This window comes from Methylophaga sp. (genome assembly GCF_965655755.1).
In the GTDB taxonomy this organism is placed as follows: Bacteria; Pseudomonadota; Gammaproteobacteria; order Nitrosococcales; family Methylophagaceae; genus Methylophaga.
Genome location: NZ_CBFHHW010000014.1, coordinates 948 through 54885, shown reverse-complemented (window position 1 = coordinate 54885; position 53938 = coordinate 948). Strand labels below are relative to the sequence as shown.

Here is a 53938-nt window from a genome sequence, read left to right as displayed (position 1 = left end):
TAGCCATCGCAAAGAAAACAGCAAATGAGGCAAACACCGGCATAGTATTAACGACACCTCCATAGGCCGTAATTTCACGGGTATGCATCCGGTCATACAAAACACCCACGGCAAGGAACATCGCAGCAGAAATAAAGCCATGTGAAATCATCTGCACCATCGCGCCTTCTATCGCCAGCACTGCACCACTTCCGGTCGAGGCATTAGCGAAAATACGAAATATGATAAACAGCCCTAAGGTGACAAAGCCCATGTGCGCGATACTTGAATAGGCGATTAACTTCTTTAAGTCCGACTGTGCCAAGGCGACAAAACCAATATAAACAATCGCTATTAAAGAAAGACTGATAATAAACCAATCCAGAGCAAGACTCGCATCCGGCGCGATGGGTAAGGCAAATCGCAGAAAACCATAACCACCGATTTTGAGCGTTATTGCTGCCAGAATCACCGAGCCTCCCGTAGGTGCCTCAACATGCGCATCCGGTAACCAGGTATGAACCGGCCACATCGGCACCTTCACCGCAAAAGCAATCAGGAAAGCCAGTAACAACCACGTTTGCTCCTTGAGACTGAGCCCAACTTGATGAAAATCCAGAATCGCAAAGCTGTCGCTGACATGACGTAAATAGAGTAAAGCAATTAATAAAAAAACCGAGCCAAAGAAGGTATAGAGGAAGAACTTAATGGTGGCATACACCCGGTTCGGACCACCCCAGATACCGATAACCAGAAACAGGGGAATCAGCATCGCTTCGAAAAACACATAAAAAAGAATGGCATCTAACGCCGAGAAAACGGCGAGCATCAGTCCTTCCATAATCAGAAATGCAGCAAGATACTGACTAAGCCGATGTTGAATCACTTCCCAGGCAGCAACCACAACCAGCAGAGTTGAAATAGTCGTCAGGATGATGAGTGGCATGGAAAAGCCATCCACACCGAGATGATAGTTAATGGAAAAAGTCTCTATCCATGGATGCAGCTCAACAAACTGCATCTGGTATGTCGCGCTGTCAAAGCCAAGATATAAGCCAAATGAAAGCAACATGGTCAGAACGGCAATGCTCAACGCAAACGGTTTCAAAATCGGCCGCTCATCGCCAATAAGCAAGGCAGCAATACCACCCACAACGGGTAGCCAGATAACTAAACTGAGTAAGGGTATATCTGCAAGCATGTCCGTCTCGGTTCGCTCCTGTTAAGCCACATACAGGGTTAGCAGTAGCCAGACCCCCAAAATCATTACAAAAGCATAGTGATACAAATAACCCGACTGAATGTGCCTGACCATTTTTGCTACCCAGCCAACTGTTTTTGCCGTGCCATTCACCATCACACCATCAATCAGAAATCGATCACCGATACGCCACAGCATGCCACCTAATCCACGCGAACCAGCAGCAAAAACCTTGTCATTAAAGTCATCAAAGCCATATTTATTCACTAGCAGACTGTGTAAGCCGTGTAATTTTTCCTGCAACATGCCCGGCACATCCGGTCGGTGAATGTACAAGTACCACGCCATAGCTACACCGGCGATGGCGAGCCAGAATGGCCATGCCTGCAGACCGTGCAGTATAAATGCCCAGACGCCATGATAATGAGCGCCCAGCTCCCCAAGCACATGATGCGGGCCGGCGACAAAAATAGCATCGTCAAAGAACTGACCAAACACGACATCCCCAATGAAATAACCAGCCACAACAGAAGGAATTGCCAGCAGGATCAATGGCACCGTGACCACCTTGGGTGATTCGTGAGGTTTATGATTGCCATGGGTATCAAAACGTTCTTTGCCATGAAAAACCAGAAAGAAAAGCCTAAAACTATACAAAGCGGTGATGAAAACCCCCACCAACACGGCAAAGTAGGCAAAGTTACTCCCTGCTATATCTGAAGCATGAGCCGCTTCAATAATCGCATCTTTAGAGAAAAAGCCTGAAAAGCCCGGAAAACCGATCAAAGCTAAAGAACCCACCAGACTGGTCCAATAGGTGATCGGCATGTATTTCTTTAACCCCCCCATACGCCGCATATCTTGCTCATGGTGTAAGGCCATGATGACTGATCCAGCCGCGAGAAATAGCAAGGCTTTGAAAAAGGCATGGGTCAACAAATGAAACACGCCCGCTGCATAAGCTGATACGCCCAGCGCCACAGTCATATAACCCAGTTGAGACAAGGTAGAATAGGCAATCACACGCTTGATGTCATTTTGTACCAAGCCTAATAAGCCCATAAACAGTGCCGTTATCGAACCGATGATCAGTACAAACGACAATGCGGTTTCAGATAACTCAAATAATGGTGACATTCTCGCCACCATGAAAATACCTGCCGTTACCATGGTAGCCGCATGAATCAAAGCTGAAATCGGGGTCGGACCCTCCATTGAGTCCGGTAGCCAGACATGTAACGGCACCTGAGCTGATTTACCCATAGCGCCGATAAACAATAAAATGCAGGTCACTGTAATGACAGACCATTGTGCATCACCGAATAAAATGATGTCTTTTTCAGCCATGGTGGGGGCCTGAGTAAAGACCTGGATATAGTCCAGACTGCCTGCGTACATCAGCACTGCTGCGATACCCAGTAAAAATCCAAAATCGCCGACGCGGTTGACCAGAAACGCTTTCAGATTGGCATATATGGCAGAGGGCTTCTTAAACCAGAAACCTATTAGTAAGTAAGAGACAACACCCACTGCTTCCCAACCAAAGAACAATTGCAGAAAGTTGTTGGCCATCACCAGCATTAACATTGAAAAGGTGAATAGCGAGATATAGCTAAAGAAACGACAATAGCCATCATCTTCCTGCATGTAGCCGATGGTATAGATGTGAACCATCAAAGAGACGAAGGTTACTACCGTCATCATCACGGCTGTTAAGGCATCAACCATAAAGCCGATTTCAAGAGTTAATGACCCTGCTCGCAGCCACTCATAAATACTTTCGTTAAAGTAGGCACCATCGAAAACGACTAATTTGAATACCCACAGAGACAGTAAAAAAGAAATTGCAACCCCAGCAATCGTGACCCGGTGTGACCACGTGCGGCCTATTTGTTTACCAAACAATCCGGCAAGAATACTGCCAATCAGGGGGGCAAGAACGATAGCAATCAGTAGGCTTTTACTCATCGCTCACCCCTTCAACCTATCCAGATCGGATACATTGATTGTGCTGAGGTTACGGAACAGAACCACCAGAATCGCTAGGCCAATTGCTGCTTCTGCGGCTGCAACGGTCAGAATAAAGAAGACAAATACCTGACCTGCGGCATCACCCGAAAAGTGTGAGAAAGCAATAAAGTTGAGGTTAACAGCCAATAGCATTAACTCAATACACATCAGCAGAATAATAATGTTCTTACGATTAAGGAATATACCTGCCACCGAAAGACTGAATAACAGGGCGGCTAGGATAAGGTAATCAGATAACACGATCATCAGCTACCCTCCTCATCATTCGGTTTGGGCTGTCTCAAATCCACCAGCCGGACACGATCCTGCTTTCTGACGGCAACCTGCTTGCCCGGATCCTGTAATTTTCGGCTGTGCTCACGCAGGGTCAACGTAATTGCTGCCACAATAGCGACAGTTAGAATGACTGAGGCAATTTCAAACGGATACACGTAGACAGTGTATAGCAGCCGCCCCAACATTCGCGTATTACTCTCATCGACGGCTTCGGAAGCAGCTATATCAAATTGTGGCGCATTTAGGACCATGATCATTTCGACCACAATCAGCGCTGCCACCACAATGCCAACAGGTAAATATTTGGTAAAGCCTTCCTGTAACGGTGCCAAATCAATATCCAGCATCATCACTACAAACAGGAACAACACCAATACTGCACCGACGTATACTAAAACCAGACTGATTGCCAAAAACTCCGCCTGCAACATCAGCCAAATTCCGGCGCTGGTAAAAAAGGCCAGAACCAGAAATAACGCAGCGCGTACAGGGTTTCGCACTGTAATTACCATGGTGGCGGCGAACAGTAAAATGGCAGCAAACGCATAAAAAATAACTTTTTCCATCAACGTTTCATCCTATCTGTATGGCGCATCAGCTGCTCTATCTGCAGCAATCTGATCTTCATACTTATCCCCAATCGCCAATAACTTATCTTTGGTAATAATGTGCTCTCCGCGTTCCTCGAAGTGGAATTCAAATTGACGTGTTTCCACAATCGAGTCGACCGGACATGACTCTTCACAAAAGCCACAATAAATACACTTGAACAAATCAATATCATAGCGTGTGGTCCGACGTGTTCCGTCATCCCGAGGCTCGGTATCAATGGTGATAGCCAGAGCCGGACACACGGCTTCACATAACTTGCAGCCAATACAGCGTTCTTCACCATTGGGATAACGACGCAACGCATGCAAACCACGAAAACGCGGGGATTGGGGTGTTTTTTCTTCTGGATATTGCACAGTGACTTTACGGGCAAACAGGTATTTCCCCGTTAACCGCATGCCCTGAAATAACTCCCACAACAGGAAGCTTTTAAAGAAATGGCGTATACGTTTCATCACGCCCCTCCTGCAGCAATCGCTGCTTGTTCAGTAAACCACGGACCAATGTCCAGCACCTGAGCAGTAGCAATGATTACTAGCCAGACCAAGGTGACAGGGATAAAAATTTTCCAGCCTAAACGCATGATTTGATCATAACGGTAACGTGGAAATGTGGCCCGTATCCACAAGTAGATAAATAAGAAAAAAGCGGTTTTGGCCAATAGCCAGATTAATCCCGGTACCCAGGCAAACAGGTCAGCTAATACCGGAATACCCTCAAAAGGTGATAACCACCCACCCATGAACAGCGTGGCAGCTAGCATTGAAATCAGAATCATATCGGCATATTCAGCAAGGAAAAATACCGCAAACGCCATGCCTGAGTATTCAACATGGAAACCAGCAACGATTTCGGACTCGCCCTCGGCGATATCAAACGGGGCACGATTCGTCTCTGCAACCCCTGAGACAAAATACACCACAAATAATGGCAACAGTGGTAACCAGTACCAATGCCAAAATCCGCCTTGCTGTGCTAAAACGATTTCCCCTAAATTCAGGCTGCCAGCCGCTATTAATACGCCCACTAGAGCAAAGCCCATTGCAATTTCATACGAAACAACCTGCGCGGCACTTCGCAGGGCACCCAGAAAAGCATAGCGCGAGTTTGACGCCCAACCCGCTATAACCACGCCATAAACACTCATTGAGGTAATAGCGAGAATGTAGAGTAGACCGGCATCAATGTCGGCCAAGACCATACCATCATCAAACGGCATCACTGCCCAAGCTGCTAACGCCGGTCCGATTGCCAGTACCGGCGCTACCAGAAACAGATAGAGATTTGAACGTGAAGGAAAGATAACCTCTTTCATCAATAGCTTGAGACCGTCGGCAATCGGCTGTAATAGACCCCATGGCCCCACACGATTCGGACCAATACGTGTCTGGATATAGCCAATGATTTTGCGTTCAAAATAGGTAAGATAGGCTACACCGAGCATCAACGGCACCACGATCAAAAAAATCTTGGCAACATTAGGCAGGATATGTTCGAGTAGCATATCTAACATCAGGATGTCCCTGTCTGCATCACGTCAACCTGACCGAACAGGTTACCTAAACTGACCGTGGAGGCTGTCGCGGCAGCAACAAAAATACAGCCATCGGCTATGGTGTTATCAATTTCAAGCGGCAGACTAATCGTATTTTCACCTTGCTTGACCGTCACCGGGAGTTGTTGTGTCAAGCCATGTTTGTCCGCTTCCTGCTGATTGATACGCACAATATTATTGGCTTTATTTTCTGGCGTTTTTTGTAAGGCATCACTCTGACGAAGCAAAGCATCCGTGCGATACATGGGTACTTCTGAAATAAGCATCAGTTCGGATTGAATAGTGAGAGATTCCGGAATAAAGTCGACGGGTGTTTTTTTCTGTTCCCGGTTTAATCCACTTTCCAACTCATCAACCACATCCTGTGAAGAAATGTAATCAAATCCATTCAGTTTGCTTACATTTCCGAGCACGCGCAGGATTTTCCAACCGGGTCGGCTATCGCCTCGCGGCTGAACACCGCCAGAAAAACGCTGCCATTGTTGGTCAATACCGACAAAGGTGCCTGAGGTTTCAGTAAAACAGGCTGCAGGCAGTATGACATCAGCATGTTCATTCACGAAGTCACTGTGGAAACTATCAATCGCCACAACAAAACTGGCACGCTTCAGCGCCCTATGTGCCTCGTTTGGTGTCGCCGTATCCATCGCGGGGTCAAAGCCCATTAATACATAAGCGCGAAGATCTCTCTGCCACATTTGTAAGGCATTTAAGCCTTTTCCGGCAGGCACTGTACCGGCTTTTTTGTGGCCGTTGGCATTCGCTGATGGCAGAATCACCAGTTTACTGTTGCTTAGTTTGGCAATCAGCTTTGTCAGTGATCTGAATAAACTGGCTTGTGGGTGATGTTTTATCAGGTCACCAATAAACAACGTTGCATTCATAGCGTTGGATAACTGCATCGCCACATTTTGCTCAAACGGTGAAGGCTGGCTCTCACCAAGAATATCTAGCCAGTCTGAAGCGTCTTCTTTTTTAATTCCGCTGAGCGTTTTGGCAATGCCCATCAAGGTATAGACCATGTTTCTGGCATCAACAGCCAACTGATGTTGAACAGGCATCAGTAAATCACTTTCAAAGAAGTTGATATTGCTCACCGTGGCACCTGACAGAGCGGCCTGACGAATCCGATGAGCAATGATGGGCTGTTCGCCACGAATATTGGTGCCGAGTAAAACAAAGGCATCCGATTCATCAATGTCACTCAGGGACCAATCATTCAAACTATAGTCAGCCTGCTCGTCAGCAAAGTCCTGCTCACGCAAGCGATGGTCAATGTTATCCGTACCCAGACCCCGCAACAACTTCTGGAATAAATAACCTTCTTCAACCGTTGTACTCGGTGAAATCAGTCCACCTAACTCTTCTGGCCCATGCTTGGTAACAATGGTTTTAAGCCCTTCTGCCGCTGTTTCCAATGCAGTCTGCCAATCTGTGGCTTGCCATACACCGTTACTTTTAATCATTGGCTCTGCCACACGTTCAGAGCTGGTCAGTCCCAGATAACTGAAACGATCCCGATCAGAAAGCCAAGCTTCATTGATCGCTTCGTTATCTCTGGGCACAACCCGCATCACGTCATTTTGTCGAACATGAAGCTCAATATTCGAGCCCACTGCATCATGAGGTGCAATGCTCGGATGTGCTGTTAATTCCCAGGCACGGGCTTTGTAACGAAAAGGTTTTGATGTTAATGCACCGACCGGACATAAATCGATAATGTTGCCCGACAACTCAGACACCAGACTATGTTCAACATAAGTACCGATTTCCATGTGCTCACCACGTCCGGTAGCACCGAGCTCCATAATACCGGCAATTTCCTGACCAAAGCGGACACAACGCGTGCAATGAATACAGCGGGTCATGTCGGTCTGTATTAATGGACCGATATCCTTATCTTTAACGACCCGTTTTCGTTCAGAAAAGCGACTGATCCCTTCGCCGTATCCCATCGATAGATCCTGTAACTCGCATTCACCACCCTGATCACAGATTGGACAGTCCAAGGGATGATTAATGAGCAGAAATTCCATCACGCTTCGTTGAGCATTTATGGCCACTTTGGAATCGGTGAAGATCTTCATGCCTTCTGAGACCGGCGTCGAGCAGGCCGGTAAGGCTTTGCGTGCTTTATCCACTTCCACCAGACACATACGACAGTTGGCCGCTATCGACAGCTTTTTGTGATAACAAAAACGTGGAATATCAATGCCTGCCTCATCAGCAGCCTGAATAACCATTTTTGTTGAATCCACTTTAAGTGGAATACCATCGATTTCGATATTTACCATAGCTATCAGTCTTTAGCCCGTATTATCCATGCAATGACCGTGATCAATGTGGTACTGAAATTCATCACGAAAATGTTTGATAAAACTCATCACTGGTGCCGCGGCAGCATCCCCCAGGGCACAAATTGTATTGCCATTAATGTTTTCAGCAACATCCACCAGCCGATCCAGATCTTCTTGTCTGCCTTGACCTTCCTCAATTCGTTTTATAACACGATACAACCAGCCGGTACCTTCACGGCATGGCGTGCACTGACCACAGGATTCTTCATAATAAAAGTAAGCAATGCGCTGCAGGGCTTTTACCATGCAGGTTTTTTCATCCATTACGATAACCGAGCCGGCACCAAGCATTGAGCCGCCCTTACCGATGCCGTCATAACTCATATCAAGCTGCAGCATTTTTTCACCCGTGACGACTGGTGTTGAAGTACCGCCGGGAATAACCGCTTTGAGCGTATTACCGTCTCTGACGCCCCCCGCTAATTCAAGCAAGTCAGCAAAAGGGGTCCCTAACGGGACTTCATAATTGCCGGGCTTGTTAACATGACCGGTCATGCAGAATATTTTACTGCCGCCATTGTTGGGCGTACCAATCTCATGAAACCAGTCTCCTCCGTATTGTAGAATCACCGGGATAGAAGCGAGTGTCTCTGTATTGTTAATTGTTGTAGGTCTGCCATAGAGGCCGTAACCCGCAGGAAAAGGTGGTTTATAACGGGGTTGGCCTTTTTTGCCTTCCAGCGATTCCAGTAATGCCGTTTCTTCTCCGCAAATGTATGCACCCGCGCCAATCTGTGTATGCAATTCGAAATTGAAACCACTGCCCAATATATCCTTCCCTAACAAACCCGCTTCACGGGCCTCTTCCAATGCGGCTTCGAAACGTTCAATAGGCTCGAAAAACTCGCCACGTATGTAGTTATAGCCGGTGCGGGCACCAATGGTGTAGCCAGCGATAATCATACCTTCGATTAATTGATGCGGGTTAAAGCGAAGGATGTCGCGATCTTTACAGGTACCGGGTTCACCCTCATCAGAGTTACACACAATATATTTTTCACCGGGCATACGTCTGGGCATAAAGCTCCACTTCAGTCCGGTCGGGAACCCAGCACCACCACGTCCTCGTAGGGCAGAATTTTTAACCTGCTCCAGAATGTCTTCTGGCCGCATTTTATTCTTGAGCACACTTTCGAGTACTTGGTAGCCGCCTACCTCACGATAGGCATCCAGCGTCCACGATGGACTCAGGTGCGAAGTGCGAAAACAGATCTGATCCAGTTTCATGACCGCAGCCCGTCCAAAATTTGATCCACTTTATCTTCGTTCAGATACTCATGATAATCACGATCAAGCAACATCATCGGTGCACCGACACAAGCTCCCAAACATTCCACTTCTTTCAGTGTAAACAGACCATCATCTGAGGTTTGTCCCGGCTTGATATTCAATTTCTGTTGAATGTGGTCCATGATTTTTTCCGAACCACACAGCATGCAGGAGATATTGGTACAGACACTAATTTTGTGTTTACCGACCGGTTCCAACTCAAACATGGTGTAAAAAGTCGCCACCTCATAAACACTGATGGCAGGAATTGATAAATACTCGGCCAGTGCATCCATGATAGCTGTCGTTAACCAGCCACCATTAGCATCCTGCAAAATATGGAGACATGGAATCACTGCAGACCGTGCCTGACCAGCAGGATATTTGGCAATCCAGATATCCATCTGTTCACGCAGCGTTTCTGTAAATAACGCCTCTTTGGGTCCAGTCAGTAACATCTCTGTCATCGATCAATCTCACCAAAAACAATATCCATGGTGCCTATAATAGCGACCACATCAGCCAGCATATGACCTTTACTCATCTCATTCATCGCTGCCAGATGGGGAAAACCGGGAGCCCGTATCTTGACCCTGTAGGGTTTGTTCGCTCCATCCGAGACCATGTAAATACCAAACTCACCTTTCGGGTGTTCAATCGCACTGTAAACCTCACCTTCCGGTACACAGTACCCCTCTGTAAACAACTTAAAGTGGTGAATCAAAGCTTCCATATCATCTTTCATCACCGCTCGTTTGGGTGGTGCTACTTTACTGTTATCCAGAATCACTGGTCCCGGATTTGCACGCAGCCAGTCTATACACTGTTTAACAATACGATTGGACTGGCGCATCTCTTCAACCCGAACCAGATAACGATCATAACAGTCGCCTTCCTTGCCAATCGGAATATCGAAGTCGAGCTTGTCATATACCTCATAAGGTTGCTTGCGACGGAGATCCCATTCGATACCACTGCCACGTAGCATAGGTCCGGTAAATCCCAGTTGCATGGCTCGTTCCGGGCTGACAACACCTATCCCCACAGTCCGTTGTTTCCAGATCCGGTTATCTGTCAATAAGGTTTCATATTCATCAACACATTTTGGAAAACGCTCTGTGAAATCTTCGATAAAATCGAGCAAACTGCCTTCACGATTGCTGTTTTTCCTTTTGACTTCCTTTTCGTTATGCCATTTTGAGGACTGATATTGCGGCATACGATCAGGTAAATCACGATATACACCGCCCGGTCGGTAATAAGTCGCATGCATACGCGCACCAGAGACTGCTTCGTAGCAATCCATCAGATCTTCACGCTCGCGGAAGCAGTACAAAAAGACGGTCATTGCGCCAATATCAAGCCCATGTGCACCTAACCACATCAGGTGATTAAGGATGCGTGTTATCTCGTCAAACATTACCCGGATATACTGGGCACGGATGGGGACTTCCAGACCAATCAATTTCTCAATAGCCATGACATACGCATGCTCATTGCACATCATCGACACATAATCGAGTCGGTCCATATAACCGATGCTCTGATTAAAGGGCTTCGATTCAGCTAGTTTTTCAGTACCACGATGTAATAAACCGATATGCGGATCTGCACGCTCTATCACTTCGCCATCCATTTCCAAAATCAGGCGTAATACACCATGAGCGGCTGGATGCTGAGGGCCAAAGTTAAGTGTGTAGTTCTTAATTTCAGCCATGCTTAACTTTTATCCTTATGGTAGCGGTTATCATCCCGGATAACTCTGGGCACCAGAGTACGGGGCTCAATACTGACCGGTTCGTACACAACCCGCTTTTTATCTGGGTCATAACGCATTTCAACATTGCCTATCAGCGGAAAATCTTTACGGAATGGATGTCCCACGAAACCATAATCCGTCAATATCCGGCGAAGATCAGTGTGACCATTGAATAGAATCCCAAACAAGTCAAAGGCTTCTCTTTCAAACCATTCCGCACTATTCCAGACAGAAGTGACACTATCAATAATGGGACTCTCGGCTTCCAGTCTGACTTTTAATCTGAGGCGCTGGTTATGCTGGATAGACAACAAGTGATAGGCAACAACAAAACGGAGACCGTCCTTAACCGGTTCGGCATGACCAGAGCCATCTACAGCACGACTGAAACCAAACTCACTGGACTGCTTGGTTTCCCAGGCACTCCCCCCATACTCGGAGTAATCCACTCCACATAAATCCACCAACTGCTCAAAACCAAACTGATCACGAAGACGCTGGCATACCGTAATAATTTGTTCAGCGGAGACATGCATGGTTATTTCATCACGATCTAAATCACAATCCAGTAATTCATCCGCAAATTCTTTTTCTAGCTGAGCTTTCAACACCTGCATCATGACTCCGGTTTAACCTACAGCAGGTCGGGCTATGGTATTAGTACGTTGAATTTTCTTCTGCAATTGCACGATGCCATAAAGCAGTGCTTCAGCAGTAGGCGGACACCCCGGGACGTAAATATCGACCGGAACAATTCGATCACAGCCGCGGACAACAGAATAGGAATAATGGTAATAACCACCACCATTGGCACAGGATCCCATTGAAATGACCCAGCGTGGTTCTGACATCTGGTCATAGACCTTACGGAGAGCAGGTGCCATTTTATTTACCAAAGTGCCAGCTACGATCATCACATCCGACTGACGTGGACTGGGGCGAAACACAACACCAAAGCGATCTAAGTCATAACGCGCAGCACCGGCATGCATCATTTCAACAGCACAACAGGCAAGTCCAAAAGTCATAGGCCACAATGAACCGGTTCTTGCCCAGTTGATTAATTTGTCCGCTGATGTGGTTACAACGCCTTTCTCAAGGACACCTTCTATTCCCATTCCAATGCACCTTTTTTCCACTCGTAAACAAACCCAACCACCAAAATGGCAAGAAACAAGAACATGGACAATAGCCCAAACACACCAATTTCATCGAGCACAATGGCCCAAGGGAAAAGAAACGCTATTTCGAGGTCAAAGATGATGAACAAAATTGCTACCAGGTAGTAGCGCACATCAAACTTCATGTGGGAGTCTTCAAATGGCTCAAAACCACACTCATAGGCTGACCGCTTTTCGTCATCAGGATGACGCGGTCCCAGAATAAAACCAGCCAATAACGGCATGACACCGAAGCCAATGCCGATCATGATAAATAACAATATCGGGAGATAGTTCTCCAGCATACTGCTCATCCTCAATGATTTATGAATCAAATCAGCATGATGGGCTATTAACCGTATCATGCCCCTGACTGAGCGTGGCTGGCCTTGCGGCAGCCGTCAACACACGATACTACACACTCTGGACCGTCATGAGAAGCGACAATAATCGATAATTCGCTTGAGTTTATTCATTTGTTTTTTTATAAGCCGAGTTAAGATTATTTATTGTCAAAAAAGAACAGACTTACTTGATTATAGAAAAACGTTAAGCAAGTTGAATGCGAAAAAAGAAACAGACACTTACTGATGAGATCCGTAAGTGAATTCATCAGCTTGTCGTTGGCATGATGGTCACGATGCGTTTAGGACAGTTTTAAAACAATGGATAAGACAGACACAAAAAAAGCAACCCAAAGACCGTAAAGGATTGATTTTTCATCAATTGACATATTCGATAAAAACCTAATTTTGTAATCGATGTGATGCTAATATATACCACGTTTTTTACATATGCTTTTGATTTGTTGAACAATTAAGGAATAGCCAAACTTAAGTAAATTAAGACCCAATCAACTTAGCAAGTTTTAGTACGAGTATTGCAAATACCAGCAGTTGGTAACTTCTCTTCATACTCATTAACCGCTTCTTTTATTACGTTTCATGGTTAACAGATAGTGCCAGAAACCGATGATCAAGAGTGTCATGGCAACCCAACCTAGGATAAAAACCATTACGCCTGGTTCTAAAGCCCAGCCATCAGTCTGTTGAGACGCAGTGAAATCGTATACTCGATTAAATGCCATAGGCACTGATGCAAGCCAAACAAGCATGGTTGTGGCTGTGGCTATATGAGCCAATTTCCAATTGTATTTTCCAGAACTCTGAATACGTTTTCCATGCAAATAGGTACCAGTCAGAATGATAAAAGATAGAAGCAGACCAAAAATAAACCATATGGCTTTACTGTAAAGACCAGCAAAATCGCCGAAATGGAGAGGATCCGCCATATCTGACCATAACCAGTATGCCGATAAATTTTCTGCGTCTTGTAAGTAAACGACTTCAGCCGTATCCGGCTTTAACCAAATTTCATTGGCACCCTCTCTCACCAGAATTTGGTTGGCCTGGCCATCAGCATAAAAATAGCCGCCAGCATCAGGTCTGAATGACTGAACTTCAAGCTCCGGGAAGGCATGGCTGATGGTATTAATAAGTTTCTCACCAGATACGGATCTCTGTGGCTCCAATTTCTCGAGTTGAACGGGCGAGGGCTTAGAATCGCTGACATAACTAATGACACCATCAACAAACTGAAAACGCACCGATTCATAGATATACCAGACACTCGTCAGTGAAATAATCAGGATGAACCAGATGCTCCATAAACCCGCAAGTTTATGACTGGCGCTGAAAAATGCTCGCCTGTTGTGGGCTTTGAATTGGAAAAAACGCCGCCACCAACGCTTATAGAAATACAGTGCAGCTATCAGCGAAGTCAGCATTGTCAGAGCAAAAAAGCAGACCAGATATAAACCCCAGGGATTGGGATAAAAAATGCGTCGATGTAGATCACGGAAAAACCGTTGAATATCAAAAGCGGATATATCGGCAAAGGGTTCGCCCGTGACAGGATGATAGAGGCGTTGAAAGTAGCCACCACTTTCAGCAAACAAAGCGGCGCTTACCGGCCCCCCATAGGGAGTCGCAGTGACGTAAAGTGCTTCTGAAGGGTCTTTTTGAACATGGTCTATGATGGCCGGCCAGTTCATGCTGTCCGCGGTGTCATTGAGTCTTAACTCGGGTGTCACCAGCCAGTCCAGTTCGTAAGAAATGACGGCAAAGGTGCCTGTCCAACAGATTAAAAAAAGCATCAGCCCGGTGACGATACCGGTAAAACTGTGTACCCGGAACCAGAAATGGGTATCCATATGTTTGGCTTTTAGAATGAGCCGACTCACTGCCAATGATAGCAGTGAGTCGGTGATGAGGTTTTAAAACTCAAGTCCCACAGTGGCGTAGACAGAGAAGGGAAGTCCAGCGTGGACGATGGACTGATCACTCGCACGGGCGTAGTAATCTTCATCAAAAACATTTCTGAAATTGAGCTGTGCTGTCAGCACATTACCACCACTGACCGGTTTGCGGTACCAAAGTGCAGCATCATAAACGGTGTAGTCATCCAGCGTAATATCAGTATCAAATTGCGCCAGACGTTCGCTTTCATATCTCACGCCGCCACCCAGGCCAAAGTGTTCAAAACGGCTGCCAGGTTGGAAGTCATAGGATAGCCATAAACGAGCGGTGTGCAGCGGTACGTTACCCAGTCGCTCACCGACACTGTCTGGATCACCATCGTTTTTCAATACTTCTGTATCGGTATAAGCATAGTTAGCGATGAGGTTCAGGCCCGGTGAGATTTCGCCGCTTATGTCGAATTCAACACCACGGCTACGTTGCTCAACCCCCGGAAAGTAGGTGATTTCACCGGTATCATTAAAGAAGTCACTATCAAAAACCGCGACATCTTCTTTTTCAATCTCATACACAGCAATGGTTGAGAGCCATTTCTTGTCCAGGCTTTGCAGCTTCAAGCCTGCTTCGTACTGCAAGCCTGTTTCCGGTGCCAGCACAGCGCCACTCCGATCAACAGTACTGCCTGATTGTGGGTTGAACGATTCACTGACACTGACATAAGGTGACAGATTCGGGGTCAGTTCATAAAGCAAACCGGCACGACCGGTAAACTCCTGATCCCGGAAAGAACTCGATTCCAGGTTGTCCGTTTGTTTGACTGAGTCATAACGTCCTCCCACGAGCAGTTTCAGACGGCCGTCTTCAAGCATCGAAATCTGGTCATGAAAATAGACAGCGGCCCATTCCATCTCTGAGTCTAAATCCTTACTCAGCTGCAGATCAGACGGTGGGGTGAAGCTGACATCCGGGTTAGCGTTGATATCGATACTAGCCAGGTTTTGCCGGAAGCGTCTGAACTCACTTTCCTGCTTGATGAGATCCAAACCAATCAGCGCTTGATGATTCAGACTGCCGGTATCGAAATCGGCAGTCAGATCAGTAACAAACTGCAGTTCATCCTCAACCCGTTCTTCGTTCTGATAGCGCAGTCTTAACTGTTCATTGCCCGGCGTACCGATAACACCGCGATTACGAATGGATTCGTTTTTGGGCAGACTGCGGTGGAACTGTAAACGATTGGTGAGTGTAAATACCGAATTGAACTGGTGTTCCAATGTGTAGCCGGCAAAAATGTCCTCAAGTGTGCGTCCTTCCAGGCTGGGATCACCAAAGAAAGTATCATCCGGAACCAGCTTGTCACCATTCTCATCGACAGGAACACCACTATCGTAGGGCACTCGCTCCCTTGTATAGCTGAAATCCAATGTCAGTTCTGTCTGGTCCGTGGCTAGCCAGGTAATGACCGGCGAGACAGCGATCCGGTCCAGATCTATTTCGTCACGGAAAGATTGTGAGTCGGTATAAGCCAGGTTAAAACGGTAAAGCAGGTCTTTATTCTCATTCACCGGCCCAGTAGCGTCCACGGTTGTACGATAATAATCATCACTGCCGAATTGCTGTTTGAGGCTGACACTGGGGATAGCTCTTGGCTTTTTGGTCGTGTAGTTCAATACACCACCAGGTTCAAGTGCACCAAAGAGAATTGAAGCCGGACCTTTGAGAACCTCTACGGACTCGATATTGAATAAATCGACTGCGCCAACCTGGGTCGCTCTGATGCCATTGCGTAAAACGGTGGGTGACTCAAAGCCTCTGATAAAAGGCAGCACTTCTGATTGAGCATTAAGCGTATTACCAGACTCAACAACACCACTGACATTCCGATAAACGTCTTCCAAGCCCAATGCATTCTGTTCAGTGAAAACGGTTTCCGGTATGACCTGAACTGAAAAGGGCGACTCTGACAACGGTACACGGGTCTTAGTTAGCGACTTTGATTGGTCAACGGCATAACCAGACTCCTCATTGCCCTGAACACTGATTGTGTCCAACTCATAGGCGTTCTCTGCAGCATAAGCTGCCGTGCTGAACAATGTGGTGGCCATGAAAGTGATTAATGAGTTGCGAAGCGATCGATGTAAAAATAATGTTGTAGTTTGGTGTTTTTTTCTCATATTTAACCTTAACGATAATCGTTCGCAACATTATTTACCAAATCATTTCAATTGTAAAGAAATGTAAACTAAAAAATTGGTGATTAATTATTTCATCGAAGGAATTCCGATATTACGGAGCGTAATAGGAAATTGTTTAATAAACGGCTACTAAAGAGCTAGATTCTATTCGGATAGAATAGATATTTTTATACTCAATAATTTGAATAAGGATGATTTGCTAACGTGTATGTACCATTTGTGTACCATCACGATTTCCAGAAACAAAAAACCGCACAAGATATTGAATCCTATATTGTTTTAAAATCCTGGTGCCAATGGGATAAGTCTGGATACCTCATGTCACGCATAGAGTCATGTGCAACGTCAGCCCATTTATCCATAGGCAAATGCTCACCTGATGGCAATCTCATAGAGTTATGCCAGGTAGGTTTGACAATATCGGCACAGGTTCCACTCAACGCCACAAATTCATCTGTCATCTGTTTTGCACTGCCGGGAGTAACTGTGCCTGTAACAAGTATAGGCTCATCATGATCGAGCAAATATGACAGTACGCCGTGGAAGCCTCTCCCGCGCCGGATTCACTGCATACCCTTCATTTCACTAGACCCGATCAAGCGTTGTCTGAACTCCCGCAAGACATCGAGAGCCTAACGAATTTCAATATGGTGGGACATGTTCAGTTTATGTGCGATCTAATTGAGGTTTGCCTCTGAGCGGACCAGAGAGGCGTAAGCCTGCCGATTCACCTCAGGAACCTGCACCGACCGTGAACCGTTAAATAGCAGGCGTATATATGTGCCACGAGGGGTTCTCCCTCGCATTTGGTTCAGGCGTTGCAATTCATCAGAGTTGATACAATCACTGATGGCACTGTGCTCTAATAGAGCATTATGAACACCGTATCAACAATATAGAGGGCAGTTTGGATTAGAACCTGACCTAGGTCCCAATCAGGAAACTTGATGGAGAGCAAGGGCTAAATGACGCTTATGACACTGAACTTTCCTCTTATCTGGAATTAATTATTTTTTATCGTGGGGGTGAAATTCAAGACAAGCTGAGATAGTATCGATTTCGCGGGTTTGCAAGGAGCAACTGATGAAAAAAGAACTAAAAGAAAACATTCAGGATGAGCTGCGTCAATTCATAGTCAAGTGTCTAAAGGTCCATGGACCATGGGCTGTAACTGAGGAACTATCTATCTTCCCTCATGCCACTTGTATTACCAAGCAGGGAGTTGTCTTAGGCGCCAACGATAGTTTTGTCAGTTTATGTGGCTATAGCAAAAATGAGCTCGAAGGCATGCATGCACTTGAGCTAACTAACAGCGATGATCACCATCTGCTTATGCAGGTCTTTGCCAATAATCGTAAAGATAAATATCCACTGAGATTAAAAACAAAATCAGGAGAAAGTAAGCACGCCCTGGTATTTCCCTACGTACTTGCTCTTGATGGTGAAGTCTATCGTTTTGCAGAATTCATCGATCTTACCGAGACAGTAGAAGCACAAAAGCATCTTGTAAGAGTGTTAACTGAAACAACGACTGCTCTATCTTATACGATTGAAAAAAAAGACCCCTATACTGTCGGCCATATGAATAGAACAGGTGCGATTGCGAAAAAAATAGCTACTGCTATGGGATTATATGATGAGAATATATCGAACTTAATACTCGGTGCAAAAATTCATGACATCGGGAAAATAGCAATCCCACACGAGATACTAATTAAACCAAGTAAGCTCGATGATTTAGACTGGCAATACATCAAACGGCATCCTATGATTGGTTACGAAATTATTTCAGACCTTGAAATAGACCCACTGATTAAAGATATTGTGAAATACCACCATGAGTACTACGACGGCTCTGGTTATCCTGATGGAAAAAATGGTAAAGCTATTTCGACTGAGGTTAATATAATCACCATAGCTGATTCATTAGATGCCATAGCAGGTATTAGGCCTTACAAGACTAGCAAAACATTCAATGAAGCCATTGAGATCATGGAAAGCTGTAATAACCGCTACAACCCTGATATTTTTGAACTTGCAAAGTCATTGGTTCATGACAGAGTCATTGCAGACACAGAATACTTTGGATGAGACTGAACAAAAAAGTAGCTGGATTACTTTATATCAATAAAGCTGGTAACTAATTTTACGGTGTATCTCAAGCTTGTCATTGAATATGCCACGATATACATTGCTGGGATGATAAGTCCCCAAGCAGAGCTTCTTGTTTAACCACTTGGTGTGACACCGATCAGACAACACATAAAAAGGCCAAGTACTTGATATTTCAAGAACTTGGCCTGTATCTTGGTGCCGATGGGCGGAGTCGAACCGCCACGGGCTATGCCCACCACCCCCTCAAGATGGCGTGTCTACCAATTTCACCACATCGGCAAGGATTGCGTATTTTACGGCAATTCCGGTAAATCTGCAGGAGTTTCTTCGGCTTTTTGTTGAGCCGGCACGGACTGTGTCACACTCTCCGCTTTTTCAGGTCTGTCGACAGAGAAATAAGCCAGCGTTAAGCTCGTAGTAAAGAAAATGGCTGCAAGAATAGCACTGGTGCGACTCAGGAAAGAAGCTGACCCCTGACTGCCGAACAGACTGCCAGAAGCACCGCCTCCGCCGCCGCTACCGCCGCCACCAAAAGCTGCGCCGGCATCAGCGCCTTTACCATGCTGAATCAGTATGAAACCGACCAGCATAAGACAAACAACAATATGTACTGTTAAAACTATAGCGTGCATGTAGTTAACCTAATTTTAAAACTGCGGCCTGACATATCTTGACGAACTCTTGAGCGTTCAATGAACTACCGCCTACCAGTCCACCATCTACATCAGGTTGTGAAAACAATGGCGCAGCATTATTACTGTTTACACTGCCGCCGTAAAGTATGCTTAATGATTCCGCTATCGACGGATCATGCTTTGCCACACGCTGACGCATGAAGCTGTGTACATCTTGTGCCCATTCCGGTGTTGCCGATCGACCGGTACCGATAGCCCATACAGGCTCATAAGCTAGCACCGTGTGCGCGAGGCCTTCAACCCCCTGATAAGCAATGACTGTATCCAGCAAACGGGCAATAACTTCTTCTGTTCGCCCTACTGCATGCTCTTCTGGGCTTTCACCTATACAGATGATAGGTGTGATGCCTGCTTTGACTGACATTTCATATTTTTCAGCGACAATTCTGTCCAGCACACGCTGATCCAAATCAAGCTCAGCATAAAGGCAACGTCTCTCTGAGTGACCGATCAACACATAATCACAGTCAAAGTCTGCGAGCATGGTTGCCGATATTTCACCGGTATAAGCCCCCTGATTAAACTGAGACAGATTTTGCGTACCCCAAAACAAGCCCGTTCCGGCCAGAGCTTGCTGAACCTGATACAAATAAACTGCCGGCGGGAACAATGCTACGTCTACAGATGAAAAGCTCTCAGCTTCGGCAAGAATACCCTCGAGCAAGATCTTATTACTCGCGCTAGAGCCGTTCATTTTCCAGTTACCAGCAACTAGCGGTTTACGCACAAATACAATCTCTCGAAATAAAAAATAGACATCAGAATGACTTCAAAGCTCTGTTGAATGTATTCGCTATTGATACGAATACGCTGCCAGAACAAGTCATTAATTGGATGTATTGTATAACAATTAAGGCCTAGCAAAAAACTGATTGCAAAACGATATTCAGGCTTCCACAATGCCTTTAATAATATCCGCCAGTTCCTGAGCAAGCTTTTTAGTCATTGTCGCGTCGCGACCCTCGACCATAACTCGGATAACCGGTTCTGTGCCTGACGGACGCAGTAATACACGACCTTCATTCCCCAGTCGCTTCTCAATAGAAGCCACGGCAGCAGCAATCTCTTCATTGCTGGAAATATCTACCATTTTGCTAATTTTAATGTTTATCAGTTGCTGAGGATATTTAGTCACCACAGAGCGAAGCGCATGCAAGCTATTCCCTGTCTGGCAAATTTCGGCAAGTACTTGCAATGCAGCGACAATGCCATCACCTGTTGATGTTTTATCAAGGCAGATAATGTGACCTGATGCTTCACCACCAATACGGCCACTGACCTGCTTTAATTTTTCCATCACATAACGGTCACCTACCTGAGCGCGATGCAATGTCATATCAAACTTCGCTAAGGCATGTTCCAAGCCCAGATTCGACATCTGTGTGCCGACGATGTCGGTTTGTTGATCGCCATTACGTTGTCGGGCTCGTGCAATGATAAATAACAGCTCGTCGCCGTCCACAATTTCACCGCGGTGATCAACCATAATGATGCGGTCACCATCACCATCAAGTGCAAGACCAAGGTCAGCTTTATTCTCCAGCACCGCTTGCTGCAACAATCGCGGTTCGGTTGAACCACAATTCTGATTAATGTTGAAGCCATCAGGCTCTGCGCCCATGACTACAACTTCTGCACCTAATTCCCGGAAAACATCTGGTGCCACGTGATAGGTCGCGCCATTGGCACAATCAACAATAATTTTGAGGCCATCCAGAGCAACGCCTGATGGAATGGTACTTTTACAAAACTCAATATAACGGCCCGGCGCATCCCCAATACGATGAGCTTTACCCAACCGTGTGGAATCCACCGTTTCCAGCGGCTGTTCCAGCATCGCTTCAATTTCAAGTTCTATCGAATCCGGCAGCTTGGTACCTTCGGCCGAGAAGAACTTAATACCGTTATCATAATAAGGATTATGTGAGGCGCTGATAACAATACCGGCCTGCGCGTGAAAAGTACGCGTCAGATAGGCCACAGCAGGAGTGGGCATTGGCCCTAATAAATAGATATCGACACCAGCGGCAGACAAGCCGGCCTGAAGTGCAGATTCAAACATATAACCTGAAATACGGGTATCTTTACCTATGATCACCCGACTGTTTTTTTCTTTTGCTAGTACGCGGCCAACAGCCCAACCCAGCTTTAAAACAAAATCTGGCGTGACAACACCATCACCGACCCGGCCACGAATGCCATCCGTACCAAAATAACGTCTTTGTTTAGTCAAAATCTTCTACCTGCCTCACGTGATGGCATAGCTTAACAGCCTGAGCAGTCTCTTTCACGTCGTGTGTGCGTATCAGTTTAGCGCCTTGCCAAACAGCAATGGAAGCTAAAGACAAACTACCCGCGAGTCGCTCATCAACAGACACCTTCAGCATATCGCCAATAATCGATTTGCGTGATACGCCCACCAAAACAGGGTAAGGCAGTGCGGTCAAACGTGATAAGTGTTTCATCAGTCTTAAATTATGGCGTGCTCGTTTACCAAAACCAAAACCGGGATCCAGCATGATTCTTTCAGGCTTGATACCGGCCTGTTGGCAAGCAGCGATACGCTCTAACAAAAATGTTTCAACCTCAGTCACTACATCCTCATAATGCGGCTCTTGCTGCATAGTCTGGGGCGTACCCTGCATATGCATTAAGCAAACGGGCACATTCAGTTCTGCCGCTGTTTGAAGCGCATTTTCACTGCGTAATGCATTGACATCGTTAATAAGTCCGGCACCAGCCTGAACAGCAGCGCGCATAACATCTGCTTTCATGGTATCGATCGAAATCGGTACATCAAGCTCAGCACTGATAGCTTCTATGACCGGCGAAATACGATCAATTTCTTCCTGAACAGGGACAATTTCTGAACCGGGACGGGTTGATTCGCCACCGATATCAAGAATATCAGCGCCCTCTCCAACCAGTTTTAAAGCTTGTTGAAGTGCCGCATCAGGTGAAAAAAACTTACCCCCGTCAGAAAATGAATCGGGGGTAACATTGAGAATGCCCATAATGCGAGGGACGGACAAGTCCAGCGACTTGCCCGCGCAATCAAATAGCACGACGTGTGTTCCTCTTAATGCAATTGGTCAGCCGGTTTGCCTGAAGAGGTTTCCGACTCGTCAGAATCTGTTGTACTGGCTGATGGGGGTGAAGAGCGGTCATTCCAGTCTTTGGGCTCACCTGGCTCGCGTCCTTCCATAATCGCATCAATCTGATCGCTGTCGATGGTTTCATATTTCATTAACAGCTGTGCCATGATATGCAGTTTTTCGGTATTGTCCGTTAACAACTTCTGGGCGCGCTCGTAATTACGGTTAATGACTGCTCTTACATCTTCATCAATTTTCTTAGCCGTTAGATCGGATACAGCTTTATGCTGGGTTACGCTTCGTCCAAGAAAAACTTCTCCCTCATCTTCACCGTAAGACATCGGTCCCATATTATCGGACAGGCCCCATTTGGTGACCATGTTGTGGGCTAACTCTGTAGCGCGCTGAATATCATTCGAAGCACCTGTGGTCACTGCTTCACCACCAAAGATCATTTCCTCTGCCAAACGACCACCATAGAGACTGGAAATCTGACTCTCCAATGTTTGTTTAGTCAGACTGTATTTATCTTCTGTCGGCAAGAACATGGTGACACCAAGCGCACGACCACGAGGTATGATGCTGACCTTGTAGACAGGGTCATGGCCAGGTACGAGACGCCCAACAATAGCGTGACCCGCCTCATGGTAAGCAGTGAGTTCTTTTTCTTTGTCACTCATCACCATGGAACGACGTTCCGCGCCCATCATGATTTTATCTTTAGCGAGTTCAAGATGCTCCATGCTGACCATACGTTTATTTGCACGGGCGGCGAACAACGCAGCCTCATTAACGAGGTTGGCTAAATCGGCACCTGAAAAACCTGGTGTACCACGCGCGATGACGCGCGCATCAACATCTTCAGCAGCAGGCACTTTACGCAGATGAACATTTATTATCTGTTCACGACCCCGAATGTCAGGCAATGGCACGACCACTTGACGGTCGAAACGACCGGGACGCAATAGAGCCGGATCAAGCACGTCTGGACGGTTAGTGGCCGCAATCACGATTACGCCCTCATTGCCTTCGAAACCATCCATTTCAACCAGTAACTGGTTCAAAGTCTGTTCACGTTCATCATTACCACCACCCACACCGGCGCCACGATGGCGACCCACAGCATCAATCTCATCGATAAAGATAATGCATGGCGCATGTTTTTTGGCTTGCTCAAACATGTCACGTACACGGGAGGCACCGACACCAACGAACATTTCAACAAAATCAGAACCTGAGATAGTGAAGAACGGCACTTTCGCTTCGCCAGCAATCGCTTTAGCAAGCAAGGTTTTACCGGTACCCGGTGAGCCTACCATCAGAATACCGCGTGGAATACGGCCACCCAGCTTCTGGAACTTGCCTGGATCACGCAGAAAATCAACCAGTTCAGCGACTTCTTCTTTCGCTTCTTCCACGCCTGCGACATCTTTAAATGTCACTTTGACCTGATCATCACTCAGCATGCGAGCTTTGCTCTTACCAAATGACATCGGGTTTTTGCCGCCACCACCGCCTTGCATTTGTCGCATGAAGAATATCCACACCGCAATCAAAAGCAGCATAGGGAACCATGAGATGAAGATCTGCATCAGAAGACTACTTTTCTCTGCCGGCTCAGCCTGAATACTGACGCCATTATCAAGCAAATCACCAATCAGGCCGGGATCATATTCAGGACTGTATGTTTTAAATTGACTGCCGTCGGTGAGTTCACCTGAAATAGTGCGGCCCTGAATTTCCACATTGGAAACAGCACCGTTTTTCACGTTGCTAATAAAGGTCGAATAGTCCATTTCGCCTGTTTTATTATCTTGAGGACCGAAATTATTAAACACGGACATCAGTACGATCGCGATCACGACCCACAGGACTATATTTTTCATCATGTCATTCAATGTTTGGTACCTCTGATTACCACTTATAATCACATACAGTGATTAAATAAAATTCGAGTAGTTGATAGCAATCTGAAACTACTGTGTTATTTGAGACCTTTACCCAGCAAATAAACTTCCCGACTTCTGGCTCTTGATGCGTCGGGCTTGCGGGTTACCACCTTATTAAAACTATCACGCATTTGCTTTATAAATGCATCAAATCCTTCACCCTGAAACACTTTGACCAGAAAACAACCCTGTTTACTTAAATTGTTCACGGCAAAATCCAAAGCGAGCTCAACCAAGTACATGCTAGCTGGCTGATCGATTGACCCTACACCTGACATATTGGGGGCCATATCCGATAATACAAGGTCTATTTCTCGACCATCCAAAACTTTATTAAGTTCGTCGAGTATGTGATCTTCACGAAAATCACCTTCTATGAAGTGTACGCCGGTCAAAGGCGTCATAGGAAGGATATCAAGCGCAACCACCGTTCCCTCGTCGCCGACCTTGCGAAAAGCATAATCAGACCAACCGCCCGGTGCTGCACCGAGATCGACAACACTCATGCCACTGCGAAGCAATTTATCTTTTTTATCGATCTCATCCAGCTTGAAAGTAGCGCGCGAGCGATGCCCTTCCTTCTGGGCTTTTTTGACGTATTGATCGTCGAAATGTTCTTTTAACCAACCTTGGCTGGATTTACTTTTTGCCATATCAGACCTCGTCTGCTTCTGCACGTTTGTCTGTGGTTAAAACCATCATCAAACCAAACAGGCTGAGTAGCAAATAAAGGTTTTCGCTGAATTTATGTAATCGACCAAAGCGTTCCGCTAGCGCACTATCCGTCTGCCACTCGAGCAGTTTTATCGCCTGCATTTCAGGTTGTAGATAGCCGACAAAGACCAAGCTTAACGCCAGCATGAGCAATAACATCCAACTACGCCAGAATAAATGAAAGCGTTTAAAGCCAAAGATAAATAAGCGGCTTATCAATAAAATCACCGCGGCAGCAATACCCAGCATATTGACAGCAAAAAACAGCTTGCCGGCATAATCGCCGGCAATACTGGAATCAAGATTGGCAAATGCAATGGGCACGGCTAAATAACCAATCGCCCATAGACTTCCCACCCAGAGGGTTAATAAAAGTCTTTCACCGGTATAGCCCGACATCATCTTTCATCAACTCGCGTAGGTAATCTCAATAATTTCATATTCGATATTGCCTCCGGGCGCTTCCACAGTAGCAATATCGTCAATTTCTTTACCAATCAAAGCGCGAGCAATCGGCGATGACACAGAGATACGGTTCAGCTTGATATCAGATTCATAATCACCCACGATCTGATATGACTTTTCTTCATCAGTATCAATGTTTAAGAGTGACACCGTGACACCAAAAACAACACGACCATCTTGAGGCAATGTGGCCGGATCAATCACCTGGGCATTAGACAAAACGCCATCAAGCTCTTGAATGCGACCTTCGATAAAACTTTGCTGCTCTTTTGCAGCATGGTATTCGGCATTTTCTTTTAAATCGCCATGGGCTCGTGCTTCTGAAATTGCTTGCACAACTTCTGGACGTGCAACACTTTTCAAGTGTTTCAATTCCTCTTTCAGTGCTTCAGCACCGCGCAGGGTCATAGGTACAGCCATTAATTCAATTCTCCATGCAACGATTGCAATCTGTTAACGGAAACAATATCTTCGCTGCTCAACGCCTGGATCGTGGCACGTGCGGCCGCTAATGTTGTGGTGTAGTTCACCTGATGTTGTAGTGCAGCACGTCGAATCTCCCGCGAATCCGCAACGGATTGTCGACCTTCAGTGGTATTAACGATGAGATTAATTTCATCGTTTTTGATCATATCAACAATGTGAGGCTGACCCTCAGCTACCTTGTTGACAGGCTCACAGCTTATTCCGGCATCAACCAGCACCTTTTGTGTACCGCGAGTCGCCATCAATGAAAAGCCAAGTGCCGCAAGATCTTTTGCAATTTGAACCGCTGCCACCTTATCAGCTTCACGAACACTGATAAAAGCTTTACCGCCTGTTGGTAGAACTACCGATGCGGCCAGCTGAGACTTGGCAAATGCTTCACCAAAGCTGCGGCCTACCCCCATGACTTCACCGGTCGATTTCATTTCAGGGCCCAGAATAGGATCCACTCCCTGAAACTTAATGAATGGGAATACCGCTTCTTTCACCGAGTAATAACTTGGCACAACTTCTTTATCTATCCCTTGGTCTTTCAGGCTCATTCCGGCCATAGTGCGCGCAGCAACTTTGGCCAGCGGCACACCGATAGACTTGGAAATATAAGGCACAGTCCGTGATGCCCGTGGGTTTACTTCAAGAATGTAAATTTCTTCACCCTTGATTGCAAACTGGGTATTCATCAAACCTTTTACACCCAATTCCAGCGCCATCTGTCGCACTTGCTCACGCAATTGGTCTTGTATCGCATTACTCAGACTGTAGGGTGGAAGTGCACAGGCTGAGTCACCAGAATGCACACCCGCTTGTTCTATATGCTCCATGATGCCGCCGATAAGGACGTCTTTGCCATCACAAATCGCATCCACATCCACCTCAATTGCATCATCCAGGAAACGATCAAGTAATACCGGTGAATCGTTTGAGACTTTTACTGCACTGGTCATATAACGCTGTAGTTCATCCTCGTTATAAACGATTTCCATGGCTCGACCACCCAAAACATATGATGGACGCACTACCAGCGGGTAACCAATCTCAGATGCTAACGCCACTGCGGTATCAGCAGAGTGAGCCAATCTGTTAGGTGGTTGCAACAGGTTCAGTTTATCCACCATTTGCTGAAAGCGCTCACGATCTTCCGCATGGTCAATCGCATCCGGTGATGTACCGATAATCGGTACGCCGGCAGCTTCAAGTGCGCGCGCCAATTTGAGTGGTGTTTGACCACCGAATTGAACAATGACACCTTTTGGTTTTTCGAGATCGACGATTTCCAGCACATCTTCCAGCGTCAGTGATTCAAAATACAGACGATCTGAGGTGTCATAGTCAGTAGAAACTGTTTCAGGGTTACAGTTCACCATAATAGTTTCATAACCGTCATCACGCAGTGCTAACGCCGCATGAACACAACAATAATCAAACTCAATACCCTGACCGATACGATTGGGGCCACCACCTAGAATCATGATTTTGTCGCGATCCGTTGGCTCAGCCTCACATTCCATATCATAGGTGGAATACATGTAAGCAGTACTGGTTGCAAACTCAGCAGCACAGGTATCAACACGTTTATAAACCGGACGGATTTGCATTTCCTGCCGGTATTCGCGCACCTGCTTCTCTGTTTTCTGCAACAGCTTAGCCAGGCGTGAATCAGAGAAACCTTTACGCTTAAGCGCAAACATTTCACTCTGATCCAAATCGTTTAGAGAGCGCTCTTTCAGATTATTTTCAATCTTCACCAGCTCCTCGATTTGCACCAGGAACCATGGGTCGATATGTGAGAGACGCTGTACTTCCTCAAAAGTCATCCCAAATCGAAGCGCATCAGCAACATACCAAAGACGATCTGAACCAGGCAGGCTCAATTCACGACGCAAAGTCTCTTCAATATTTTCTTCGTTGAGATCAATAATCTCAGTCAAGCCATCTTTATCAATTTCCAGACCACGTAATGCTTTCTGCAAAGATTCCTGGAAATTACGTCCAATCGCCATCACCTCACCCACAGACTTCATCTGGGTACTCAGGCGATTATCAGCCTGAGGGAATTTTTCGAAGGTGAATCGTGGCACTTTGGTGACGACGTAATCAATCGACGGTTCAAATGATGCTGGTGTCGCATTACCCGTTATTTCATTTTGCAACTCATCCAGGGTATAGCCAACTGCCAGCTTAGCCGCGACTTTTGCAATCGGAAAACCGGTGGCCTTAGAAGCTAAGGCGGATGAACGTGAGACCCGCGGATTCATTTCAATAATGATTAAACGGCCTGATTCCGGATTAACGGCAAACTGTACATTCGAACCACCGGTATCAACACCAATTTCACGCAATACTGCTAACGAAGCGTTACGCATGATCTGGTATTCCTTGTCTGTCAGCGTTTGTGCTGGCGCGACAGTAATGGAGTCACCGGTATGAACACCCATCGGGTCGAAATTTTCGATCGAACAGATAATGATGGCGTTATCATTATGATCACGCACCACTTCCATTTCATATTCTTTCCAACCGATGATGGACTCTTCGATCAGCAGTTCAGATGTCGGGCTCAGGTACAAGCCGCGTTGGCAAATCTCAATAAAATCCTGCTTGTTATAGGCAATACCGCCGCCACTTCCACCCATGGTAAACGAAGGCCGGATAATCACGGGAAAGCCGAATTTTTCCTGGACTTGAATGGCTTCATCCAGCGTGTGGGCGATATCCGATAGCGGCATATCCAGTCCAATCTTTCGCATCGCAGCACGAAACAAATCACGATCTTCCGCTTTGTTAATTGCTTCGCTGTCTGCGCCGATCATTTCAACGCCGAACTCTTCCAGCACACCGTGTTTTTCTAAATCCAGCGCGCAGTTGAGTGCTGTTTGCCCCCCCATCGTGGGCAAAATGGCATCAGGGCGCTCGGCTTCGATTACCTTACTGACGGCTTCCCAGTTAACTGGCTCGATATAAGTCGCATCAGCCATGTTTGGATCAGTCATGATGGTCGCGGGATTCGAGTTCACCAGAATGACACGGTACCCTTCTTCTTTCAGCGCTTTACATGCCTGTGCACCGGAATAATCGAATTCACAGGCCTGGCCGATAACAATCGGACCCGCGCCCAGAATAAGAATACTTTGAATATCTGTACGTTTAGCCATCGTGTGTTATTTACCTGTCGCTTGTTCGAGTAGATCGATGAAGTGATCAAATAGAGGAGCCGCATCCTGAGGGCCAGGACTTGCTTCTGGATGCCCTTGGAAACTGAATGCAGGTTTGCTTGTGTGATGGATACCCTGCAAGGTGCCATCAAACAAAGAACGGTGTGTCGTTTTTAAGGTATCAGGCAGACTATCTTCATCTATCGCAAAGCCATGATTCTGGCTGGTGATCATCACCAGGCCTGCCAGTAATTCCTGAACCGGGTGGTTGGCACCGTGGTGACCAAATTTCATTTTTACCGACTTAGCGCCACCGGCGAGACCTAATAATTGGTGTCCAAGACAAATACCAAACACCGGCAACTCTTTCTCAAGAAACGTCTGAATAGCCTTGATAGCGTAATCACAAGGTTCAGGATCGCCCGGACCGTTTGATAAGAATACCCCATCAGGGTTCATCGCCAATACGTCTTCAGCTGAGGTTTGTGCTGGCACAACAGTCAGTTTGCAACCTCGCTCGACCAGCATGCGAAGAATATTTTTCTTGGCACCAAAATCATAAGCGACGACGTGGAAACGGGGTGCTTCTGCCCGATTCTCACCATCAAGATGCCAGCAACCTTCACTCCATTCATAGCTCTCTTTGGTGCTGACTTCTTTCGCCAGGTCCATACCTTTGAGACCTTCAAAGCCTTTCGCTGCTTCAATCGCTGCTTTCACATCAATGTTATCGCCCGCCACGATACAGCCTTTCATCGCACCTTTTTCACGCAAACGGCGTGTCAGTGCACGGGTATCAATGCCGGCCAGACCGACCACATTGTGGCGTACCAGATAAGCATCCAGTGACTCTTCACTGCGCCAGCTACTGACCACAGGTGATAGATCCCGAATAATCAGACCACTGACGTAAGGTTTATCTGACTCTTCATCTTCAGAGTTCACACCGACATTACCAATATGCGGATAAGTCAGTGTCACAATCTGACGACAATATGATGGATCGGTCAGGATTTCCTGATAGCCAGTCATTGACGTATTAAACACAACTTCACCGACAGATTGACCAACTGCGCCAATCGATTCGCCGTGATAGACCGTGCCATCTTCAAGAGCAAGTAATGCACTCGTGCGCAAGGGAGACCTCCACCAGATAAAAATAATGGGGCAAACATGACGTTCTCCCCAGACAAAATCTTTGCAATTTTAGCCCATAACTACACTTCTCGTCCACGCCAAAAACGATGACAAGTATCGCCACTGCCGGTAAGATTGAGCGCACAACAAACGGTTTTGAAAGGTATTGGATGTCTGACTTCATTATTCCCCAGTCTGGTTTTCCCACACACAGACCGCGTCGTATGCGCAAAGATGATTTTTCGAGACGGTTGATGCGAGAAAATCAGCTTCATGCGGATGACCTGATTTATCCCTGCTTTGTACTGGAAGGAAACAATCATCGGGAAGCTGTAAGTTCGATGCCGGGCGTCGAACGGCTGAGCATTGATTTATTGCTCAAGGAAGCAGAAACCATTCATGCGCTTGGCATACCAATGATGGCGATATTTCCTGTCATCGACAAAGACAAGAAAACGCTGGATGCGCGTGAGGCGTTTAATCCGGATGGTCTGGTTCAGCGAACAGTAAGAGCATTGCGTCATGAATTTCCTGAACTTGGCATCATGACGGATGTCGCTTTGGATCCTTTCACTACACACGGACAGGATGGTCTGATTGATGACAGTGGTTACATTATCAATGATGAAACTGTCGAAGTCTTGATCAAACAGGCGCTCTCTCATGCTGAGGCTGGGGCTCAGGTTGTTGCACCATCAGACATGATGGATGGCCGAATTGGTGCTATTCGTGATGCACTGGAATTCACTGGCTTTATTCATACCCGCATCATGGCCTACTCAGCCAAATACGCTTCCGCCTTTTATGGCCCTTTTCGGGATGCGGTCGGCAGTGCCGGCAACCTGGCCGGAGGTAATAAATTCAGCTATCAAATGGACCCAGCCAACAGTGATGAAGCCCTGAATGAAGTTGCTCTTGATATTCGAGAAGGGGCCGATATGGTGATGGTTAAACCCGGCATGCCTTATCTCGATGTGCTTTACCGAGTTAAACAAACCTTCCAGAAACCCACCTTTGTTTATCAAGTCAGTGGAGAATATGCGATGCTTCAGGCTGCCGTATTAAACGGATGGCTAGGTAACGACGCCATTATGGAAAGTCTGTTGGCATTCAAGCGCGCGGGTGCTGATGGCATTCTGAGTTATTTTGCGAAAGACATCGCGCAACAACTCAACAATTGAAACCGACCTCTGTGCCAAAATTATTCTAGAGAGATTAACCATAACTTATGACCGACAAATATGCCGTTATTGGCCATCCCATCAGTCACAGTAAATCACCGTTGATACACAGCGAATTTGCTAAACAGACTGAGCAGGATATTGAATACACAGCAATTGAAGTGCCACTCAATGGATTGGCAAACAGCCTTAAACAACTCCACGATATATTGAAATTTAAAGGAATCAATATCACCGTGCCATTCAAGGAAGAAGCTTGGCAGTTAGTGGATGAAAAATCGGAGCGTGCCCAGCGAGCAGGTGCCATTAATACGCTCATATTTAAGAGTGATGGCAGTCTTTACGGTGAAAACACTGATGGACTGGGCCTTTGTCAAGATCTGCTCAACAATCATATCGCCCTCAAAGGTCAGCGTATATTGCTACTCGGTGCCGGTGGCGCAGCACGGGGAGTCATCGAGCCATTACTCAGTTACCAACCAAAAGAACTGTTTATAGCCAACCGCACAGTCAGCAAAGCCGAACAACTAGCCGCTCTCTTCGCAGACTTAGGCCCTGTAAAAGGCGGTGGATTTAACGCTATCCAACCTGAGTTTGATCTGGTGATTAATGCCACCGCGGCAAGTTTACAAGGCGAAGTACCGCCCCTGCCGGATAAGCTGCTTGCCGCTAACGCCAGTTGCTACGACATGATGTACAGCGAGAACGACACAGCTTTTATCACTTGGGCAAAGAATCACGGAGCCGGCAAAGCTATAGACGGACTAGGTATGTTGGTTGAACAAGCCGCGGAAGCGTTTCTGATCTGGCGGAATATCAAACCAGATACCCAAGCAATTATTAAAAGCATTCGTGAGCATCTGTAGCATCGCGCTAGTTCATCGATAACTTATTTTTGACTCTCTTGAAAATAGAAATAAAAACAAATTAGTTGTCCAGACACCCTTAGCTATAAAGGCTTTCTTGAAAATAGCGCTGTATATCTTGTACTTGTTCAATATTATCATTCAGCGCATTGACGCAGTCCTGATCAATACTTTCACCGGCAAGTTCCTGTAATTTGGCTAGTGCCTTATCGTTGGTCCACGCCTTCTTATAAGGACGCTCGCTGGTTAACGCATCAAAGATGTCTGCAACGGCAATAATTTTTGCTTCCAAGGGTATTTCATCACCCGTCATGCCTGAAGGATATCCCATACCATTGATTGTCTCATGGTGAAATTCAGCAATATTACGCACGATATCAACATGCGCAATACCTTTAAGGCCGAAATTACAGAGAATATCATCAATCATTTCTCGGCCTTTAATTGTATGTGTTTTCATTATTTCCATCTCAGTCTCATTCAGCTTACTTGGTTTAAGCAGTATATGGTCAGGAATGGCAATCTTGCCGATATCATGTAACGGCGCATACATAAAAACGTGCTCAATATAGTCATCGGACAGCTTATATTTATCCGCTAGGCTTTTCGCAATCAGCCGACTGTAGCGGGACATACGATCAAGATGAGAGCCTGTTTCTGGATCACGCAGATGGGCAATGTGGGTGGCTGTTTTAAATGCCGCGGTCAGCGTTTTGATAGTGCTCAACTCTGATATAACCATCAGCGCCAACATATGGCCGAACACATCGAGCTGATCAAGCGTTTTCCGATCAAAAACATCCGCTGCACTCGAATTGAAAAACAAAAGGCCGAAAAAAGCGCCATGATTATACATTGGCATCGTATAACTGGCTTCATACTCGCCTTGTTGCAATTGCTTGCTGTGGGACCGTTCCGAATGGGCATATGTCAGTAAATTATTAACAACACGCGGCCTGCCCTTGTCATAAATTTCTTTTAAAGAATGGATATCATCCAACCGGGCTTCATAATTGTTAAGCGAAACGTCCTTATCACTGCTATCAAGAAAAGTTTTCAACACTCGCGTTTCAGGATCAAAAATAGTGACAGAGATACGAACGATAAACGGCAGGCTTTGCTTAATAACCTGATGCACACTTATCAACTTTTCTCTTAGCGAAAGGTGCTTGTTTAAGTCCGCCAGCAAGTCATCGTGCTCAAATTTTTTCCTTGTCATTTGACTTCACCTCTCACCAACAAACAAAGCATGTTTTTGACTGGAATTGTATGTGAACAGTATTTTTAGGAATGCTGCTCCATATCAAAATGCCCCTTTTTCCCGCCAACGGATGATCCTTACTTAATATGACTGTAACACTTGGGCTAGACTCACCTTATCAGCAAATAATCTTCAGCAGTCTAGTGTTCATACTCGTGCTATACACTCATGAATAGACTTAAAATATAGTCGTTTCATCTAACAAAGAAAAACAACCCCACCGCAGAGGAGTTAATTCATTATTATTTTCTAGCAGCGATGAGGATAAAGGGGGGAAATATGCCCCACAGTGTCGGTACGAACGGGGTTCTTGAACCAGAGAGTTCAAGAGGGAAACTTCATGAGGATGGCAAACTTCCCGTCAAAAGCGGGCCTGTTTTTCAACCTCGTCATATCAGTTTCCTTAAGCATTTGCTTATCGGCTCAAGACACGCTTGTCGCTATCGATCACCGCAGGGACATAACCAAATTGTACGCAAATTCAGGTTTGTCTGTTCAAGTTTTTTTATAGCTCAAGCTGGCGATCTTCGTCCAGAAAAGCGCTAACTCGCTCTTTAAGTTGTACTATTTTGTTATTCACTTTTTCCATGTCATGACCTTCATCATGCTGGAACACGATCAATTCGTGCGCTAAATTCAGTGCCGCCATAACCGCAATACGATCGACACCGACTACTTTGCCCGAGCTACGAATCTTTTCCATATTGTCATGGACCATTCGCGCTGAAGCAATCAGAGCCTCTTTTTCTTCTTCCGGACAGGCAATTTGATATTCCTTTCCCAGAATATTGACGGTAACGGGTGAACTCATAATTCGCTATCCAATCCTTTAAGACGACTGACCATTTTTTCAATACGGCCGCGGGCCACATCAGTTTTTTCGATTAGCTGGGAACGTTCGGTCAACCATGCAGCCTGCTGGGATCGCAGTAACATGTTTTCTTCCCGCAAACGACGACTGGTACGAAGCAGTTCATCTACTTGTTGTTCCAATTGTTGAATCGCATTTTTATCCATTAATATGAGTTCTTGACTGTGCGAGAATAAGGCTAACTATAGACGCGGCCTGCCGACCGGGTCAACAACTGTCATAATAGACAGCGATCAGGGTCTGATTAGTTAGAACTAATTATGACTATCTACATTACAACATTCAGGTTTTATTTATGTCACAACTTTACTTTCCTTCTCTGTCAGCTGACCAACAGACCGGAGATGGTCCGGCTACTCTGGCCGAACTTCAGGGTGCATTATGCGGCTTACTGTGTATGGATTCTATGGCTGACCGCACAAACTGGTACAAAAGTTTATTTGATGACTTTGCCCCGGCGGATGAAGAAAAGCTGGATTTAACCCATTTATTCGATGAGACGATTCAAGCGCTAAACAGTCTCGACTTCGATTTTCAGATGGAATTACCTGCGGACAATGCGCCACTGGCGTCACGTCTTTCCGCTCTTGCTGACTGGTGTCAGGGTCTGGCCTATGGCTTGGGCGTCTCGGGCATGAGCAATGAAACGGAATTATCTGATGATTGTCAGGAATATGTCACTGATGTGATAAAAGTCAGTCAGGTAAGCTTTGACGAAGTCGAAGAAACTGAAGAAGAAAGAGCCAACTTTGAAGAACTGGTTGAATATATGCGCATGGGTCTGTTTTTACTTTATGGCGAAATGCAGCCTGTCGATCCAACCCAAGAAAGCACAGAGCACTAATGTTAAAAAAAGAATTTGCTAAACGTCGTCAGCGACTAATGGAAATTATGGGAGAAGACAGTATTGCTGTGTTACCCAATGCACCGGTTGCCAATCGTAACCGCGATGTTGACTTTCCTTACCGCAGTGACAGTAACTTTCAATACCTGACCGGATTCGATGAACCCGAGTCGGTGATGGTGTTAATCCCGGGCCGCGAGCATGGTGAATATATTCTGTTCTGCCGCGAACGTGATCTCGATAAGGAAATATGGGATGGCTATCGCGCCGGGCAAGAAGGCGCAGTAAGCACATATGGTGCTGATGACTCTTACCCTATTACGGATCTGGATGATATTTTGCCCGGTCTGCTGGAAGGCAGAGAAAAGGTGTATTACACCATGGGGAATCAGCCTAGTTTCGACCAGCACATGGTGACATGGCTCAATCACCTGCGTCAGGCGTCACGTGCCGGCAAACACTCCCCCACTGAGATCATTGAACTCGAACATTGTCTCAACGAGTTGCGACTGTTTAAAAGCAGCCAAGAAATCAAAGCAATGCGTCATGCTGCCAAAGCATCGGTTCAAGCGCACATCCGTGCCATGCAGTTTACGGCGGCAGGAAAATGGGAGTTTGAAGTCGAAGCAGAGCTCATTCACGAATTTATGAAAAATGGCTGTCGCTCACCCGCCTACCCTTCCATTGTAGGTGGCGGTGAGAATGGTTGCATTCTGCATTACATTGAAAATAGCAGCAAACTTAAAAACAATGATTTATTGTTGATTGATGCCGGTGCCGAGTTTGAATGTTATGCAGCAGACATCACCCGAACCTTCCCCGTTAACGGTAAGTTTACCCGTGCACAACGACAGCTTTATCAAATCGTATTGGATGCTCAAAAAGCCGCTATCGCTGCAGTCAAGCCCGGTAATCATTGGAATCAGCCACATGAGGCCGCCATAGAAGTATTAACTCAGGGATTACTTGATTTAGGCTTATTAAAAGGTGATTTGGACCAGCTGATCAAAGATGGCGCTTACCGTGAGTTTTATATGCATCGAACTGGTCACTGGTTGGGTATGGACGTTCATGATGTAGGTGATTACAAAGTAGGCGGTGAATGGCGATTACTGGAGCCTGGCATGGTACTGACAGTCGAACCAGGCCTGTATATTCGCGACCCTGCTCATGTCGATAAAAAATGGCACTTCACGGGTATCCGGATTGAAGATGATGTTCTGGTCACAAAAACCGGTTGTGAAGTATTAACCGAGGCGGCGCCCAAGGAGATAGACGCTATCGAAACCTTAATGTCAAAGGCGATATACTAAATTGAACCTGACTGAGTTTGATCTGTTAATTGTTGGCGGCGGCATGGTCGGCGCCAGTCTGGCTATCGCCCTGAAAAATAGTGATCTCAAGATTGGGCTTATCGAAGCCCAGTCTCTAAAAACCGATAGCCAACCCAGTTATGATGACCGTGGTATAGCCCTGAGCTATGGTTCTCAACGCATATTCAACAGCATGGGACTGTGGTCAGATGTTGCGGCATTCACCACCGCGATTAAACATATTCATGTTTCAGAACGCGGCCGATTTGGTGTGACACGCCTTTCTGCCGAAACGGAACAGGTGCCGGCATTAGGCCATGTCTTAACAGCTCGAGAATTAGGTCATCAACTTAACAATCGGCTTCAACAACAGGCTAATTTAACCTTACTTTGCCCGGATCAAGTTAAAGCGCTTAGGCATAATCAATCGCAAGTCGAATTAACGCTCAACTCAGGCAATATATGTAAAGCCAAGTTGGTGGTTGCGGCAGATGGAAAAAATTCCACTATCAGAGAGTTACTAGGCGTTGACGCCTGGGAACAGTTTTACGAACAGACCGCTGTGACAGCAAATATCAGCACCGACAAACCCCATCATGGCTGGGCTTATGAGCGCTTTACTGAGACGGGGCCAATGGCATTACTGCCCATGTCAGATAACCGTTGCAGCCTGGTCTGGACCGTTAAATCAGGTGATGAAAATAATTTACTCAGCATCAGTGATAAGGCCTTTATTGAACGCTTACAAGAGCGATTTGGCTATCGGGCCGGACGCTTTACCCGGGTAGGCCAACGTCACAGCCATCCTCTGACACTGATGCAGGCGGATATGCCGGTTCAGGATCGTATTGTATTCATCGGTAACGCAGCGCACAGCCTGCACCCCATTGCCGGGCAAGGCTTCAATCTGGGTTTACGTGATGTCGCCGTACTGGCCGATCTTATCCATAACCAACAAAAAGACTGTGGCGATTTGCGTCTACTGCAAGCGTATCAGCAATGGCGACAGAAGGATCAGGACCAAGTTGTCAGAACGACTGACAGATTGGTCAAGTTGTTCAGTAACGATATCAGCCTACTCGGCCACCTGCGCGGCGCTGGCTTGGCAATCACAGACTTGATGCCATTTGCAAAACACGGACTGGCCCAAAAAAGTATGGGACTAGGCCAAAAACAACCTCGTTTGGGTAGAGGCATAACTTTATGAATGCACAATTCGATATCGCTATTGTGGGTGGCGGAATGGTGGGTGCCACACTGGCACTGGCACTGTCGAAACATGCTGATTTTCGTATTGCATTGATTGAAGCGCATACGCCAACACAGCTTAATGTTGATGCCTCTTATGAACTTCGTGTCAGCGCCTTAACCCGAAGCAGCGAATCGATTCTACAAAACCTTGGGGTCTGGCAATACCTACCCGAAAAGCGCCTAAGTGCCTTTACTGATATGAAAGTGTGGGAGAGCGCTGACAGTGAAATACATTTCAATAGTGCTGATATGGGTGAACCTTGGCTAGGCCACTTACTGGAAAACCGAGTGTTACAACAGACCTGTCTGGATTTATGCAAAAAAACCGCAAACATCGACGTGATCAGCCCAGCATCACCACTCAGCTATGAACCCTTCCGGCTTGAACTTGATAACGGTCAACACATTAATGCCAAATTAATCATAGCCGCTGATGGCGCTCATTCAGCATTAAGACAATGGGCCAAAATTCCATTCAAAGGCTGGTCCTATCAACAAAAAGGCTTGGTTTGCACGGTGACGACCGAGCATTCCCACCAGCATACAGCGTGGCAACGCTTTTTGACCGAGGGACCGCTCGCTTTTTTGCCTCTAGCTGATGAACATCAAAGCTCTATCGTATGGTCATTAAACACCGATAGCGCTGATCGGTTGATGGATCTACCTGAAACTGAGTTTATTGAGGCTTTAAACGCTGCCTATGAAGAAAAACTGGGTAAAGTCACCGCCATCAGTGAACGTGCCGCTTTTCCGCTTCAACTTCAACATGCGGCCACTTATATTCAGCCGGGATTCGCCTTAGTGGGCGATGCGGCGCACACCATCCATCCGTTAGCCGGCCAGGGAGTAAACATCGGTCTGCTTGATGCAGCAACATTGAGTGAAGTAGTCATCAACGCTGCGGTGCATGGTCGCGACATCGGCAGTTTACACACACTGCAAAAATACCAACGTCAACGTCGTGCTGATAATGTTTTGATGCAACTGAGCATGGACATGTTCAAACGCGTTTTCAGCAATCAGATCGGCCCTCTCCGGTGGTTGAGGAAAACAGGTTTGAAAAGCGTCAATCAAAACGCATGGTTGAAAAACCTATTTATGCATCAGGCCGCCAGTCGAGTTTTTGCTCAACCCAGTTTAAGTAAGCGGCCTATTTCAGACTAAGCATTTTAGGCTGTGACGTAGCTCGCGTGCAGTGTGTCCCTTGATACGGAAGTACGGTTACTATCTATACTAGCCATAAAGCTCACAAGGAGAATTATTATGTTTGGAACACTTGCCCGCTTATTCATAACAGGTTTGATCACTATATTACCTGTCATGCTCACCCTGTATCTGGTTTCGTGGTTTGTCATTACAACGGAACAAGCCTTGGGGCAAGTAATTAAATTTATCCTGCCAGATTATTTTTACTGGCCAGGCATGGGGGTGGTTGCTGGTATTGGTTTAGTCTTTGCTATCGGCATTCTGATGCAGACTTACGTGGTTAAAATTCTCTTCAGTAAGATTGAAGAAATGCTCTATCACATGCCCTTAATTAAATCGGTATACGGGGCGATTCGTGACTTTTTCCAATACTTCTCTCCTGGCCGCAAAAATCAGTTCCAACAAGTAGTGGCAGTTCAGTTCGAAAATGGTATGGAGTTGATTGGTTTTGTAACAATCAGTTCATCAGAAGATTTGCCTGTCATCGACGGTGATGAAGAAGAACGGGTACTGGTGTACCTACCTATGAGTTACAACGTAGGTGGTTATCCGGTGATGATTGCCAAGAGTAAACTGCGTAACGTTGATATGACGATGGAGCAGGCAATGCGTTTTATCATTACAGCGGGCGTTGCTTTCAATAACGGTGACAATCACTAGATAGGTAAAAACACCAAGGAAGCGGCTCGCACCACAAAGGTTTTAATAATCCGGCCTGTTTTCTGCGAGATAACCAAAGCCAGATTGTCCTGAGTCGCAATCATGCGTCCAATAAGGCGCTGATAACTTAAGTTTCGCGTCTCCTCAGACAGGCTGTCACTTAAAATTAATAAATTTCCATCCCTATCCCGTTTTTTTGCCAAAAGCCAGGCTGCAATCTCAATATTACGGGCACTGTTGTAGAGCTTTTGCTGATCGATAGACGTCAGATAGAAAAACTCCTGATGATTGTCATACGATGCCATCAGCATCTTTCTTAATCCGACAATGAAAGCTAATACCCGATCGCCCTGGTAACGCTCATCCATTGCCAATCTTACGATATCGGTAGGCTTTTTAATGCGCTTAAACTCAGGATAATTAAAATCAAAACGACGGGAAAAAGTCAGATCGACGCTTGCTTTAATCGACCTGATTTCACGATCATAACGAAGGTTAGGATTACGTTTATACAGCTTGACCATCAATTTTTTAAGGTCACCTAAAACAGCTTTTTGGTGGATTTCGATGACTTCATCGACATCACTTTTTGCCAGTCTTGATAGGCCGGCATTGCTATTTTGAGTTGAATTACCGGTTGCACAACCGGTGACGAGCCATACACTGCATAGCAGGATGCTAAACCATCTCATCCAAAAACTGTCCTTGTGCCGAAGATTGTTGATTAGGGATTTCGTTTATGAAGAGATACTGCTGAACAGCAGCAGGTAAAACCTGACTTTGCGCCGCCCCATCACTGAATTGGCGCTCTGTGGTAGAAAAATTGCGAACAAATCGTGCCTGTTGACCATCCTGACTGGACGTTGCAGGTAGAACAACAGTTGTAGTATCCGGTCTATTATCTGCGACGACAGGCTTAACGTCAGCATTAGCATCAAAGACAACTGGCAGACGAGCGTTACTACGCCCGTTCGCGGGAGCGAGCGGGTAATAATCAGCCGGTCTGTTACTGTTTATCTGCATTTGAGTTCATTTTCGCCGGCGCTTTTCCCTGCCTGTTATTGTTTCGACGCGGCCGGCGGTTTTTCCCCGAGTCGTTATATTTCCTATCACTTGACGGCTTTTTCTCACGTTTTATCGGCGGCTTGGGGGTGACGAGCGTCTCATCTGTTGTCGAAGCCACGGGCAGTTTATGTTTAATATAATCTTCGATTTCGGGCAAAGAAAACACAAACTCTTCACACGCAAAACTAATCGCCACGCCACTGGCACCAGCTCGAGCTGTTCTGCCGGTGCGATGCACATAATCCTCTACATCCTGCGGCAGATCGTAATTAAACACATGTGACACCGCAGGTATGTGGAGGCCACGTGCCGCTACATCTGTCGCGACCAGGAACGGAAACTCACCCTCTTGAAAATGCTGTAGTAAGCGTTCCCGTTTTTTCTGGGGCACATCACCTGACAACAGTGAGGCTTTATGACTATTGCCTTCCAGATAGCGCCAGACACGATCGGCTACATGCTTGGTATTGACGAATATAATGCCCCGTTCCGGCTGTAATCGCTCTATTAGAGACAATAATAAAGGGACTTTTTCTTCATTTGCCGGGTAATACACCCATTCCTCAATACGATCACCCATCATTTTTTCCGGGGCGATCTGTACTTTTTCGGGATTATTCATATGCTCATAGGCTAATTCACTTACTTTATAGCTGAGCGTAGCGGAAAAAAGCATACCGAGTCGTTTATCAGGCGCAGGAATGCGACGTAAAAAATAGCGCACATCTTTAATGAACCCCAGATCAAACATACGATCCGCTTCATCTAGGACCATGGCCTCAATAAATTTCAGGCTGAATACACGCTGTTTCTGATAATCAAGCAATCTGCCCGGTGTACCGATCAACACGTCCACACCATCGGTGATATTATCGCGTTGACGCTGATAATCCTTACCACCATGTGCTATCGCAATCCGAAGTCCGGATTCGACATTGAGTAGCGCCGCATCTTTCGCAATCTGAATCGCAAGTTCACGTGTTGGCGCAAGAATTAATGCGCGGGGTTGTTTTTTATCCCAATTCTCTGGAGGCGGTGTTTCCAGTAAACGCTGAAAAGTCGCTAACAGGAAAGCAATTGTTTTACCCGTTCCTGTTTGCGCTTGTCCCGCGACATCACGGCCAGCAAGCAAAAAAGGCAGCGACTGCGCCTGGATTGGCGTACAGAATTCGAAGCCTGCTTTGGCCAATCCGGCCCGCAGGGAAGCATGGAGCGGCAGTGTTGAAAAGGCCTGCTCGGTTAAATGTGCACTCATATAAATACTTGCATTAGCTCTGATGATAGGAAAAAATGTTAGGCTCTATCGCATGGGAGTATAGACCCACGATACTTTATATACCACTGGAGATAAAACATGAGCGAAAACGTCACCAACGTGACCGATGGCGACTTTGATAGCCAAGTATTGCAGTCCGACATTCCTGTTCTGGTTGATTACTGGGCAGAATGGTGTGGTCCCTGCAAAATGATTGCACCTGTTTTGGAAGAGATTGGTTCTGAATATGCAGGCAAATTAAAGATCTGCAAACTGAACATTGACGAAAACCAGGACACACCGCCGCGCTATGGCATCCGTGGTATCCCTACTCTGATGCTATTCAAGGGTGGTGAAGTCGAAGCAACGAAAGTAGGCGCTTTAACGAAGTCACAATTGTCCGCCTTTCTGGACAGCAACATTTAAGCTTGTCCTATCCCCCCACATCTTTTTGGATGTGGGGAAGGCCAACCCCATTCGATTCATTTCTGTATCGCAGTGACAGGTCATTGTGATGCTCAGAAAATGATTGTGCTTCTTCCTACCTGCTTGTCTGGCGCCGACAGGTGGCTACTACAGCTATTCTCTGACCTTATGATCAAATAATGGATGTTTCCGAGTTACTGAACGACCTTAATAAGCCACAGCGTGAAGCAGTGGCCGCTCCTTTAGGCCATGCCCGCATTCTTGCCGGAGCGGGAAGCGGAAAAACACGTGTTTTAGTGCATCGCATTGCCTGGCTTATTCAGGCAGAGAATTTTTCACCATCGAATATTCTTGCAGTGACATTCACTAATAAAGCCGCGGCTGAAATGCGAGGACGCATCGAAGATATTCTCGGGTTTCCACCCGGCGGAATGTGGGTCGGCACATTCCATGGACTGGCTCACCGCTTGCTGCGCGCTCACTGGAAAGACGCCGACTTGCCGCAGAGCTTTCAAATCCTTGATAGTGATGATCAACTCCGGATGCTCAAACGCATCGTCCGCGGCATGGAGCTGGATGAAGCGCAGTGGCCGCCAAAGCAGGCGCAATGGTATATCAATGGTCAAAAGGACGAGGGACTTCGAGCCAAGGACATCCAGGCGGGTAACGATCCATACTCACAAAAGATGTTGGCTATTTATCAGGCTTATGAGCAGACGTGTCAGCGTGCCGGCGTCATCGACTTTGGCGAAATTTTATTGCGCAGTCATGAACTCTGGCTTAAGCGGCCTGATATTCTGGCTCAGTATCAGCAACGTTTCCGCCAGATTCTAGTTGATGAATTTCAGGATACCAATACGCTTCAATATGCTTGGTTGCGTTTACTGACAGGCAATAGTGGCAATCTCTTCATCGTCGGTGATGACGATCAATCCATCTATGGTTGGCGTGGCGCCCGTATCGAAAACATCCAGAAATTTGATACCGACTATCCGGACTCCAGCACCATTCGTCTAGAACAGAACTATCGATCCACTGGCAATATATTGAAAGCGGCTAATGCTGTTATTTCTAATAACAGCGAGCGCCTCGGTAAAGAGCTGTGGACAGAAGACGACGATGGCACACCGATCCAGGTATACAACGCCTTTAACGAACGCGATGAAGCCTCATATCTGGTCGAACAAATTCGCAAATGGGTCAGTGAGGGTAATCAACGCAGCGATACTGCTGTTTTGTATCGTTCTAATGCGCAATCGCGGGTCATAGAGGAAGCCTTATTACAGACGGGTACACCCTACCGTGTTTATGGTGGTTTACGTTTCTTCGAACGTGCTGAAATCAAAGATGTTCTCGCCTACCTTAGATTAATAGCGAACCGTCAGGATGATGCCGCCTTTGAGCGCATCATCAATACGCCCACCCGAGGTATAGGTGCGGCTACACTGACGCAAGTAAGACAGTATGCGCGTGAGCGTGGCATCACTATGTGGCAAAGCTCAATTGAGATGCTCGATGCTAAAGCCTTTGCTGCACGGGCTGGCAATGCATTGGCCGGTTTTATGACCTTAATCGATTCGCTGACACCCGAAAGTGCCGATATGCCCTTGCATGAGTTAACGCAATTGGTGGTAGATGAAACCGGTTTACGTGCCCACTTTGGCAAAGATAAATCCGAAAAAGGCCAGGGCCGTATAGAAAACCTGGATGAACTGGTCGCCGCAACGCGACAATTTAAGCGTCCGCAAGACGAAGAATATGAAAACATGACGGATCTAGATGCCTTTTTGTCACATGCCGCGCTGGAAGCAGGTGAAAATCAAGGTGACCGATGGGAAGACTGCGTGCAATTAATGACTTTGCACTCAGCGAAGGGCCTGGAATTCCCGCTGGTCTTTATGGTGGGAATGGAAGAAGGCTTATTCCCGGGGCAAAAATCGAGCGATGATCCGCTTCGTCTCGCCGAAGAACGCCGGCTTTGTTATGTTGGGATGACGCGTGCCAGACAAACGCTGTATCTGCTCTATACCGAACAACGTTTTCTCTACGGTCAGGAAATGATCCAACGACCATCCCGCTTTTTAAGTGAACTGCCGACCGACTGCATTGAAGAAGTGCGCGCTCGCAACAACCATATTTCACCGGGACTTTCAGCTAGAAACCGTTCGAACTCAAATAGTCTGGACACCAATGAAACCGGTTTAAAAACGGGCCAACAGGTACACCACCAAAAATTTGGTAGTGGTATCGTCATCGATACCGAAGGAGCTGGCAAAAATGCCCGGGTACAGGTTAACTTTAAACATGCCGGAAGTAAGTGGCTTGTTCTCGCATATGCTAAGTTAGACGTCTTATAACTCAGGATCGACACAACCATGCTGAAAACTGCTTTTATCCGTTCTTTATTACTTAGCCTGCTGGCTACCGTGTTGTTAACAGCCTGCGGACCAGAAGACAGTAGTGGCACCGGTTCTGCAGTATCCGACGGTAAAATTTATAACTGGAAAATGGTAACCACCTGGCCGCCTGGCTTTCCGGTATTACAAGAAGGCGCTGAACGCTTCGCTGACAATATTAAAACCATGTCCAATGGTCGTCTGAATATCAAAGTCTATGCCGGTGGTGAATTAATTCCGGCTCTGCAGGCGTTTGATGCCGTGTCGCAGGGTACCGTTGAAATGGGACATGGCAGTGCCTATTACTGGGCAGGAAAAGTACCTGAAGCTCAATTCTTCTCTACTGTCCCTTTTGGAATGACTCCTCGCGGCATGAATGCCTGGCTCTATCACGGTGGAGGCCTCGAACTATGGCGTGAAGTTTACGAGCCATTCCACGTTGTTCCGTTCCCACTTGGCAACACGGGTGTGCAAATGGGTGGATGGTTTAATAAAGAAATCAACTCGGTTGAGGACCTGCAGGGGCTGAAAATGCGGATTCCTGGTCTTGGAGGTAAGGTGTTTGCCAAGGCAGGGGGTAATCCAGTGCTTTTAGCAGGCAGTGAAGTTTATACCGCTCTGGAGCGTAATACGATTGATGCCACTGAGTGGATTGGTCCCTACCATGATCAACGTTTAGGATTGTATCGCGCTGCCAGACATTACTATTATCCGGGCTGGCATGAACCCGGTACCGTACTGGAACTCACAGTCAACAAACGCGCCTGGGATGGTTTGCCTGCTGATTTACAAGCCATTATCACCCACGCGGCAGAATCTGAGAATGTCTTAATGTTGTCAGAAATGGAACAAAAAAATATGACCGCATTAAAAGAATTGCAGGCACGCCAGGATGTTGAAATTCATCGTTTCCCGGATGATGTCTTACGCCGTCTGGAACAGATGACAGAGGAAACGTTGGCTGAAGAAGCGGCAGCGGATCCTGAGTTCAAACGTATCTATGACGCTTATGAAACATTCCGTCAGAAAGACGATGCATGGACAGCCATCTCAGAAAAGTCGTACCTTGCCATTGATAATGCGCCATGATCTTTATGATTTTCACCGAAGAAGGGCTGAGAGAAGCGGAAACAGAAATACTGTCGCAAAAAGCGACCCTGTGGCTGAACCCTTCGTTGCACGAAGAGTCTGATTTAACAGTTTTTAACGCTGCTGGTATTGATATTCATGTCTTACCCGAGCAAGTTGATACCATCAATGAAAAGACTGTGATGTCGGTCTTAACGCATGTTGAAAAAGTCAGTCCTAAAACCGAAATTTTTGTTGAATATCTGTGAAAAAAATATTATTCGTCTTATTTATCACCTTGAGCCTGCCACTTGCCGCTGATAGTGAGTGGGATCAGGCAGCGCTTGAATTGGAACAGCAAGCTGAAATTACGGTTTACCGGAGTCCAGACTGCCAGTGCTGTCATAAATGGATTCAACATCTGGAGAAGCATAACTTCAACGTTGCTGATGAGGTAACCCACAATTTATCTGAGATAAAACACCAATCAGGCATACCAAAAGTGATGGGCTCATGCCACACGGCCATGATTGATGGCTACCTGATTGAGGGGCATGTACCAGCAGATGACATCAAACGCTTATTGCTACAACAGCCCGCTATTAAAGGTTTATCTGTTCCCCAAATGCCTGTCGGCACACCGGGCATGGAAATGGGGCCACGTAAAGATAACTTTACCGTAATTAGTTTTGATGAAGCCGGTAACTACCGTATTTTTAACCGCTACACAGTGGGTTCTGATCAACTTTATCAATCTGTTCCACCTGAGGATTAAACTCCGTGGAAATGTTTGTGGTTCTGGGACGCCTGCTGTTCTCAGCGTTTTCTAATGTCTTTCAGAAACAGTTAACCCATCGTGGCTTGCATCCGTTTTTTATTGTGTTTGCTTCTTATGTGGTTCTGGCAATTATATGTCTGCCTCTGCTATGGACCTTTAATCCGTTTCAGCTAACACAGGCCTTCTGGGTAAACATTTTTTTTGCTGCGTTGCTCGATATGGCTGGGACCTTATTCCTCGTCATGTCACTCTCACGAACTGATTTGTCCGTATTCGGACCGCTCAATGCCTATAAGGTCGTGATTTCCATGATCCTGGCGATGATTTTTATTGGTGAGATTCCAAACGCTCAGGGCTTTTTTGGCGTATGTGTCATTGTAGCTGGCAGTTATTTTCTGTTTCCGCCCAAAACCAGCCAGGGAAGAATCTGGCACCTTTTTTCCGAAAAAGGCGTTCAATTCCGTTTTCTGTCGATTTTATTATTTTCTATCGGTACCTTACCGCTTAAAAATGCTGTTATTGCCGGAGGTGCGCTGCAAACGACTGTTTTTTGGTGTCTGATTGGTTTACCACTGGCGGGTTTAGCGCAGTGGCTGTTTGTACGTGATAATTTTCGCGAGGATTTGAGCTTAGCTAAAAATGAAATTTACTCACTGCTGTATCTGGGCTGTTTAATTTTCCTGATGCAATTCATGACCATGTTGGTTTTTTCAAAATTGCTGGTTGCTTACTCACTGGCTTTGTTTCAGTTAAGCATGGTTTTGCAGGTGTTTCTTGGCTATCGCATCTTTCATGAAAAACACATTTTTCGTCGACTGGGGGCCTGCCTGGTCATGGTCGGCGGCAGTCTGTTGGTGTTAAACGCCTGAGCATTTCCCCCCCGTGACTGCTATCATATTTGCATTATTGTAATGGAGGTAACAATGAAATTTCTTCCTGTTCTATTGGCGCTTAGCCTACTTTCAACATCTGCACTGGCCGGTCCAAAGTTAAAACCCGTATGGAAAACAACGCCAGACCTGATGGGACCAGAGTCTGTGATTTATCATCCTGGCAGCGATTCGCTGTTTGTTTCAAACGTGAATGGCGCTCCAGATGCCGTCGATGGTAATGGATTTATCACTCAGTTATCGGTGGATGGAAAAATTCTGAGCCTGCATTGGATGGATGAATTGAATGCGCCCAAGGGGTTGGCACTCAATGGTGACTATCTCTATGTTGCTGACATAAATGAACTGGTCGTTATTGACATCAAAAATGAAAAGATTGTGCAGCGTTACCCCGCTGAAGGCGCTCAATTTTTGAATGATGTCGCGATTGATAAGCATGATAATGTTTATGTCAGCGATATGATGACCAATCGTATTTATCGTCTGGCAGATGACGAATTCAAGCTATGGTTTGCTGATCCAGGCTTGGAAGCACCGAATGGTTTACTGGCCGAAAATGACAATTTAATTATTGGCAGTTGGGGCAATATGGTTGATGGATTTACCACTGATGTCCCCGGTCATCTCAAAAAGATCAATCTCAAAACAATGGAATTGACCAGTTTGGGGGATGGAACACCCGTCGGTAATTTAGATGGTGTCGAAGCAGATGGAATGGGCAATTATCTGGTCACTGATTGGATGAATGGTCGTTTGTTACAGATTTCACCGAATGGAAACAGTGAAACGCTGATTGAGTTTGAGCAAGGCAGCGCGGATCATACTGTGATGCCGGAGAAAAACTTGGTGATCGTTCCCATGATGCTCGAAAATGAAGTTGTCGCTTTTCGGATTATTCGTTAATGCAATTTGAAGATTTAATGCTCGATGAGTCGTTGCTATCAGCAGCTTCAGACCAAGGTTACAAAGAACCTACCCTGATTCAACAGGAGGCGATTCCGCTTCTACTGGCCGGCGAAGATGTGCTGGCTTGTGCCGCCACCGGTACCGGTAAAACGGCCGCATTCGTATTACCTTTGCTACAAAAACTGCTGGATGAACCAAATCACGGCAGGTTAGCCAAAGCGCTGATCCTGGCACCAACTCGTGAACTGGCATTTCAGATTCAGTTCGTTCTACATTCACTGGGCAAAGCAGATCAGCCTGTTATAGCGATGATAACTGGCGGCCAAGCACCAACCGCACAGTTAAGTTATCTGGACAACGGTTGCGATATCATCATCGCCACCCCCGGTCGTTTGCTTAACCTGGTAGAAAATGATCAAGCCGACCTTTCAGAGGTTGAATTTGTAGTGATTGACGAAGCCGACAGAATGCTGGATATGGGTCAGGGCCCCGATGTCGCGAATGTGCTCGCTACGATCACAACCGCATTCCAGACCAGTCTGTTTTCGGCAACGTTGGCAGGTTCAGGCGTTGAGCTGTTTGCCAATGCCCTTCTACCGAATGCTGCCCGGATTGAAGTCGATGCCTCGAATCAATATGCCAAACAAGTCACGCAGCAGGTTTATCTTGCTGATAACCGCGAGCATAAACAAGCGTTATTAGCTGCCGTGATTCAACAACCCGATTGTCAAAGTGCCTTAATCTTCTGTAATAAAAAAGAAAGAGCAGAAGAAGTCAACGCGTTTCTGCAATCACAGAACATATCAGCACAAGTTGTACATGGCGATTATGCTCAGGCAGATCGCCGTGAGCGAACACGTAAATTCCGCCAGGGCAAAATCAAAGCGCTGGTCGCCACCGATGTCGCGGCTCGGGGTCTGGATTTACCGCAAGTCAGTCATGTTATTAATTATGACGTTCCATTTCGGGGGGATATCTATATTCACCGTGTAGGTCGAACGGGTCGTGCCGGACATGCGGGCACCGCTGTCAATTTGGTAGAACCACATGATCACCAAAACCTGCAACGGGTAGAGCATCATATTGGCCAGGCGCTGCCGGTCTTAAAAATGAAAGGCCTGACGCCAAAAGCCAAAAGTAATAAGGTTAAGAGTAAGAACAAAGATAAGCCACGCTATATCGCTAAAAAAGATCGTGCCTGACGTCCAACAGCTTCAATCTCGTTTCACCCTACTTCGCTGGCTGCTTGCTATCAGCAGTCTTTTGCTAGTAGCAGGCTTGTTTCTACCGATGCTGACGATAACCCAATTTATCGTAGTCAGTAACAACTTCTCTGTCATTTCCGGTATTACAGAACTTTGGAAAGCTGAGCAGTATGTGCTGTTTATTGTCATTGGCTGTTTTAGCGTACTAGTGCCGCTGACTAAAATCATTTTGTTATTCAGATTATTACAAAATGATGAGCGCCCCCATCCGAATAAAATGAAGCTGCTCAGATTGGTCCATGATTATGGACGCTGGGCTATGTTGGATGTGATGGTCGTGGCTATGCTGATTGTCACCGTCAAGATGGGTGCCATCGCCAGCATTCAGATTCATCCCGGTTTGTATGTCTTTGGTGCCGCAGTGTTAATGATCATGCTCATCACTCAAATGACAGTTAATACGCTGGAGAAAACATAAGCAGAGTCACTTCACAAAGCCTCATTAAGCAAATCCGGCCATTGCTCTATCCAACAGCAATGATGATTGGCGAATTTGATAATTTTGATTTCCGGCTTGTGGCCAACAGGAAATCTGCGCTGAAAAGATGCGGCTACCGCCGGTGGCATAATCGTGTCTTCGGCACCGACATAATGCCGTTGGGGGGTATCCATTAACAACCGCCAATAATCTGCCGGATTCAGTGAACCCGTTAACGCTGAAACAGTGTGTAATGTTGTCCATTCTTTATGATCTAAATTACCAGCAATCGTCACTAACATCACCACATCATCTCGCCTTGCAGCCACTAGAGCTGCTACTCCACCTCCCCCAGAGTACCCAATTAATTCCACTTCTTGTGCTTGTGTCTCTGCTACTAATAAAGATATAGCTTGATCGATTGATGCAATCACTTCTGGTGCAAAACGATCTGATGTCCAATATTTTTGAGTACAGGCAGGCGATTGTACATACTGACAAGGACGACCGAGGTAGAACACCGCGCCACGAGGATCTTGCAGAGCAAGTTGTAATGCCACTGGGTTTAGAGGTGTAGGATTTGATGACGGTGTATTTTTATTTATCCAAGCCAGACCATCACCCTCAAGATAAATGACCAATCGTGAACTTATTTTTTGATCAGAAAAATAGAGCTTATGGGAAAAAAAATCGGTTTTTAATATTTTTTTGGTCCAGCCGAACTGCGATGCCAGTTTATCGGCATGTTCATTTCTACTAGCAGGATCAAGACTGGCACAACCTTGAATAACTAGCGCTATCATAAACAGCATATAAGTCAGCAAACGGTTCATTAATCACATTCTCTTGGCTGTTTGTAATATCCTGACTTAGTCATTAATAAAGTCATAAACCACTCCGGCAGTCATGGTAGGCATGGTTTGGTTGTTTATCTGGCGATTAACTCTTACGTTATCTTGCACCAACATAATCAGTTCGTCTCGGACGATTGTCTTCCACGTATTACGCGCCGATAATCCAGAGTGATAGAACAGTTAGTGATTATGCGGCTTTAAACCATAATGGTGGTGAGGCGTGTCATGGTTATTGTCGAACCATTGCTGGGCATTATTTCTAGCCTGATTTCTCTCTTGATCAGATAATTTAACTGCCAACGCGGACCGGTACAAATGTGCATCTTCATGGCCGCTAGAAGCGGCCAAATCAAACCATTTATACGCTTCGGAAAGGTCCTTTCCGGTCCCATTTCCAGCCATGTACATTTTCCCAAGATAAAATTGCGCATTTCTATCCCAACCTTTTGCAGCCAGAAGAAACCAATCCAAGGCCTCTGAAGGGTTAGGCTCTTCACCCATCCCAACATAGTTCATAAATCCTAAATCAAACATGGCAGTAACATGATTGTGCTGGGAAGCTTTGCTAAACCATTTTTTGGCTTCTTCCGGATTCTGTGTAACACCATTACCATCAAAATACATTTTCGCTACCCGGTACATTGCCTGATTCACCCCGTTATCGGCAGCGCGTTTAAACCATTTAAGTGCGAGGGCGAAGTCGTGATGAGGATTGATGCCGCTTGAATGGAGAAGACCGAGGTTAAACTGGGCTTGGGGATGCCCTTTTGCAGCCGCTTTTTGTAACCACTCCTTGGCGGATAAAAGATCTTTCGTTACCCCCTGCCCATGCATCAACATCGTGCCAACACTATATTGAGATGCAGCATTACCTTTCTCAGCCGCGCGCATAAAAGCAGTAAAAGATCGTGGAAAATCTTGTTTCAGCTGGTTTTCATTTCCTTTGTAAAAGATCATACCTAACGCATACGAAGCTTCGGTATGACCATTGTCCGATGCTTTTTCAAACCATTTGACCGCATTACCGATATCAGCTTTTCCGAGCTTACCTGAGAGCAGTAAAGCCCCTAAATTATATTGAGCATCAACATTGCCTTGTTCTGCTGCTGACTTCCACTCATTACGTGCCGTACTGAAGTCCCCTTGTGATGCTGCTTCCACACCATCATTAAAATCAGCCGCCACATTAAATGAGAACATCAAATAAATGATGGCGACAAATGGATAATGCGTTTTTTTCATTTTGGTTTAGATCCCTCTCTGAAAATAATAACTTCTCGAGTGATCATACTACTTGCTATTACGACTTTGTGAATGAGAAGTGTTTAAGTTAATGTCACCACAATAAGTGTGGACAAATTCACATTATGCACGTTATGGTTAAATAGAATTTCACTGCCGGAGGTGAGATTAAATTACATGCTTTATTTTAAAGTTTGTGGGTAGCACCAAAATCTGGATTAAATTACCATTAATCTATGGAAGTTTAATTACAAACATAAATGGACATCCAGAAAGATCACTAGGGAGTGACACATGAGACGATTGCTAAGCCTTTTTGCGATACCTTTTTTAATATGGTTTGCAATGCCAGTCCATGCTGGTCACCTATTCACCCAAGCTGCAGCCAATGAACCAATCAATCTGTCTTCAGGAACCGGTCTGGAAATTACGCAGCTCACTTATGAGGGGGGCGGCAATTCTGGAAGTGTGTCGATTGACTTTGATCAAACAGGTAGCGGCGACGCTGCACTTGAATGGTCCGCCGGTGATGCGGTTAAAGTTTCTATTGATAGCTGGACCCAGACCTTTTCTTACGACACGCTGACGTCAGACTTTACAACGGCATCTCAGAGCACGAACGGTCTTGATGTGACCGACCCATCGTTGGTAGCCGCTAATATTACAACTGGAAATGCAACAACCACTTTTACCGTTATTGCCACTGCAGGGCAGTTCAGATTTGAAGGCTATCGCATACAAGTCGTTGATTCGCGATACAACGGTACCGGTGCCGATACAATCACCCAGGATCAAGTGGTCTCTGAAGATGAACTAGGTGGAGGTGTTTTTGAGACTGCGGCGGAGAGCAATCAAACAAGTCTGGGGCAACATCTTGACTCCCTGAGCGGCTCCGCCACGGGAGAATTGGCGGATGTTATTACCATACTGGATGCAATGACCGATGAAAGTAAGGCTCTGGCAATGAAGTTGATCTCTCCCGAGCAGAGTCAAGTGCTCGGTCAGTCTGCCACAAACAACGTATCGACCGGTTTTGATACCGTGCAGGTTCGTCTGGACTCCGTGAGAAGTGGGACCACAGCGCTTTCAACAGCATCAACACAGCATCATGGCCAAGCCAGCGGCCTGTCATCAGGCGATGACAGCGTTCTGGAACGGCACGCATGGTTGAAAGCCATAGGAGCCAAGGCAGATCGTGACAGTGCAGGCGGATTCGCGGGTTCTGACGCTGACTTCCACGGTGTGATGGGTGGACTCGATTTCACATCAGATAGTCAGTTAACCCTCGGGGCGGCTTTTGCTTATGGCAAAACGGACGTTGATATGAACGACTTCCGCAATGGCGATGGGGCCGATATTGATACCTATCAATTAACGGCTTATTTCAGCAAATCGCTCGATAGGGTTTATTTCGAAGGTATGTTGTCTTATGCCTATCAGAATTACGAAACTAAGCGAAATA

51 protein-coding genes, 1 tRNA gene and 1 other RNA gene are annotated in these 53938 nt (G+C 46.2%); 18 read left to right on the top strand and 35 right to left on the bottom strand.

The window, feature by feature from the left end:
• The 15 genes from ACTF5U_RS06480 to ACTF5U_RS06410 form a co-directional block, all read right to left on the bottom strand.
• The coding region (locus tag ACTF5U_RS06480) for a complex I subunit 4 family protein (protein WP_438970827.1) at window positions 1-1180 on the bottom strand (1180 nt) is incomplete at its 3' end.
• 21 nt (window positions 1181-1201) lie between these two features.
• Window positions 1202-3148, bottom strand: a complete 1947-nt coding sequence (nuoL, locus tag ACTF5U_RS06475; RefSeq protein WP_438970826.1) for an NADH-quinone oxidoreductase subunit L — start codon at window positions 3146-3148, stop codon at window positions 1202-1204.
• 3 nt (window positions 3149-3151) lie between these two features.
• Entirely contained in the window at window positions 3152-3457 is a 306-nt protein-coding gene (gene nuoK / locus ACTF5U_RS06470; RefSeq protein ID WP_438970825.1) for an NADH-quinone oxidoreductase subunit NuoK, read from the bottom strand.
• Complete coding sequence (locus ACTF5U_RS06465; RefSeq protein WP_438970824.1) at window positions 3457-4053, bottom strand: NADH-quinone oxidoreductase subunit J; 597 nt, start codon at window positions 4051-4053, stop codon at window positions 3457-3459. The genes nuoK and ACTF5U_RS06465 overlap by 1 nt, the downstream gene beginning before the upstream one ends.
• A 12-nt stretch (window positions 4054-4065) precedes the next feature.
• Window positions 4066-4554, bottom strand: a complete 489-nt coding sequence (nuoI, locus tag ACTF5U_RS06460) for an NADH-quinone oxidoreductase subunit NuoI (protein ID WP_438970823.1) — start codon at window positions 4552-4554, stop codon at window positions 4066-4068.
• The gene (gene nuoH, locus ACTF5U_RS06455; RefSeq protein ID WP_438970822.1) at window positions 4554-5612 is read right to left on the bottom strand and encodes an NADH-quinone oxidoreductase subunit NuoH; all 1059 of its coding nucleotides are present in this window, start codon (window positions 5610-5612) and stop codon (window positions 4554-4556) included. Before nuoH ends, nuoI begins: the two co-directional genes overlap by 1 nt.
• Window positions 5612-7948: an NADH-quinone oxidoreductase subunit NuoG gene (gene nuoG / locus ACTF5U_RS06450; RefSeq protein WP_438970821.1), complete on the bottom strand. Its 2337-nt coding sequence runs from the start codon at window positions 7946-7948 to the stop codon at window positions 5612-5614. Before nuoG ends, nuoH begins: the two co-directional genes overlap by 1 nt.
• Before the next feature lie 12 nt (window positions 7949-7960).
• Window positions 7961-9238, bottom strand: coding sequence for an NADH-quinone oxidoreductase subunit NuoF (nuoF, locus tag ACTF5U_RS06445; protein ID WP_438970820.1), 1278 nt, complete (start codon window positions 9236-9238; stop codon window positions 7961-7963).
• Window positions 9235-9747: an NADH-quinone oxidoreductase subunit NuoE gene (gene nuoE, locus ACTF5U_RS06440; protein ID WP_438970819.1), complete on the bottom strand. Its 513-nt coding sequence runs from the start codon at window positions 9745-9747 to the stop codon at window positions 9235-9237. Before nuoE ends, nuoF begins: the two co-directional genes overlap by 4 nt.
• A complete protein-coding gene (locus ACTF5U_RS06435; protein WP_438970818.1) occupies window positions 9744-10997 on the bottom strand; it encodes an NADH-quinone oxidoreductase subunit D in 1254 nt (417 codons plus the stop codon). Before ACTF5U_RS06435 ends, nuoE begins: the two co-directional genes overlap by 4 nt.
• A 2-nt stretch (window positions 10998-10999) precedes the next feature.
• Window positions 11000-11659: an NADH-quinone oxidoreductase subunit C gene (locus tag ACTF5U_RS06430; RefSeq protein ID WP_438970817.1), complete on the bottom strand. Its 660-nt coding sequence runs from the start codon at window positions 11657-11659 to the stop codon at window positions 11000-11002.
• A gap of 9 nt (window positions 11660-11668) precedes the next feature.
• Complete coding sequence (locus tag ACTF5U_RS06425; protein ID WP_008291298.1) at window positions 11669-12157, bottom strand: NuoB/complex I 20 kDa subunit family protein; 489 nt, start codon at window positions 12155-12157, stop codon at window positions 11669-11671.
• Window positions 12148-12504: an NADH-quinone oxidoreductase subunit A gene (locus ACTF5U_RS06420; RefSeq protein WP_438970816.1), complete on the bottom strand. Its 357-nt coding sequence runs from the start codon at window positions 12502-12504 to the stop codon at window positions 12148-12150. The genes ACTF5U_RS06425 and ACTF5U_RS06420 overlap by 10 nt, the downstream gene beginning before the upstream one ends.
• Window positions 12505-13118: 614 nt before the next feature.
• Window positions 13119-14411 carry a PepSY-associated TM helix domain-containing protein gene (locus tag ACTF5U_RS06415; RefSeq protein ID WP_438970815.1) on the bottom strand — a complete coding sequence of 431 codons (1293 nt, stop codon included), beginning with the start codon at window positions 14409-14411 and terminating at the stop codon, window positions 13119-13121.
• 63 nt (window positions 14412-14474) lie between these two features.
• Window positions 14475-16631 carry a TonB-dependent siderophore receptor gene (locus ACTF5U_RS06410; protein ID WP_438970814.1) on the bottom strand — a complete coding sequence of 719 codons (2157 nt, stop codon included), beginning with the start codon at window positions 16629-16631 and terminating at the stop codon, window positions 14475-14477.
• A 1104-nt stretch (window positions 16632-17735) separates the two neighbouring features.
• Here ACTF5U_RS06410 and ACTF5U_RS06405 point away from each other — a divergent pair.
• Entirely contained in the window at window positions 17736-18743 is a 1008-nt protein-coding gene (locus ACTF5U_RS06405) for an HD-GYP domain-containing protein (protein WP_438970813.1), read from the top strand.
• A gap of 217 nt (window positions 18744-18960) precedes the next feature.
• Here ACTF5U_RS06405 and ACTF5U_RS06400 read toward each other — a convergent pair.
• The 11 genes from ACTF5U_RS06400 to carA form a co-directional block, all read right to left on the bottom strand.
• Window positions 18961-19046: transfer RNA gene (locus ACTF5U_RS06400), tRNA-Leu, on the bottom strand.
• 14 nt (window positions 19047-19060) lie between these two features.
• On the bottom strand, window positions 19061-19399 hold the full coding sequence (gene secG / locus ACTF5U_RS06395) for a preprotein translocase subunit SecG (RefSeq protein WP_438970812.1): 339 nt from the start codon (window positions 19397-19399) through the stop codon (window positions 19061-19063).
• 4 nt (window positions 19400-19403) lie between these two features.
• Complete coding sequence (gene tpiA, locus ACTF5U_RS06390; RefSeq protein ID WP_438970811.1) at window positions 19404-20189, bottom strand: triose-phosphate isomerase; 786 nt, start codon at window positions 20187-20189, stop codon at window positions 19404-19406.
• A 159-nt stretch (window positions 20190-20348) separates the two neighbouring features.
• Window positions 20349-21695, bottom strand: a complete 1347-nt coding sequence (gene glmM / locus ACTF5U_RS06385) for a phosphoglucosamine mutase (RefSeq protein ID WP_438970810.1) — start codon at window positions 21693-21695, stop codon at window positions 20349-20351.
• Window positions 21688-22527, bottom strand: a complete 840-nt coding sequence (gene folP / locus ACTF5U_RS06380; protein ID WP_438970809.1) for a dihydropteroate synthase — start codon at window positions 22525-22527, stop codon at window positions 21688-21690. Before folP ends, glmM begins: the two co-directional genes overlap by 8 nt.
• Before the next feature lie 14 nt (window positions 22528-22541).
• On the bottom strand, window positions 22542-24446 hold the full coding sequence (ftsH, locus tag ACTF5U_RS06375) for an ATP-dependent zinc metalloprotease FtsH (RefSeq protein WP_438970808.1): 1905 nt from the start codon (window positions 24444-24446) through the stop codon (window positions 22542-22544).
• A 95-nt stretch (window positions 24447-24541) separates the two neighbouring features.
• Window positions 24542-25159, bottom strand: coding sequence for a 23S rRNA (uridine(2552)-2'-O)-methyltransferase RlmE (gene rlmE, locus ACTF5U_RS06370; RefSeq protein ID WP_438970807.1), 618 nt, complete (start codon window positions 25157-25159; stop codon window positions 24542-24544).
• A 1-nt stretch (window position 25160) separates the two neighbouring features.
• Window positions 25161-25622, bottom strand: a complete 462-nt coding sequence (locus ACTF5U_RS06365; protein WP_438970806.1) for a DUF4149 domain-containing protein — start codon at window positions 25620-25622, stop codon at window positions 25161-25163.
• Between the two features lie 6 nt (window positions 25623-25628).
• A complete protein-coding gene (gene greA / locus ACTF5U_RS06360) occupies window positions 25629-26105 on the bottom strand; it encodes a transcription elongation factor GreA (protein WP_438970805.1) in 477 nt (158 codons plus the stop codon).
• Window positions 26105-29323, bottom strand: coding sequence for a carbamoyl-phosphate synthase large subunit (carB, locus tag ACTF5U_RS06355; RefSeq protein ID WP_438970804.1), 3219 nt, complete (start codon window positions 29321-29323; stop codon window positions 26105-26107). The genes greA and carB overlap by 1 nt, the downstream gene beginning before the upstream one ends.
• Before the next feature lie 6 nt (window positions 29324-29329).
• Window positions 29330-30460 carry a glutamine-hydrolyzing carbamoyl-phosphate synthase small subunit gene (carA, locus tag ACTF5U_RS06350; protein WP_438970803.1) on the bottom strand — a complete coding sequence of 377 codons (1131 nt, stop codon included), beginning with the start codon at window positions 30458-30460 and terminating at the stop codon, window positions 29330-29332.
• Window positions 30461-30630: 170 nt separating this feature from the next.
• Between carA and hemB the strand changes: the two genes are divergently transcribed.
• Together hemB and aroE are read left to right on the top strand one after the other, a co-directional pair.
• Window positions 30631-31641, top strand: coding sequence for a porphobilinogen synthase (gene hemB, locus ACTF5U_RS06345; RefSeq protein ID WP_438970802.1), 1011 nt, complete (start codon window positions 30631-30633; stop codon window positions 31639-31641).
• Window positions 31642-31688: 47 nt separating this feature from the next.
• Window positions 31689-32507 carry a shikimate dehydrogenase gene (gene aroE, locus ACTF5U_RS06340; protein ID WP_438970801.1) on the top strand — a complete coding sequence of 273 codons (819 nt, stop codon included), beginning with the start codon at window positions 31689-31691 and terminating at the stop codon, window positions 32505-32507.
• 79 nt (window positions 32508-32586) lie between these two features.
• Here aroE and ACTF5U_RS06335 read toward each other — a convergent pair whose 3' ends face one another.
• The 4 genes from ACTF5U_RS06335 to ACTF5U_RS06320 all read right to left on the bottom strand — a co-directional run bounded on the left by ACTF5U_RS06335 (window position 32587) and on the right by ACTF5U_RS06320 (window position 34785).
• The gene (locus ACTF5U_RS06335; protein ID WP_438970800.1) at window positions 32587-33726 is read right to left on the bottom strand and encodes an HD domain-containing phosphohydrolase; all 1140 of its coding nucleotides are present in this window, start codon (window positions 33724-33726) and stop codon (window positions 32587-32589) included.
• A gap of 319 nt (window positions 33727-34045) precedes the next feature.
• Window positions 34046-34230: non-coding RNA, 6S RNA (gene ssrS, locus ACTF5U_RS06330), on the bottom strand.
• Window positions 34231-34273: 43 nt separating this feature from the next.
• Window positions 34274-34579 carry a cell division protein ZapA gene (locus ACTF5U_RS06325; protein ID WP_438970799.1) on the bottom strand — a complete coding sequence of 102 codons (306 nt, stop codon included), beginning with the start codon at window positions 34577-34579 and terminating at the stop codon, window positions 34274-34276.
• Window positions 34576-34785, bottom strand: coding sequence for a TIGR02449 family protein (locus tag ACTF5U_RS06320; RefSeq protein WP_438970798.1), 210 nt, complete (start codon window positions 34783-34785; stop codon window positions 34576-34578). Before ACTF5U_RS06320 ends, ACTF5U_RS06325 begins: the two co-directional genes overlap by 4 nt.
• 149 nt (window positions 34786-34934) lie before the next feature.
• Between ACTF5U_RS06320 and ACTF5U_RS06315 the strand changes: the two genes are divergently transcribed.
• From ACTF5U_RS06315 to ACTF5U_RS06295, 5 genes are all read left to right on the top strand, one after another.
• Window positions 34935-35483: a UPF0149 family protein gene (locus tag ACTF5U_RS06315; protein ID WP_438970797.1), complete on the top strand. Its 549-nt coding sequence runs from the start codon at window positions 34935-34937 to the stop codon at window positions 35481-35483.
• Window positions 35483-36796 (top strand): Xaa-Pro aminopeptidase, encoded by a 1314-nt coding sequence (gene pepP, locus ACTF5U_RS06310; RefSeq protein WP_438970796.1) that lies wholly within the window; start codon window positions 35483-35485, stop codon window positions 36794-36796. Before ACTF5U_RS06315 ends, pepP begins: the two co-directional genes overlap by 1 nt.
• 1 nt (window position 36797) lies before the next feature.
• Window positions 36798-38003 (top strand): 2-octaprenyl-6-methoxyphenyl hydroxylase, encoded by a 1206-nt coding sequence (ubiH, locus tag ACTF5U_RS06305; RefSeq protein ID WP_438970795.1) that lies wholly within the window; start codon window positions 36798-36800, stop codon window positions 38001-38003.
• On the top strand, window positions 38000-39211 hold the full coding sequence (locus tag ACTF5U_RS06300; RefSeq protein WP_438970794.1) for a UbiH/UbiF/VisC/COQ6 family ubiquinone biosynthesis hydroxylase: 1212 nt from the start codon (window positions 38000-38002) through the stop codon (window positions 39209-39211). Before ubiH ends, ACTF5U_RS06300 begins: the two co-directional genes overlap by 4 nt.
• Window positions 39212-39310: 99 nt before the next feature.
• Window positions 39311-39913, top strand: coding sequence for a DUF502 domain-containing protein (locus tag ACTF5U_RS06295; protein WP_438970793.1), 603 nt, complete (start codon window positions 39311-39313; stop codon window positions 39911-39913).
• Here ACTF5U_RS06295 and ACTF5U_RS06290 read toward each other — a convergent pair.
• Genes ACTF5U_RS06290 through rhlB form a run of 3 tightly spaced genes read right to left on the bottom strand, consistent with a single transcriptional unit; the run spans window position 39910 to window position 42233 of the window.
• Entirely contained in the window at window positions 39910-40605 is a 696-nt protein-coding gene (locus ACTF5U_RS06290; RefSeq protein ID WP_438970792.1) for a hypothetical protein, read from the bottom strand. The two genes, ACTF5U_RS06295 and ACTF5U_RS06290, sit on opposite strands and share 4 nt — an antisense overlap.
• Window positions 40592-40936, bottom strand: a complete 345-nt coding sequence (locus tag ACTF5U_RS06285; protein WP_438970791.1) for a hypothetical protein — start codon at window positions 40934-40936, stop codon at window positions 40592-40594. Before ACTF5U_RS06285 ends, ACTF5U_RS06290 begins: the two co-directional genes overlap by 14 nt.
• Window positions 40920-42233: an ATP-dependent RNA helicase RhlB gene (gene rhlB, locus ACTF5U_RS06280; protein WP_438970790.1), complete on the bottom strand. Its 1314-nt coding sequence runs from the start codon at window positions 42231-42233 to the stop codon at window positions 40920-40922. The genes ACTF5U_RS06285 and rhlB overlap by 17 nt, the downstream gene beginning before the upstream one ends.
• Window positions 42234-42332: 99 nt before the next feature.
• Between rhlB and trxA the strand changes: the two genes are divergently transcribed.
• The 9 genes from trxA to ACTF5U_RS06235 all read left to right on the top strand — a co-directional run bounded on the left by trxA (window position 42333) and on the right by ACTF5U_RS06235 (window position 50380).
• Window positions 42333-42659 carry a thioredoxin TrxA gene (gene trxA / locus ACTF5U_RS06275; RefSeq protein ID WP_438970789.1) on the top strand — a complete coding sequence of 109 codons (327 nt, stop codon included), beginning with the start codon at window positions 42333-42335 and terminating at the stop codon, window positions 42657-42659.
• Window positions 42660-42838: 179 nt separating this feature from the next.
• A complete protein-coding gene (gene uvrD / locus ACTF5U_RS06270) occupies window positions 42839-45016 on the top strand; it encodes a DNA helicase II (RefSeq protein WP_438970788.1) in 2178 nt (725 codons plus the stop codon).
• Between the two features lie 18 nt (window positions 45017-45034).
• On the top strand, window positions 45035-46144 hold the full coding sequence (locus ACTF5U_RS06265; protein ID WP_438970787.1) for a TRAP transporter substrate-binding protein: 1110 nt from the start codon (window positions 45035-45037) through the stop codon (window positions 46142-46144).
• Window positions 46141-46392, top strand: a complete 252-nt coding sequence (locus ACTF5U_RS06260; RefSeq protein WP_438970786.1) for a hypothetical protein — start codon at window positions 46141-46143, stop codon at window positions 46390-46392. The genes ACTF5U_RS06265 and ACTF5U_RS06260 overlap by 4 nt, the downstream gene beginning before the upstream one ends.
• On the top strand, window positions 46389-46898 hold the full coding sequence (locus ACTF5U_RS06255) for a DUF411 domain-containing protein (protein ID WP_438970785.1): 510 nt from the start codon (window positions 46389-46391) through the stop codon (window positions 46896-46898). Before ACTF5U_RS06260 ends, ACTF5U_RS06255 begins: the two co-directional genes overlap by 4 nt.
• 11 nt (window positions 46899-46909) lie before the next feature.
• Window positions 46910-47770, top strand: coding sequence for an EamA family transporter (locus ACTF5U_RS06250; protein ID WP_438970831.1), 861 nt, complete (start codon window positions 46910-46912; stop codon window positions 47768-47770).
• A 54-nt stretch (window positions 47771-47824) separates the two neighbouring features.
• Window positions 47825-48694 (top strand): SMP-30/gluconolactonase/LRE family protein, encoded by an 870-nt coding sequence (locus tag ACTF5U_RS06245; protein ID WP_438970784.1) that lies wholly within the window; start codon window positions 47825-47827, stop codon window positions 48692-48694.
• On the top strand, window positions 48694-49899 hold the full coding sequence (locus ACTF5U_RS06240; RefSeq protein ID WP_438970783.1) for a DEAD/DEAH box helicase: 1206 nt from the start codon (window positions 48694-48696) through the stop codon (window positions 49897-49899). Before ACTF5U_RS06245 ends, ACTF5U_RS06240 begins: the two co-directional genes overlap by 1 nt.
• On the top strand, window positions 49892-50380 hold the full coding sequence (locus tag ACTF5U_RS06235) for a paraquat-inducible protein A (RefSeq protein WP_438970782.1): 489 nt from the start codon (window positions 49892-49894) through the stop codon (window positions 50378-50380). The genes ACTF5U_RS06240 and ACTF5U_RS06235 overlap by 8 nt, the downstream gene beginning before the upstream one ends.
• 11 nt (window positions 50381-50391) lie before the next feature.
• Here ACTF5U_RS06235 and ACTF5U_RS06230 read toward each other — a convergent pair whose 3' ends face one another.
• Window positions 50392-51213, bottom strand: a complete 822-nt coding sequence (locus ACTF5U_RS06230; RefSeq protein ID WP_438970781.1) for an alpha/beta fold hydrolase — start codon at window positions 51211-51213, stop codon at window positions 50392-50394.
• A 201-nt stretch (window positions 51214-51414) separates the two neighbouring features.
• Window positions 51415-52476: a tetratricopeptide repeat protein gene (locus ACTF5U_RS06225; protein WP_438970780.1), complete on the bottom strand. Its 1062-nt coding sequence runs from the start codon at window positions 52474-52476 to the stop codon at window positions 51415-51417.
• A 294-nt stretch (window positions 52477-52770) separates the two neighbouring features.
• Here ACTF5U_RS06225 and ACTF5U_RS06220 point away from each other — a divergent pair.
• The coding region (locus tag ACTF5U_RS06220) for an autotransporter outer membrane beta-barrel domain-containing protein (RefSeq protein ID WP_438970779.1) at window positions 52771-53938 on the top strand (1168 nt) is incomplete at its 3' end.

Coding starts and splice junctions, on each gene's coding strand:
- nuoL (WP_438970826.1), bottom strand. CDS start 3,148: ATGAGTAAAAGCCTACTGATTGCTATCGTTCTTGCCCCCCTGATTGGC.
- nuoK (WP_438970825.1), bottom strand. CDS start 3,457: ATGATCGTGTTATCTGATTACCTTATCCTAGCCGCCCTGTTATTCAGT.
- ACTF5U_RS06465 (WP_438970824.1), bottom strand. CDS start 4,053: ATGGAAAAAGTTATTTTTTATGCGTTTGCTGCCATTTTACTGTTCGCC.
- nuoI (WP_438970823.1), bottom strand. CDS start 4,554: ATGAAACGTATACGCCATTTCTTTAAAAGCTTCCTGTTGTGGGAGTTA.
- nuoH (WP_438970822.1), bottom strand. CDS start 5,612: ATGTTAGATATGCTACTCGAACATATCCTGCCTAATGTTGCCAAGATT.
- nuoG (WP_438970821.1), bottom strand. CDS start 7,948: ATGGTAAATATCGAAATCGATGGTATTCCACTTAAAGTGGATTCAACA.
- nuoF (WP_438970820.1), bottom strand. CDS start 9,238: ATGAAACTGGATCAGATCTGTTTTCGCACTTCGCACCTGAGTCCATCG.
- nuoE (WP_438970819.1), bottom strand. CDS start 9,747: ATGACAGAGATGTTACTGACTGGACCCAAAGAGGCGTTATTTACAGAA.
- ACTF5U_RS06435 (WP_438970818.1), bottom strand. CDS start 10,997: ATGGCTGAAATTAAGAACTACACACTTAACTTTGGCCCTCAGCATCCA.
- ACTF5U_RS06430 (WP_438970817.1), bottom strand. CDS start 11,659: ATGATGCAGGTGTTGAAAGCTCAGCTAGAAAAAGAATTTGCGGATGAA.
- ACTF5U_RS06425 (WP_008291298.1), bottom strand. CDS start 12,157: ATGGGAATAGAAGGTGTCCTTGAGAAAGGCGTTGTAACCACATCAGCG.
- ACTF5U_RS06420 (WP_438970816.1), bottom strand. CDS start 12,504: ATGCTGGAGAACTATCTCCCGATATTGTTATTTATCATGATCGGCATT.
- ACTF5U_RS06415 (WP_438970815.1), bottom strand. CDS start 14,411: ATGGATACCCATTTCTGGTTCCGGGTACACAGTTTTACCGGTATCGTC.
- ACTF5U_RS06410 (WP_438970814.1), bottom strand. CDS start 16,631: ATGAGAAAAAAACACCAAACTACAACATTATTTTTACATCGATCGCTT.
- ACTF5U_RS06405 (WP_438970813.1), top strand. CDS start 17,736: ATGAAAAAAGAACTAAAAGAAAACATTCAGGATGAGCTGCGTCAATTC.
- secG (WP_438970812.1), bottom strand. CDS start 19,399: ATGCACGCTATAGTTTTAACAGTACATATTGTTGTTTGTCTTATGCTG.
- ftsH (WP_438970808.1), bottom strand. CDS start 24,446: ATGATGAAAAATATAGTCCTGTGGGTCGTGATCGCGATCGTACTGATG.
- rlmE (WP_438970807.1), bottom strand. CDS start 25,159: ATGGCAAAAAGTAAATCCAGCCAAGGTTGGTTAAAAGAACATTTCGAC.
- ACTF5U_RS06365 (WP_438970806.1), bottom strand. CDS start 25,622: ATGATGTCGGGCTATACCGGTGAAAGACTTTTATTAACCCTCTGGGTG.
- greA (WP_438970805.1), bottom strand. CDS start 26,105: ATGGCTGTACCTATGACCCTGCGCGGTGCTGAAGCACTGAAAGAGGAA.
- carB (WP_438970804.1), bottom strand. CDS start 29,323: ATGGCTAAACGTACAGATATTCAAAGTATTCTTATTCTGGGCGCGGGT.
- hemB (WP_438970802.1), top strand. CDS start 30,631: ATGTCTGACTTCATTATTCCCCAGTCTGGTTTTCCCACACACAGACCG.
- aroE (WP_438970801.1), top strand. CDS start 31,689: ATGACCGACAAATATGCCGTTATTGGCCATCCCATCAGTCACAGTAAA.
- ACTF5U_RS06335 (WP_438970800.1), bottom strand. CDS start 33,726: ATGACAAGGAAAAAATTTGAGCACGATGACTTGCTGGCGGACTTAAAC.
- ACTF5U_RS06325 (WP_438970799.1), bottom strand. CDS start 34,579: ATGAGTTCACCCGTTACCGTCAATATTCTGGGAAAGGAATATCAAATT.
- ACTF5U_RS06320 (WP_438970798.1), bottom strand. CDS start 34,785: ATGGATAAAAATGCGATTCAACAATTGGAACAACAAGTAGATGAACTG.
- ACTF5U_RS06315 (WP_438970797.1), top strand. CDS start 34,935: ATGTCACAACTTTACTTTCCTTCTCTGTCAGCTGACCAACAGACCGGA.
- pepP (WP_438970796.1), top strand. CDS start 35,483: ATGTTAAAAAAAGAATTTGCTAAACGTCGTCAGCGACTAATGGAAATT.
- ACTF5U_RS06300 (WP_438970794.1), top strand. CDS start 38,000: ATGAATGCACAATTCGATATCGCTATTGTGGGTGGCGGAATGGTGGGT.
- ACTF5U_RS06295 (WP_438970793.1), top strand. CDS start 39,311: ATGTTTGGAACACTTGCCCGCTTATTCATAACAGGTTTGATCACTATA.
- ACTF5U_RS06290 (WP_438970792.1), bottom strand. CDS start 40,605: ATGAGATGGTTTAGCATCCTGCTATGCAGTGTATGGCTCGTCACCGGT.
- ACTF5U_RS06285 (WP_438970791.1), bottom strand. CDS start 40,936: ATGCAGATAAACAGTAACAGACCGGCTGATTATTACCCGCTCGCTCCC.
- rhlB (WP_438970790.1), bottom strand. CDS start 42,233: ATGAGTGCACATTTAACCGAGCAGGCCTTTTCAACACTGCCGCTCCAT.
- trxA (WP_438970789.1), top strand. CDS start 42,333: ATGAGCGAAAACGTCACCAACGTGACCGATGGCGACTTTGATAGCCAA.
- uvrD (WP_438970788.1), top strand. CDS start 42,839: ATGGATGTTTCCGAGTTACTGAACGACCTTAATAAGCCACAGCGTGAA.
- ACTF5U_RS06265 (WP_438970787.1), top strand. CDS start 45,035: ATGCTGAAAACTGCTTTTATCCGTTCTTTATTACTTAGCCTGCTGGCT.
- ACTF5U_RS06260 (WP_438970786.1), top strand. CDS start 46,141: ATGATCTTTATGATTTTCACCGAAGAAGGGCTGAGAGAAGCGGAAACA.
- ACTF5U_RS06250 (WP_438970831.1), top strand. CDS start 46,910: ATGTTTGTGGTTCTGGGACGCCTGCTGTTCTCAGCGTTTTCTAATGTC.
- ACTF5U_RS06245 (WP_438970784.1), top strand. CDS start 47,825: ATGAAATTTCTTCCTGTTCTATTGGCGCTTAGCCTACTTTCAACATCT.
- ACTF5U_RS06240 (WP_438970783.1), top strand. CDS start 48,694: ATGCAATTTGAAGATTTAATGCTCGATGAGTCGTTGCTATCAGCAGCT.
- ACTF5U_RS06230 (WP_438970781.1), bottom strand. CDS start 51,213: ATGAACCGTTTGCTGACTTATATGCTGTTTATGATAGCGCTAGTTATT.
- ACTF5U_RS06225 (WP_438970780.1), bottom strand. CDS start 52,476: ATGAAAAAAACGCATTATCCATTTGTCGCCATCATTTATTTGATGTTC.